Here is a 57,671-nt window from a genome sequence, read left to right as displayed (position 1 = left end):
CACCAGACATCTCGCGGGACCCACCCGGCGTCTCACCGGACCCGCCGGACATCTCGCGGAACCCACCCGGCGTCGAAGGACCGTCGGCCTCGGCGGGCAGGCCCCGGGCGGACGCAGGCAGGCCATGGGCGGACGCAGGCAGGCCATGGGCGGACGCAGGCAGGCCGGCCGGGGCCCGGGCCCCGGCCGGGACGGCATCCGGGTCGTACGTCGCCATGACCGCCCCACCGGGGTCCAGCCGACGCGCGGCCGCCACCACCTGCGCGGGGGTGACGGCGGCGAGGCGGTCCCGGTAGCCGTCGAGCCAGTCCGGCTCCAGCCCCGCCGCGGCGAAGCCCGCCAGCGCGCTCGCCTCCTCGGCGCGGGTCGCCAGGGCGAAGCGGGTGAAGCCGGTCGCGTAGGCGCGGGCGCGGTCCACCTCCGCCGGGGACGGGCCCCGGGCGGCGAGCTCCCGGAGGCACCCGGTGATCTCGCCGGCGATCCGGTCCGCGCTTCCCGGTGCTCCCGCGCACTCGATCTCCAGCCAGCCGCCGGCCCCGTTCTCGCGGACGCGGGCGGAGACCGCGTACGCGAGCCCGTGCCGGTCCCGGATACGACGGCCGAGCCGGGCGGAGGCGTAGCCGCCCAACAGCAGCTGGGCCAGGTGGAACGGGGCATGATCCGGGTCGGCGGTGGGGACGGCGGGCCCGACGGCCAGGACGAGAGCCTGGTCACCGGGTCCGGCCGTAAAGGCGCCGCCGCCGTCGCCGCCGCTCCCGCCGCCACCCTCGACGACGTCGAGCCTGACCCGCCCCGGCCGGGGGTCCTGACGCGTGAAGCGCGGGAGGGTGAGACCCGACGGGCGCCCCGTCCAGGGCCCGAGCCGCTCGCCGGCCAGGCGCAGCACGGTGTCCGGCTCGGCGTCCGCCAGCACGACGAGCGACGACCCGCCGGGCACGACGGCACGCGTGTGCAGGGCTCCGAGGGCATCGGGCGGCAGGGAGACGACGTCCAGGAGCGGTGCGGTACCGCCGGAGCGGGACGACAGCGGGTGCGGCCCGAAGCCGTGCGCGAGCGCGGCACGGCGCAGCCGTACGCGGCTCGCGGGGGCACGGGGAGCGGCGGCCGCCCGGCGCTGGGCGAGGACCACCTCCCCCGCCTCGTACCGCGGGCGCGTCAGCAGCTCGGCCAGCAGGTCGAGCGCACCGGGGAGGCCCGGCGCGAGCACGCTGACCGAGAGGATCAGGGACTCGGCGGTGACGACGGTGCTGAACTCGGCGCCGAGGTCGGCGGCCCGGTCGGCGACCTCCTGACGGGTACGGTCCCGGCTGCCCGTCCCGAGGCAGGCGGCGAGGAGCTCCTGGGCGGCGGCGAGGCCCGGTTCGGTGCGCGCGTAGGGGATGACGAGGCGCAGCTCCGCGAGCGGGGCGCCGGGGGCGTGCGTCGCGAGGACGCGCAGCCCGGTCGGCAGGACGGTTGCGGTGGTGCGGTTCATCCGGCGGTGCCTTCCCGGGCGACGAGTTCGGTCACGGTGGTGGGCCCCTCCAGCAGGACGCGGGCCGCGTCCGACACCTCGGCGGGGGTCGTCGCCCGCAGCTCCTCGGGGAGCCCGTCGGGGCCGGCGGATCCCGGCAGGAGCAGGGCGGCACGGCCGAGGGCGACGGCGCGGGTGGGGAGAGAGTCGGTCTGCCGGTGGACGGCGACCAGCAGGGAGTTCACCGCCCGCCGGTGCTCGGTCTCGGAAGGCGGCCGGTCCGCGAGCGTCCGCAGGACGGACCGCCAGACGCCGCCCGCCGCGTCCACGTCGGTGCCGGGCGCCCGGCCGAGCACCGCGAGGGTCAGGTCGGGGGCGGCCGAGGCGAGCCACTGGCCGTGGTAACCGCAGGTGACGGTCGCGGAGGTGAGGCGGTGCCCGTCCCGCGCCGACCGCGCCACCGCCGGCAGCCGGGACCGGCCGAGCACCTGCGCCAGAACGACGTGGGCAAGGTACGCGGGGCGTTCGGCGACCGGGTCGGGGAGCCGGTGCCCGACCGCCACACCGGGCGCGGAGGCGGGCAGGGGAGCGGTACGGATCTCCGGGAGCGGGCCGGGGGCCGGAGCGGGCGGCCGGGGCCGCGCGGCGGGTGCTCCGGCGCTGTGCGGGGCGGACGCCCCGAGCGGGGCGAAGAGTGCGTGCGCCGCCGCTGTGACGCGTACGGGATCGATGTCCCCGACGACCGACAGAACCATCCGCCGGGGTGTGTAGTAGTCGCGCTGGAAGCGTTCGGCCTCGTCGGCGCCGATGCCGTCGAGCTCGGCGGCCGTACCGAAGCTGTCCCTGCTCCCGGGGTAGAGCCCGTCCAGCGCCGCCTCCCAGTACCGGCCGCCGGTCCCCGCCCCGCGGATCTCCTCGGCGATGACGGCGGTCTCGGTGCGGATCACGTCCCGGGTGGGCGCGAAGCCGAGCAGGCGGCGTGCCTCCGCCGCCAGGACGGCCGGCAGCAGGTCGGCCGGGACGGTGGTGTGGAAGACGGTGTGGTCGCGGTGGGTCTCGGCGTTGCAGACCCCGCCCGCCCCCTCGACCAGGGCCGCGTGGCCCTCCCCGTCTCCGCCGGCCGGGCCGGAGCGGGGGAACATCAGGTGCTCGACGAGATGCGCCGTGCCGTGCCGCCCGACGGGGTCGTCGTCACCGCCGGCCGCCACGGTCAGGGCGACGGCGGCGAGGCCGCGCCCGTACTGCGGGACGGCCTCCGCGCACACCCGCAGTCCGTTGGCGAGCACGCTCACCCGCCCCGCGGCGGCGGTGTCCGGGCCGGTGGCGGTCGCGGCGTGCGGACTCATGCCAGCGGCCGGAACACGGACACGCACATCTTCCGGCTGTCGCCCCCGTCGAAGGGCTGCTCGCGCCAGCCCGCGTACCGGCCGACCAGCTCCAGACCGGCGATGGCGCCCAGCAGGTCGAGCTCCCCCGGCCACAGGTAGCGCATCACGGTGGTGGCGGACCGGGGGGCGTCGCCGTCCAGGAGGAGCGTGCTCTGGAGCATCATGTTCTGCGAGGCGGGCAGCACGCCCACGGATTCGATGAGCGCCCCGCGCGCGCCGATCGGGTAGGTGTTGACCTCGTTCTTCTTCTGTACGTGGTAGTCGCTCGGGTCGAACGTCTCGATCACCACGTGCCCGTCCGCCGCCACGTGCCGCGCCATCGCGTGCGTCAGCGCGATCTGCTCGTCGACCGCCATCGCGCAGCACAGCACGTTGAAGGGGGCGAGGACGACGTCGAAGGTGCGACCGAGATCGAGACCGGAGAAGTCGCCGTGGACCGGGGTGACCCGGCCCTCGGGGTCCTTCTCCGCGAGACGGGCCAGCATCCCCTCCGAGGACTCGACGCCGTGGACGTCGAAGCCGCGCTCCGCGAGCGGGAGCGCCACCCGGCCGGTGCCGACGCCGAGTTCGAGGACGCTCGCGCCGGGTGTGGTGAGGGTGAGCAGGTACGTACCGATGTCGTCGAGGTCGGGCGTGCTCGGGTAGATCTCGTCGTACACCCCGGCGAGGGCGTCGCTGTAGGCGGTGGTGATCGCCGCCCCGAAGCCGCCCGCCCCGGCGAGGGTTCCGGCGCCGTCGGCCGCTTCCGCTGCGTCGGCGGTGGTCGTCGTGTCCGTGGTGGTCGTCGTGTCCGTGGTTTCGGCGGTGGTCATCGGGCTCACACTCCAGCGGTCGTGGTCGTGGTCGTGGTCGTGGTCGTGGTCGTGGTGTCCGCGGCGAGGTCGCCCTCGGGACACTCGGGGTCCACGGCAAAGCTGTTCCTGGCGTGCGCGGGGCCCGCGGCCAGGTTGTTCTCGGGGTGCGCGGGGTCGATGCCCGCCGCGCGGAAGGCCCGTACGACGTGGCCGGCGAGGCCGTCGGTCCCTTCGGTCGCTTCCAGGGCGTGGTCGACGAGCGCGGTGGCCAACGCGAAGCTGCGGTGCTGCCCGAAGCTCATGCCGTCATGTCCGGGGCGCGGGTCCCGCGGGTCCCACGCGGCGGCGACGCCGGGGGCGAGCCGGGCGGTGAAGAGCGAGGTGTCGGCGCCCAGCCCCGGCAGGCCCCGGACGGCGGTCACCACGGCCCGTTCCGCCGGTGCGTGGTCGCCGTGCAGATAGACGACGACGCTGTCGCGGCGCGGGTAGTCGTCCTCGTCGGACAGGACCTTGGCGTGGTAGCGCGCCCCCGCCCCCTCCAGCGCGGCCAGCGCGGCGGCCCACAGCGCGTCCGCCCCGTCCGCGTCGCGGGCGTGCAGGAAGAGGCGGCGGACCGGACCCGCGGGCGACGGCAGGGCCCGCGACCCCATGACGTAGAAGAAGCCGGGCGAGAGAGCGGGCCGCGCCGCCTCCAGCGCGACCTCGACCAGCTCGCCGGGGGCGGGCGTGCCGGGGGTGATGAGCCGGTCGGCGCCGAGCCGGGCGGTGATCTCCGGCAGCCGTACGACCAGTTCGCCGCCGTCCGTGACCTCGACCAGCCGCCCCGTGACCGGAGTCCTGGCGTGCGGCACGGCCTCGGTGAGGCGGCGCTCCAGCGCGGAGTCGCGCAGCGACCGGCGGGGCGGGGCGTCCGCGTCCCGGCGGTGCGCTCCGTTTCCGGCGTGGAACTCCTCGTACAGCGCGTTGGTGAGCCGGCCGCGCAGGTCGCGCGGGCTGTCGGCGGTCAGCTTCCGCCCGGCGACCTCCGCCGCGAGACCGTCGGCCCGTACGGAGACGAGGCCGAGCGCGGCGGTGAGACGCGGGGCCGGGGACGGCTCGGCGGAGAGGGGCAGCGGACGGTCGGGGATCATCGGGGGCTCCGGGACGTGGCGGTGCGGCGTGGTGGGGCGGGGGCGGGGGCGGTCAGACGGAGGGTGGGGACGGCGCCGGCCGGATTCAGCAGCAGGGTCCGTCCGATCCCGGCGGCGGCGCGCGCGACCGGGTTGAGGACGGCGTGCGCCTGTGCGGTGGCTATGAGCCGGTCGAACAGGTGCCATCCCGCGAACCCGACGGCCCTCTCCGCCAGCTCCGGGTCAGGGGTCCGGCAGCCGGTGTAGCCCTCCCAGAAGGCCGCGACACGGGGAAGGTGGCGGCGCAGCCCGGCGGTGCCGCGTTCGACGATCTCCTGGTGGGTGAGGTCGAAGCCGAGCGCGACGGTGTCCCCGGCGGCGGCCTCGCCGGTCGGCGCGAAGACGGAGTAGGTGGCCTGGAAGAGCCACTCGCCGACGAACGCTCCGACGTCCCGGGCCGGATCGGCCCACCTGAACTCCTCCCAGTCGCAGAGGTAGAGCGAGTCCCCGTGGACGATGAACTGGTCGAAACGCAGATCGCAGTGGGCCGGGGTGTGCGGCGCCGTACGTTCCCGCTCCCGCAGCCGGTCGAGCGCGGCGACGACCTCGGTGTCGTCCTGGACCAGCTTCCAGGCGGCGATCTGCGCCATGCTGCGGTCCTGGACCTCGCTCCACGGGAACGCCCGCAGCCAGCGCGTCGGTGGCAGGGGCGCCTCCCCCGTGTCGATCCCCACCTCCGCCGCACCGCCGGACGGGTCGGCCGGCCCGGGCACGCCGACGGCCTCGGCCTGCCCCGTGCTCGCCGGGCCGCCCACCGGCTCCATGGCGTGCAGGGTGGCGACGGCTCGCCCCGCCTCCCGGCACAGCTCCTCGTCGAAGTCGCCGTCCAGCGCGACCTCCGAGCCCGAGCGGGCCCCGGGCAGCAGCCGGAACGCGCTCACGGCGGCGGCCCGGTCGGTCCCGAGGTGTTCGGGCGTACGCAGCGGCGAGCCGGCCGGGAGCCGTGCGGCCGACGCCTCGAAGGCGAGCGCGCGGTCGATCTCGGGACGGCTGCCGTCGGGGGACCGGGCGACCGTCTTGACGAAGACCTGCTGACCGCCGGTCGTCGTCCCGGCCCAGTTGTCGTTGCGGCCGCCGAAGGCGGTCAGCCCGTCCGGCGTGAAGGGGCCGAGGCCCAGCCGTTCCAGCAGCGCGTTCACCTCCGGGGCGGCGTCGAGGCCGGTCGGCCGGTAGCGGATCAGCGCGGGCGCTTCGTTCGTCGTGGTCGTCATGACACTCCTCGGGGGACCGCCCGGCGGCCCTCCTCATCGATCAACTCGGCGGTGAAGGCGAGGTAGTCCAGCAATTCGTCGCTCCACTCGCAGTACGTGGCGAAGTCCCGCATGTGCGTGACGACGCGGAGCACGGCGCAGCGCCCCACGGCTGCGGGGTCGTACACCGGACCTCCGCCGCCGGTGCGGTCGCCGCTGGCACCGTCGCCACTGCCCTCGCCGCCCGCGCCCTCGCCACCCGGGCCCTTGCCACCCGGGCCCTCGCCGTACACGCCCAGGAACACCTGCTGGAGGACGGCCGCGGACGGCAGCACCGTGCCCTCCTCCTCCGGAGCCCCGGCACCGGCGTGCGCGACGCGGTAGAGCGGCGACGACCACGCCAGCTCGACGAGGTCGCCGAGCATCCAGCCCAGGTCCAGCTCCCGCCGCCCGGTGCCGAGGTCCTGGCCGGTCAGCAGCGCCACCCGGCCGCGGCTCCTCGGCGGTACGAGCGCACCGGTCGAGGCCCAGCCGTGGAGGAGCACGGCCGACGCGCCGACGCCCGTGGGCCGTTCGGCGTCGTCCGCCCAGTCGAGCAGCCGCGCCGTGCGGGCGCCGCCCCACACCTCCAGCGCATGGCGCCGGAGCCGCTCCGCGGCGGGGACGAGCGGAACCGTCCCGCCCGCCCACTCCCGCAGCCGCCGCAGGCCCGGCGGCGGGGCCGGCTCCAGGCCCTGCGGCAGGGAGACGCCGTGCAGGGCCCGCAGGGCGCGGGCGGCGGCGGTGAGGGAGTGGGCGACGAGCCGCCCGGCCTGCGGGCGGGGGTCCCGCAGCCAGGCGGCGGCCGAGACGGAGCCGGCGGCCCGGTGGAGCAGCCCGGTTCCGTGCGGCTGCCCGGTGGACAGCAGTGCGGCCCCCGCGCCGGCTTCCCGGCCGGGCACGAGCGGGCCCAGTTCGCGGGGTGCGCGCAGCGGACCGGCGTGACGGTGCCCCGGGCCGTGCCACCACAGGAAGCCACCCTCGTCCTGCCCCTCGTACACACGGGTGACCTGGAGGCCCGTACCGTGCTCCGCCACGAGGACAGCCGCTCCGGTCAGGGGGGCCGTTTCGGCCAAGGGGTCCGTCCCGGCCAGAAGGCCCCTCTCGGCCAGGGGGCCTGTCCGAGCCCGGGGTCCCGTTCCAGCCCGAAGGCCCGCCCCCTCAGAGGGGTCCGGCCCTGCCAGGAGGTCCCTCCCAGCCCGGGGTCCCGTCCCGGCCCGAGGGCCCATCCCAGCCCGGGAGCCCGCCCCGGTCACGCCGCCCGCTCCCGGTCCAGGTCCCCGGCGCCCCCGACCGCGTCGGGGCAGCCCGGACCCGGACCCGGACCCGGCCCGGTCCCGCCCCCGTCGCCGCGCGCGTCACCCGGAGCACCGCCGCCCCCGCTCTCCTCCCGCCTCTCCTCCCGCCTCTCCTCCCGCCTCTCCTCCCGGCTCTCCTCCCGGCTCTCCTTCCGGCTCTCCTTCCGGCGCGCGACGCAGAGGTCGTACAACTCGTTCAGCGGGGCGGAGCCACCGTCCGCCACCTCACCCGTGCGCGCGCTCCGCGCGGGGATCGTCGGCGCGAGCACCACCCCGGGCCGCTCCCGCAGCACCGCCAGGTGCTCCCGGACGACCGGGCTGCCGAGGGCACCGGGCGGGAGCGACGGCGCGACGCCCACCAGCGCCCGGGTGGTGTGCAGCGCGACCATCAGCGGTGTGTCGGCGACACCGAGGGCGTACCGGCCGACGAAATTCAGTGTGGCGGGATGGACCAGAATCAGGTCCGCCCATTCCGCGAGATCGACATGCGGCACGTCGGCACCGGAGAACGCGTTCCAGTCGTCGATGAATACGTCTTTTCCGGAGAGCACGGCCACCGCGTCCCGCGAGACGAACCGGCACGCGGAACGGGTCAGTGCCACTCTCTTCTCCACGTCGGGAAGGGAATTCCCGAGCCAGTTGATCCAGAACGGCAGGAAGGCGACGCCGAGGGCTCCCGTCCCCACGACGAGAACGCGCTCGAAGTCCCGTTGCTGTTCCTCCACGACGCCTCCTGTGTGCGCGTTGGGCCGGGGTCCGGCCGGAGCGTGCGCTCCGGCCGGACCCCGCGGCTCACTCCGAAGAGAGCCTGGTCAGCACTTGTTCTCGACGGTCTTCGCGGCGAGCGAGCCGAGAGCGGCGGCGCACTGCTGCGAGGAACGCGCGCTGATGATCGTGGCGCGGATCGCCCACGGGATGGTGGGGCTGAAGGCCGGCGCGGCGTCCTTGCCGTCGTGCAGGCCCAGCTCCTCGGCGGAGGTGTAGGCGGTGTAACCGTCGAACAGGTCCTGCTCAGTGACGTTCTGCATCAGATCTATCTCCATGAAAGGGAATTGACGGCCGGTCATATCTGCGATGCCCGGCGTCCGTTGCGGACAGAAAGAAGAATGGACCGCGACACCGGGCCCGCACCATTGACTCTTGCGGCATTGCCGCAAGCGACAGTTCCCCCGCACACGAACGAGGGGATAGAACTACGAGGGTGAACACACCTGACGCAGAACAGCCTCCGGCAGAGCGGCCCGCGCTGCGGGCGCTGCTCTCGTACGCGCGTCCGCACCGCGGCGTCCTCCTCACCGTTCTGGCACTGACCCTCCTGGGCAGCGCCGCCGGTCTCGCCCAGCCGCTGGTCATCCAGTCGGTCCTGGCGAAGCTCATGACGGGCGAGGGACTGCGCGACGACCTCCTCCTGCTGTTCGGCCTGCTGGTCGCCTCCATCGGGCTGACCTGGGTGCAGGCCTGGCTCAGCGAACGGACCGCCGAGCGGGTCGTGCTCCAGGTCCGCCGAGGCCTCATAGCGCGTCTCATACGTCTGCGCACCGCGGAGTTGGACCGCGTCGAACCGGGTGGCCTGACGACACGTGTCACGTCCGACAGCACGCTCGTCCAGCACGCGGCCACGGGCGGTCTCATCCAGCTCGTGGACGGATCGATCCACCTCCTGGCCACGATCGTGCTGATGGGCATCGTCAGCCTGCCGCTGCTCGGCATCACCTCCGCCGTGCTGGTGGTCGTGGGCATCGCGATGGGCGTCGTCATGCCCCGCATCAAGCGGGTGACCACCGAGGCGCAGACCTCCGTCGGCGAGATCGGCGCCGCACTCGACCGGTCGCTCGGAGCGGCCCGGACCGTGAAGGCCAACGGCGCCGAGGCGAAGGAGACCGAGCGGGCGACCGACGCCGCCGAACGCGCCTACCGGGCCGGCCTCAAGGGTGCCCGCTACCACGCGCTGATCGCCGTGCTCGCCGGGCTGATCGTCCAGGCGTCCTTCCTCGCCGTCATCGGCTTCGGCGGCGCGCTGGTCGCCATGGGCACCCTCGAACTGGCCGCGCTGATCGGCTTCCTGCTCTACCTGTTCAACCTGGGCGGCCCGGTCCTCTCGCTCGTCGGCGGGACCACGGCCCTCCAGCAGGGACTCGGCGCCCTGGCCAGGATCGAGGAGGTGCGGTCCATGGCGGCGGAGGACGACGTGGACGGTACGCCGCCGGTGCCGTCCGGCCCGCCGCCCCGGGTCACGGTCGACGGCCTGACCTTCGCCTACGAGGGGCGCACCCCCGTCCTGGACGACACGAGTTTCGTCGCACCGGCGGGGAAGGTCACCGCGATCGTCGGCCCGTCCGGCAGCGGCAAGACGACGGTGTTCTCCCTGATCCAGCGGTTCTACGACAGCGAGACCGGCCGCATCCTGCTGGACGGCACCGACATCCGCACGCTCGGCCGGGCCGAACTCCGCCGCCGCATCGCGTACGTCGAGCAGGACTCACCGATGCTGGCCGGCACGCTCCGGGAGAACCTCCTCTACTCCGCGCCCGACGCGAGCGACGAGGCCGTCGCCGACGTGCTCCGCAGGACCCTGCTCGACGACTTCGTCTCCTCACTCCCGGCCGGACTCGACACGGCTGTCGGCTCCCGCGGCCTGGCGCTCTCCGGCGGCGAGCGCCAACGGATGGCGATCGCACGGGCGTTGCTGCGCCGCCCGCAGGTCCTTCTCCTGGACGAGGTCACCGCTCATCTCGACGGACTCAGCGAGACGGCGCTGCGCAGGACGGTGGAGGAGGCGGCGCGTGACTGCACGGTGCTGCTCATCGCCCACCGGCTCTCGACGGTCACCTCGGCGGACCGACTGGTCCTGTTCGAGAACGGCCGGGTCAGCGATCACGGACGTCACGAGGAGCTGCTGGAGCGCAGCGCCCTCTACCAGGACCTCACCGCGACGCAGTTGACCCCCGCCGGATCGGCCGCACCTCACTGAGCACGAGCATCTCCGGCCACTGCCGCGCCCTGCGAGAATTCCGTGCGCCGCCCCCGGCGGAACCGAACATCCGCACGCCGAACATTTCCTCACCGAACACCCCCCTCAGCACGACCGAAGGGTTCAAGGATCCAGATGACCGACACCACTCCCCTGCCTCTGCCCGCCGCGACGGAGGACGACCACTACGGCGAGATCGCCGTCGAACTCCTCGGCGAACAGCGGGAGAAGCTCGTCGTGAGCGGCGAGCGGATTCCCACGATCACCATCGTCCGCGCGCCCGAGGCCGAGGTCGACGACCACATCGTCATCGGAACCCGGGACCCCCGGCACCTCACGATCACCGTGGACGGCGAGCCGGCGACGATCACGCCCGCCAAGGGCAGGCTGCGGAGGCGGTCCTACCGGGTCGACGTCACCTGCGCGGGCACCCGCTTCCGGCTCGTCCCGGACTCGATCCCCGGCAGCCGGCTGACCCGGGACGGGAAGCACCTCGGGGACTTCTCGTCGGACGGTGACCGCCGGGTGATCGCCGAGTGGCGGGAGGACGCCGGGAGCATCGAACCGCTCGACGCGGCCATCGGCTACGCGCTCTCCGCGGCGTTCGGCACCGGCGGCCAGCCGATGTGGATGATGCTGGTCGACGCGGTCAGCACGGCCCTGCCCGGCTGAGGACACGGCCGACGGACCGGTCGCTTCCGTGTCCGGGCCCGGACACGGCCGGCGGACCGGCCGCTTACGGGGCCGGGCCCGTTCACGGTTTCCCGGGTCCGGGCCCGTTCACCGTTTCCCGGGCCCGGACCGTTCACGGTTTCCCGGGCCGCCCCGGGCCGGACCCCGGGCCCGCCCGGCCCGTTCACGGCTCCCCGGCCGGCGCCGGGCACACGAGAAGTCCCCTGCGGGAAGCGATTCCTCCCGCAGGGGACTTCGGCCTTCGTGCTCCACCCGGAGCCCGCGCACCGGCGAAGGTCAGGTCACGGACGCAGACCCCTGATGTCCTCCGCGTACAGGTTCGACACGATCGCGGCCTCGAACCTGGACTTGAGATTCAGCTTCCGCACGATGCTCGACGTGTGCGCCCGGACCGTCCGTTCCGTGATGCCGAGCCTCCGGGCGAGCCAGCGGTTCTGCTCTCCGCCGCCCAGCAGCGCGAGAACCTCGCGCTCGCGTTCCGTGAGCGTGGCGAAATCCAGTACCTGTCGGTCGATCATCGTCGTCACAGCAGCCCCCTAGTTGCGATCATCCACTGTTGCCCGTCGGTTGCCCGTCGGTTTGCCCGTCGGTTTGCCCGTCGGTTTGCCCGTCGGTTGTCCGTCTGTTGTCCGTCTGTTGTTCGCCCCGCGTCCGCCCGCGTCCGTTCCTCGACCGACCGGGCCTGCCTGCACCTTTACCCTTCGATTACCCTTTCCCTCATCAGTTCGACGGCTGCGTGGCATCTGACCCATGCCCCAGCCATCAGTTCGACGGGCGCCCGGCATCTGACCCATGTCGGCGCGCCGGCAGTTGTTGTGCGGCACGCGGGGGGCGGCGGCAGTGAACGACGGAAGTCTGTCGATACTCGGTATCGACGCGACGGAGGAACGCGTCTATCGGTACTTCCTGCGCAATCCGGGGACCGGCACCGAGGACATCGACATCCTCCTCCACCGCCCGCGTGAGGAGGTGGAGAAGGCCCTCGCCCGGCTCGACGAGCTGTGCCTCCTGCGGACCGACGAACACGGCGGGGCGACGGCGACCGATCCGGAGACCGCGATCGAGCGGCTCACGGAGATACGGCTGCGCGAGCTGCACGAACAGCTCCATCAGGTCACCAGGTCCCGGCATCTGGTGGCCGATCTGACGGCCGAACAACAGGCCCGCCCCCTCGCCGGACAGGGCGTGGAGCGGCTCGAAGTCCTGCGGCACATCCGCGACCGGATCGACGACCTGGCCTTCTTCGCCCGACAGGAGATCCTCTCCGTCGAGCCGTACACCGCCCTCACCCCCGAGAACATCGCGCACGCGCGCCCGCTCGACACCCGGTGCCTGCGCCGCGGCGTGCGGATCCGCAGCGTGGTGCTGCGGGAGGCGCTCGACCACCCGCCCACGGTCGCCTACCTCCGTGAGCTCAGGGCCCAGGGCGCGTCGATCCGGGCCGCGGAAGACCTGTCCGAGCGCATCCTCGTCTACGACCGCCGGACGGCCCTGGTGCCCGTGGACCCGGCCGACACGTCGAGCGGCGCACTGGTCACCCAGCAAGCCGGCCTCGTCTCCAACATCCTGGCCCTGTTCGAGAAGATCTGGACCGAGGCAACGGACCTCGCCGCCCTCATCGACACCGGTCCCGCGCCGACGGGCGTGCTCTCGGAGATGGAGCAGCGTGTCATGGAGGAGATGTGCCGGGTCGCGAAGGACGAGACGGGCGCCCGGAACCTGGACATCTCGGTACGGACGTACCGCCGTCACGTCGCCGACGTCCTCCGCATCCTGGACGCGACCAGCCGCCCGCACGCGGCCCTGCTGGCCCGCGAGAGAGGCTGGATCTGAGGCCCGGCACACGGAGAGGAAGCGCGGGGCCGTCGGTCCGGAGCCCTACGGGGCCTGCCGTCCCTCCAGCGTCCACCCCTCCAGCGTGCGGCCCCTCAGCGCCTCGGCGCAGCGTTTCCGCACCTCCTGCTGCCCGCCGCCCCGGACGAGGACCGTGATCCGGTCCTCCTCGATGCGCTGGGCGCACTCCCAGTGCGCGGGCAGCATCCCGAGGAGCCGGAGCACCGCGGTCCCGGCGGGCGCGGCGTGCGCGGCGACCCGGACCACCACGACCTCGACGGGGTCGTCTACTGCCAGCCGTTGACGCACGCGGCCTTGCCCCTGTCCGGTCCGTGAATCTTCGGCAGCGGTACGCCGCAGAGAAACCCGGAGACCGCGGCGTTCCCCTCCGCGAGCGCTTGCGAGATCGCGCCGGGCAGCGTGGCCGGCCCGCCCTGCTGGGACACGCCCCCCGACCCCGCACCGGCGTGGGCCGGGATCGCGGCCGCCCCGACGACCAGCCCCAGGATCATTCCCCCGGTACCGACCATCCTCCCGGTGAACGCGCAGACGCCCATGTGTTCCTCCCCGTACGTCATGTGTCCCGCCGGCTTCCCTCGCCGACGCCCATAAGCTTGCCAGTGACACGTGCCCATGACAGGGGTGATCACTGTCAACTTGCTGCATATGCCGGGCTACTTGGTGCCAACCGTATTCCGCCGGAACGCTCCGGAGGTTTTCGGCCACCTGAGGATGCCCGGCGAGCGGGCGACGCGGGGACACACGACGACGGGGCCGGGAGAGCGTCATCCGCTCTCCCGGCCCCATGGCTCACAGGGTCCGGCCGACTCACGTCAGCCGTGTCCGTCAGTCCGTCAGTCCGTCGGCCGCTTCGGCTTCGGCCGCCAGACCACCAGCGCGCTGGTCTGCTGCACGTCCTGGTACGGCACGAGGTCCCGACGGTACGAGGCGTGCACCTGGGCCTCGCGCTGCTGGAGGGCGACCGCCGCACCGTCCACCGCCGCCGAGAGCTCGGCGACGCGCTGCTGGAGGGCCGCGACCTGGTTCTCCAGCTCGATGATCCGCTTGATGCCCGCGAGGTTGATGCCCTCGTCCTGCGACAGCTGCTGCACGGTGCGCAGCAGCTCGATGTCGCGGGCCGAGTAGCGCCGGCCGCGCCCGGCCGTACGGTCCGGGGAGACCAGGCCGAGACGGTCGTACTGGCGCAGGGTCTGCGGGTGCAGGCCCGAGAGCTGGGCCGCGATCGAGATCACGTACACCGGTGTCTCATCGGTCAGCTGGTACGGATTGCGTCGACGGCCGTCCATCTCAAGCTCCCTTCGCAGCCTGGAACAACTCCGCCCGCGGGTCCTCGTCCGCGGTCGCCTTCCGGTAGGCCTCCAGGGCGTCCCTGGCCTCCTGGTTCAGCTCCCTGGGGACCGCGACCTCCACGGTGACCAACAGGTCGCCGCGGGTGCCGTCCTTGCGCACCGCGCCCTTGCCCCGGGCGCGCATCGTACGCCCGTTGGGGGTGCCGGCGGGAAGCTTCAGGGTGACCGGGGGGCCGCCGAGGGTGGGGACCTTGACCTCGCCGCCGAGCGTCGCCTCCGGATAGGTGACGGGCACGGTGACCGTGAGGTTGTCGCCCTTGCGGCCGAAGACCGGGTGGGCGTCGACGTGGACGACGACGTACAGATCGCCGGCCGGACCGCCGCGTTCGCCCGCGCCGCCCTTGCCGCGCAGCCGGATCCGCTGGCCGTCGGAGACGCCCGCCGGAATCCTCACCTGCATGGTGTGCGCCGACTTCGCCCGGCCGCTTCCCTTGCAGACGTCGCACGGGTCCTGGGCGATGAGGCCCCGGCCCTTGCAGTCCACACAGGGGTCGGTGAGCGAGAAGCCGCCGCCGCTGCCGCGCGAGACCTGGCCGGTGCCGACGCAGGTCGGGCAGACCCGGGGGGTGCCGTTCTTGTCGCCGGTGCCGGAGCACGCCTTGCAGGGCGCCTGGCTGGACATCCGCAGCGGGACCGTGGCCCCGTCGACCGCCTCGGTGAAGCTGAGCGTCACCTCGGACTCGATGTCCTGGCCGCGCTTGGGCTGGACACGGGTGCCCGCGCCGCCGCGGTTGAACAGCCCGCCGAAGACGTCGCCGAGACCGCCCCCGCCGCCGAAGCCGCCGCCCGCGCCGCCCTGTCCGCCGCCGCCCGGGGCGCCGCCTCCGAAGAGGTCGCCCAGGTCGAAGTTGAAGTTGCCGCCGGCACCACCGGGGCCGGGGCGGAAGCCGCCGTTGCCGAAGAGGGCGCGCGCCTCGTCGTACTCCTTGCGCTTCTTGGGGTCACCGAGGACGTCGTTCGCCTCGGAGATCTCCTTGAACCGCTCCTCCGCCTTGGCGTCGCTCTTGTTGGCGTCCGGGTGGAACTCGCGGGCGAGCTTCCGGTACGCCTTCTTGACCTCGGCGTCGGTGGCGTCCTTGGGGACGCCGAGAACCTTGTAGTAGTCCTTCTCGACGAAGTCCTTCGTGCTCATCGACGTCCCTCCTTCCGGACGATCGGCCGAGCGGCCGGCCCGTGGGCCGGCCGCCGGGCCGGTCGGTGGGCACCGTGGTGGTCAGACGCGTTGCCGTCAGACCTCCTCGGTGCCACCGCTCTCCTCGTCGTCTGTCTTCTCTTCCTTGGCCGCGGCGGGCGTGGCGCCCGGCTGCGGCTCGGCGACGGCCACCCGCGCGGGGCGGATGGTGCGCTCGCCGATGCGATACCCCGGCTGCAGGATCGCCACGCAGGTCGTCTCGGTGACGTCCGGCGCGTAACTGTGCATCAGGGCCTCGTGGATCGTCGGGTCGAAGGGCTCGCCCTCCTTGCCGAACTGCTGGAGGCCCAGCTTCGCGACGGTGGTCTCCAGCGATTCGGCCACCGACTTGAAGCCGCCGACGAGCTCGCCGTGTTCCCGCGCGCGGCCGACGTCGTCGAGGACGGGCAGGAGCTCGGACAGGAGGTTCGCGACAGCGATCTCCTTGACCGTGACCCGGTCCCGCTCGACGCGGCGGCGGTAGTTCTGGTACTCGGCCTGGAGCCGCTGGAGGTCCGCGGTGCGCTCACCGAGCGCGGTGCGTGCCTGGTCCAGCTGGGCGGTCAGACCGACGGTCGGGTCGAGGTCCCCGGCCGGGGCCGCCGCCTCCTCCTCGGAGGAGTCGGCAGCCTTCGGCTCGGCGTCATCAGGGGTGGCGCCGGAGGGGACGTCAGGCTTCTCCTCGAAGCCCGGAGTCTCCTCGGTCACGCCGCACCGCCCTTGGTGTCCTTCTCGTCGTCCACGATCTCGGCGTCGACGACATCGTCGTCGGCCTTGGCCTGACCGTCGCCCGGGGCGTCGGCGCCCGGGGTCGCACCCTCGGCCTGGGCGTTGGCGTACATCGCCTGGCCCAGCTTCTGGGAGACGGCCGCGACCTTCTCGGTGGCCGTGCGGATCTCGGCGGAGTCCTCGCCCTTGAGCTTCTCCTTCAGCTCGCCGACGGCGGTCTCCACCTCCGTCTTCACGTCAGCGGGGACCTTGTCCTCGTTGTCCTTGAGGAACTTCTCCGTCTGGTAGACGAGTTGCTCGCCCTGGTTGCGCGACTCGGCGGCCTCGCGGCGGGCGTGGTCCTCCTCCGCGTACTTCTCGGCCTCTTCGCGCATCCGGTTGACCTCGTCCTTCGGCAGCGAGGAGCCGCCGGTGACGGTCATCTTCTGCTCCTTGCCGGTGCCGAGGTCCTTGGCGGCGACGTGCATGATGCCGTTGGCGTCGATGTCGAAGGCGACCTCGATCTGCGGCACACCGCGCGGGGCCGGCGGCAGACCGGTCAGCTCGAACATCCCGAGCTTCTTGTTGTACGCCGCGATCTCGCGCTCGCCCTGGTAGACCTGGATCTGCACGGACGGCTGGTTGTCCTCGGCCGTCGTGAAGATCTCGGAACGCTTGGTCGGGATCGTGGTGTTGCGCTCGATGAGCTTGGTCATGATCCCTCCCTTGGTCTCGATGCCGAGGGAGAGCGGGGTGACGTCGAGGAGCAGGACGTCCTTGACCTCGCCCTTGAGGACACCGGCCTGGAGCGAGGCGCCGATGGCGACGACCTCGTCCGGGTTCACACCCTTGTTGGCGTCCTGGCCGCCGGTCAGCTCCTTGACGAGCTCGGCGACGGCGGGCATACGGGTGGAGCCACCGACGAGAACGACGTGGTCGATCTCGGAGAGCTGGATGCCCGCGTCCTTGATGACGTTGTGGAACGGGGTCTTGCAGCGGTCCAGGAGGTCCGAGGTCAGCTGCTGGAACTGCGAGCGCGTGAGCTTCTCGTCCAGGTGCAGCGGGCCCTCGGCGGAGGCCGTGATGTAGGGCAGGTTGATCGTGGTCTCGGTCGAGGACGAGAGCTCGATCTTCGCCTTCTCCGCGGCCTCGCGGAGACGCTGGAGAGCCATCTTGTCCTTGGACAGGTCCACGCCGTGCCCGTTGGCGAACTGCTTCACCAGGTAGTCGACGACGCGCTGGTCCCAGTCGTCACCACCGAGGTGGTTGTCACCGTTGGTGGCCTTCACCTCGACGACGCCGTCGCCGATCTCCAGGAGGGACACGTCGAAGGTGCCGCCACCGAGGTCGAAGACGAGGATCGTCTGGTCGTCCTTGTCGAGGCCGTACGCCAGCGCGGCGGCGGTCGGCTCGTTGACGATGCGCAGGACGTTCAGGCCCGCGATCTCACCGGCCTCCTTCGTCGCCTGACGCTCGGAGTCGTTGAAGTACGCCGGGACGGTGATGACCGCGTCGGTCACCTTCTCGCCCAGGTAGGACTCGGCGTCGCGCTTCAGCTTCTGCAGGATGAAGGCGCTCATCTGCTGCGGGTTGAAGCTCTTGCCGTCCAGGTCGATCTTCCAGTCAGTGCCCATGTGGCGCTTGACGGAGCGGATGGTCCTGTCGACGTTGGTGACCGCCTGGCGCTTCGCGACCTCGCCGACGAGCACCTCGCCGTTCTTGGCGAAGGCGACGACGGACGGCGTGGTCCTGGCGCCTTCGGCGTTGGTGATGACGGTGGGCTCGCCGCCTTCGAGAACGCTGACGACGGAGTTAGTCGTGCCCAGGTCGATGCCGACCGCACGTGCCATTTCAATTCCTCCAACTGGCTACTTGAGTGGATCTGACTCAAGAATGCATGACGCCCACGCCGGAGTCAACAGACCTGAGTCTCTTACGCTCAACTTAAGTGCTCACATAGAGCACACCCAGGGCATGTCCGCCCTCCGCCCGCCCCCTCAGCCACCCCACGACCGCACCCGCGCACGCCACACCCCGCGCGCACCACCCGCCCCACCGTCTCACCGTGGGATCGTTCTGTCACAAATTGCCGTGAGACGGCCACAACCGTCACCGACCGGCAGATTTCACCGTGGATCGTCACACCATCGAACCTCGAACCCCGGGCGGGCGCGATGCAGAACGCGAGGAAGCCGCGCGTACGGCGGAAGAACCAGAGAAGCCAGAGAAGCCAGAGGAGCGAGAAGGGCCAGCAGGGCCGGAAGAGCCAGCAAGGCAACCAGGCCCAGCAGGCCCAGCAGGCCGAGCAGGACCAGCAGGACCAGCAGGACCAGCAGGACCAGCAACAGCGACAGCCGCTTCCCCTCCCGGACCACCCCCACCCGGACCACCCCCACCCCCACCCGCCCCAGCCCCAGCCCCGCCCGATGCCGCCCGGCGCGGAGCCGCAGGGCCCGGAACCGTACGAGGCGCACCCGGGCCCACATCCGTACGCGGCCCCGCGCCGGCCCCCGCACCTGTCCCCGTCCCCGTCCCCGCACCGGCCAGCGACAGGGACGACCAGGGGCCGGTTCCCCTCGCCCTCCGGGGCACACCTGGCCGGCCTCGCCGACCGGGCCGGGCGGCTCGCGGACCGCTTCCTCCCGCGCACACCAGCCGAACGCGTCCTGGACCTGACCCTCGGCACCGCCCTGCTGATCCTGACCGCCCCCGCCGTCGCCGTGGCGGCCCTCGCCCTGAGTGCGCGGCGAGCCCCGGGCGGCGTCTGGGACCGCCGGCCCCGGACCGGCCTGGGCGGCCGGGTCTTCGAGCTGCGGACCCTGCGCACCCGGAGGCTCCGGCTGGACCTGCTCTCCCGCCTGCCCCACGTCGTACGCGGCGACCTCTCCCTGGTCGGCCCCGCCCCACTCGCCCCGGCCGACCCACGGGCCACCAGGTCCGGCGCCCGGCAGTGGCGACAGGAGTTGCGGCCGGGACTGACCGGTCTCGCGCAGGTGCGCGCCCGCTCCGGCATGCCGTGGGACGACCCCGCTCTGCTGGACCAGCACTACGCAGAGCACCATGGAGTGGTGCTCGACCTGGCGATCCTCGCCGAAGCCGCACGCGGACCCCTGCGGACGCGGCTCCGGAAGGCCCGTCGGACCAAGGCACACCTGAGCGACGCAGATCACCGACGACCCGGCTACAGCACGGTGGAATAAGTGGATAGTGTCAGCACAGACTAATTAAGTTACTGCTTAGTAGTAGCGGGCAGTAGTAACTGGACCCCGCTCTCGCAGGCCCGAGGAGCCCCGAAATGCAACTCGCCGCGATCATTGTGTCGCTGGTGCTGACGGTCGTCGGCGTTGCGCTCATCACCCGAGCCGTCGCGCAGATCTACCGCTTCGTCCGTCTCGGACAGCCGGTACCAGCAGGCAGCCGCACCGACGACCCCAAGCAGCGGACGATCACCCTGGTCAAGGAGTTCCTCGGCCACACCCGGATGAACCGGTGGGGAATCGTCGGCTTCGCCCACTGGTTCGTCGCCATCGGTTTCCTGACGCTGCCGCCGACGCTGCTCCAGGCGTACGGACAGCTCTTCCAGGCGGACTGGGTGCTGCCGATCATCGGCGGCTGGCTGCCGTTCGAGATGTACATCGAGTTCATCGGCCTGATGACGGTCGTCGGCATCGTGGCCCTGATGGCGATCCGGCTGCTGAACCTGCCCTCCCGGGCCGGCCGCAAGTCGCGCTTCGCGGGCTCGAAGGCCTGGCAGGCGTACTTCGTCGAGTACATCATCCTGATCATCGGCCTCGCGATCCTGGTGCTGCGCGGCCTAGAGGGCGCGATCCACCACGTCGAGAGCTACGACGCCGCGTATTTCGTGTCGTACCCGCTGGTCCTCGCCTTCGAGGGGCTGAGCCTCGGCACGCTCCAGACGCTCATCTACTTCACCGCGATGATCAAGATCGGCACCTCGCTGATCTGGATGATCACGGTCTCGCTCAACACCAACATGGGTGTCGCCTGGCACCGCTTCCTCGGCTTCCCGAACATCTGGTTCAAGCGGAACGCCGACGGCGACGTCGCGCTCGGCGCCCTCCAGCCGATGACGTCGGGCGGCAAGGAGATCGACTGGGAGGACCCGGCCGAGGACGCGGTCTTCGGCGTCTCCCAGGTCGAGCAGTTCTCCTGGAAGGGCATCCTCGACTTCTCCACCTGCACCGAGTGCGGCCGCTGCCAGTCCCAGTGCCCCGCCTGGAACACCGGCAAGCCCCTCTCCCCCAAGCTCCTGATCATGTCGCTGCGCGACCACGCGCACGCCAAGGCCCCCTACCTCCTGGCCGGCGGCGGCAAGGACATGGAGGGCAACGAGAAGGCCACCGAGGAACAGCTCAAGGACGTTCCCGCGGCCGCCCTCGCCGAGGCCGAGCGCCCTCTCATCGGCACCGCCGAGGAGAACGGCGTCATCGACCCCGACGTCCTGTGGTCCTGCACCACCTGCGGCGCCTGTGTCGAGCAGTGCCCGGTCGACATCGAGCACATCGACCACATCGTCGACATGCGCCGCTACCAGGTGATGATCGAGTCCGCGTTCCCGTCCGAGGCGGGCACGATGCTCAAGAACCTGGAGAAGAAGGGCAACCCCTGGGGGCTGGCCAAGAAGGCGCGCGTCGAGTGGACCAAGGAGGTCGGCTTCGAGGTCCCGATCGTCGGGAAGGACGTCGAGGACCTCACCGAGGTCGACTACCTGTACTGGGTCGGCTGCGCGGGCGCCCTGGAGGACCGGGCCAAGAAGACGACGAAGGCCTTCGCGGAGCTGCTGCACATCGCGGGAGTCAAGTTCGCGATCATGGGCGGCGACGAGAAGTGCACCGGTGACTCCGCCCGCCGCCTGGGCAACGAGCCGCTGTTCCAGCAGCTCGGCCAGGAGAACGTGGCCATGCTGAACATGGCGTACGGCGAGGACGATGAGGACACGACGACGAAGAAGCCCAAGTCGTCGAAGAAGATCGTCGCGACCTGCCCGCACTGCTTCAACACGATCGCGAACGAGTACCCGCAGCTCGGCGGCGAGTACGAGGTCATCCACCACACGCAGCTGCTCCAGCACCTCATCGACGAGGGCAAGCTGATCCCGGTGACCCCGGTCGAGGGCCTGATCACGTACCACGACCCGTGCTACCTGGGCCGTCACAACAAGATCTACACCCCGCCGCGCGAGATCATCGCGAAGGTCCCGGGGCTGCGGAACGAGGAGATGCACCGCCACAAGGAGCGCGGTTTCTGCTGTGGCGCCGGTGGCGCCCGGATGTGGATGGAGGAGCGGATCGGCAAGCGCGTCAACAACGAGCGCGTCGAGGAAGCCCTCGCCCTCAACCCGGACATCGTCTCCACCGCCTGCCCGTTCTGCCTCGTCATGCTGACCGACTCGGTCAACGGCAAGAAGAACGACGGCCAGGCCAAGGAGTCCATCCAGGTCGTGGACGTCTCGCAGCTCCTCCTGGAGTCCGTGAAGACCCCGGCCGATCCGGCCGGCGAGTCGGACCAGGTGGACGCGCCGGAGCCCGAACCGGCACAGTGACGTAACGCGTCGACGCGATGAGCGGCCGGACCTGCCTCGGGGGCAGGACCGGCCGCTTCTTCGTGGGGCGCGGCGGCCCCGCCCGCCGGACGTGACGACCGCCGCAGGCGAACTGTGAACTCGGACATGTACGCGACGACGTATCCGGAGCATCATGGCCCCGCGCCGACCGAAGACGGACAGCGAACACCGAAGACGGACAGCGAACGCCGAAGGCGGACAGCGAACAGCGGCGGCGGGCAACAACACACGACGAACAACGAACGAGCGACGAACGAGCGACGAACGAGGCCCCGTGCGCCCACGCATCACGCACCCGAAGGCAGCAGTCACCACCAGGGCGACGGCCGCCCTCGCCGCGGGCTGCGCCGCTCTGCTGCTCGCCCTCACCGGCTGCGGGAGCCCCTCGCCCGTCGACGCACCCTCTTCCCCCGCCTCCGGGGACAAGAACGGCGACACCGCGCCGAAGGGACAGTCCCGGACCCGGGCGGACACGGCGCGCATCCCCGTACCGCGCGGATCCGGCAGCCGCGTCCCGTACGACTTCAACGGCGACGGCCACCGCGACCTGGTCATCGACGACCTGGTGAAGGCCCCCGAGGACAGCCACGGCGACGACGCGGGCATCGGCGTCGTCTACGGCTCCGCCGACCGCCCCCTGGACCCGGCCGCCCGGCAACTGCTGAGCGCCCGGGCGAACGCGGCGAAGTCCGGCGACACCCTGCCCGCCGCGTTCGACGCCGAGTCGGCCTGCGACCTGGACCGGGACGGCTTCACCGACCTGATCGTCTCCACCGACCCCCCGTACAACGGCATCGGCGCACCGCCCGTCCCCCTCCAGATCCTCTTCGGCTCCCCGCAGGGCCTGACGGGCCAGGCGGTCACGGTACGCATCCCGCAGAAGGCCCGCTACGGCGACGAGTGGCCCGAGCAGCCGGTCTGCGGCGACTTCGACGGCGACGGCAAGGCCGACCTCGCGGTCACCGCCAGCGCCGGCCAGGTCACCTTCCTGCACGGCCCCTTCACCCGCACCGGGGCCCCGCGCAGCGCGGAACTGCTCCCCGACGGCGGCCCGTACCTCTACGCCCCCGAGCCCAGGCCCGACACCGACGGGGACGGCTACGACGACCTCGTCGCCGCCGCCCGCCCGCACGCCCCCGGCCAGGCGGCCAGGGGCACCCTGCTGCTCGGCTCCGCGAAGGGCCCGGCCCGGCCGGGCGGCGCCTACGCGTTCCGGGCGGAGGAACTCCCCAACGCGCCGCTGAACGCGACGGGCGCCACCCACACCACCCTCCTGGACCACGGCCACTACGACGCCGACAAGAAGCAGGACACGGTGGTGCGGACGTGCCGGGGCGAGCACCAGGACCTGATCGCCCTCTACCCGGCGGGTAACACGGACAGGTCGGCCCTCACCTTCTCCACGGCGCTGTTCCTCCCCTGAACTCCCCCTGAACTCCCCCTCCCCGGGCCCGGGGTACGGCCCCTAGGGGCCCCCTAGGGGATGTCACAGCTCGGCCGCAAAGGCGGACGTGTTCCCCCGGCCCCCACCCCCCAACCCCGGGGACCAGGTACGTTCGACGGGTGGCTGGATTCAGGATCGGACGCGGCCGGGACAACCGCACCCCGCAACAACCGCAGCAGCAGCGGCAGCAGCCGTACGGAGGGCAGGCACCACAGCCGCCGTACGGTGCTCAGCCGTGGCCGACGGCAGGAGGCCCCGGCAACGGCGGAGCGCCACCGCCGTACGGCCCGCCGCAAGGCGCCCCGTACAACGCGGCCGGCGGCTACGCGGGCCCCGGACCGGGCGGACACGGCGGACAGGCCGGACACGGCCAGGGCCCCCACGGCCACGGTGGCCACGGCGGCCACGGCGAGCCGGAGTACTTCGGCGACCCGTACGCGGACCCCGCGCCCCATGACCCGTACGCCAACAACCCGGGTCACACGCAGGCGTTCCGCGTCGACGAGGACCCGTACAACGGCGGCAACACCTACCAGGCCGGCTCCGCCCCCGTCCCGCCGCCGGGCCCGCGCCTGCGCTGGAAGGAACTGCTGACCGGCATCGTGGCGCGCCCGGGGCCGACGTTCTGGCAGATGCGGGACTACCCGGTCTGGGGCCCGGCGCTGGTCATCACGTTCGTCTACGGCCTGCTGGCGCTGTTCGGCTTCGACCAGGCGCGCGAAGAAGCGATCAACGCGACAATCTCGACGGCCATCCCGTACGTCCTGTTCACCGGCGTCGGCTTCGTCATCGGCGGCCTGGTCCTCGGCGCGGTGACCCACACCCTGGCCCGCCAGCTCGGCGGCACGGGCTCGTGGCAGCCGACGGTGGGCCTGTCGATGCTGATCATGTCGATGACCGACGCCCCGCGCCTCCTCTTCGCCCTCTTCCTGGGCGGCGAGAACCTCCTGGTCCAGATCGTGGGCTGGCTGACCTGGCTGGCGGCCGGGGCGCTGTTCACGTCGATGGTCAGCAAGTCGCACGACCTGCCGTGGCCGAAGGCGCTGGGAGCATCGGCGATCCAGCTGATCGCGCTGCTGTCGATCATCAAGCTGGGCACGATCTAGTAAGCCTCGTTACGCACGAGAAGGCCCCCGGAGCGGCGCAGGACGCACACGCTCTCGGGGGCCTTCTCCGTACACGGATAACAAAGCTGTGTGACCAGGGGACCACCGGACCACCGGACCACCGGACCACCGGACCACCGGACCACCGGGGGACCCTAGGGGGCCTACGCGTCGAAAACCTGCCCATCCCGCCGCACGACGGGCTTCTCCACGCTCCACGGGAAGTTGATCCACTGATCGGTCTTCTTCCACACGTACTCGCACTTCACGAGTGAGTGGGACTTCTCGTAGATGACGGCGCTGCGCACCTCGGCGACATGGTCGACGCAGAAGTCATGGACGAGCTTGAGCGTCTTGCCCGTATCGGCGACATCATCCGCGATCAGGACCTTCTTCTTGGAGAAGTCGATCGCGTTGGGCACGGGCGCCAGCATGACGGGCATGTCCAGAGTGGTGCCCACCCCCGTGTAGAACTCCACGTTGACCAGATGGATGTTCTTGCAGTCGAGCGCGTAGGCGAGCCCACCGGCGACGAAGACGCCACCCCGAGCGATGCTGAGGACGACGTCGGGCTCGTACCCGTCGTCGGCAACGGCCTGCGCCAACTCGCGCACGGCCCGCCCGAAGCCCTCGTAGGTCAGGTTTTCCCGCACGTCACTAGCCATGGTTGATCACACCTGGGTCCGATGGAAGTTCTGGAACGACCGCGAGGCCGTCGGCCCCCGCTGCCCCTGATACCGCGACTCGTACCGCTCGGAGCCGTACGGGAACTCGGAGGAAGAGGTCAGCTTGAACAGGCAGAGCTGCCCGATCTTCATGCCCGGCCAGAGCTTTATCGGCAGGGTCGCGAGATTCGACAGCTCCAGGGTCACGTGCCCGGAGAACCCGGGATCGATGAACCCGGCCGTCGAGTGCGTCACCAGCCCGAGCCGCCCGAGCGAACTCTTGCCCTCCAGCCGCGAGGCCAGATCGTCGGGGAGCGAGATCACCTCGTACGTGGACGCCAGCACGAACTCCCCGGGGTGCAGGATGAACGCCTCGTCGCCCTCCGGCTCGACCGTACGGGTCAGATCGGGCTGCTCGACGGCCGGATCGATGTGCGGGTACCGGTGGTTCTCGAACACCCGGAAGTAGCGGTCCAGCCGCACGTCGATGCTCGACGGCTGCACCATCGAAGGGTCGTACGGATCAATACGGACTCGGCCGGTGTCGATCTCGGCCCGGATGTCCTTGTCTGAGAGAAGCACGTCCCGAGGATACGCAGAACGCGCGAGCCCACCCCAACCGGACCACCCGCGCGCCTGCAGAACACCTCCGCCCCGCTACCTACGCGCCCCGCGCGCCCGCCGCCACAGCTGCCGAGCACGACGCACGTGCCCACAACGGCTACCGCCACCACTTCCCCAGCCGACTGTCCCGCGACTACTGCGACCGCCACGTGCTACCCGCCACGGCCTACCGCCGCTTACTCCCCCCCCGCTGTCACTACCGTTACTGAACCCCTGCGCCCTACCGCTTCTCCAACGCCACCGGCACGGCCTGCCGCAACCGGGCACACCGAGGACAGCGGATCAACCGCCCGGGCCCGATCCGATCGGCCCCGAGCTGCTGCAGCGGGAACGACGAGGTAGCGAAAACATGCCCTTCGGCACAGCGGACGACGGTGCGCTCCATCGGATCCATCAAGTCCCTTCCCCAACCACATATGGACGAGAAAGCCACATTAGGGGATGAACGGGACGCCACTCCACGCGGCACTCCGACCACCCACGCTACGCCCCCAACTCCCGCCCATCACACCCCCGTCCACGCCCCCTCCCCCACCGGACACACAACACGGAGGCCCCACGGCTCATCCGCCGGGGGCCTGGCATGGGGTAGAGTGTGGAACGATGCAGCGCCGGTGATCGGCACGCTTCGCGGGTGTAGTTTAATGGTAGAACATGAGCTTCCCAAGCTCAGAGCGCGAGTTCGATTCTCGTCACCCGCTCCACATGAAGCCCCAGGCCAGCGGCCGGGGGCTTCTTTGTTGTCACAAGCCCGATCAGGCACCCGGCGCCCGCTCTGCACCCGATGTGCCCGTTGGCTTCCTCCAGCCGTCGCACCCTACGGGCACATATGTCAACTATGATAGTTGCTATACGCTTGAGCGTATGGAGACGAAGACGTACACAACCATCGACCTGCGCAAGGGGATGGGCGAGATCCTGGACCGGACCCGGATCGCCGGCGAGGCCGCCGCCATCACCCGCAAGGGAAAGACGGTCGCCTACCTGGTGCCGGCCGAGTGGTTCGAGCAGATGGCCCGCGGGCGCCAGTCGTACGAGGACCGACACGAGGCGGCCTGACCCACCCTCCACACCAAGGAGCACGAACCATGCCCGCCCACGCACTCCACTTCGATGGGTACGAGGGGGAACCCCTGCGGTTGCCGCCCATGCCCGAACACACGCCTCAAGCACTCCGGTTGGCGATTCAGGAACACACTCCGCACCTTCTCCCGGACTTTGAGGCGCACTGGAAGCGCGTCATCGGCGACGCCTTCAACATCACGCCCGTGCCCGCCTTCATGCGTCTGTGGTGGACGCAGTACGCCATCGCCCGGAATCCCGTCCTCGACTCGCACCTTCGCGACCTCGAAGCCCGCGCCGCCAAGTCCGAGGACCCCGAGGAGTCCCTTCGGCTTCTGGAGGAGTACAGCCGCCTCCGGCACGAAGCCGCTGAGAGGAAGCCCGGAGAGTGATCGACGAACCACTCCGGCCGCCTTGGCAAATGGACTGGACGAAACAGGCGCAGCACGACTTCCAGAACATGCCCGCCGAAGGCAGTGACCTGATCATGAGTGCCCGTGCGGAACTGATCACAGCCGAAGACCCCTACTTCCGGGGGATCGACGCCGACGCCTCGCTCCCGCACTGGATGACCGTCCGACCTCTGGCCTCCACAAGCCCCGGCGGCCCCCACATCGTGGACCTGGCCGGCGGACGCGGCTGGCTCATCTACACCTTCATGCGGCGCCACGCCGATCCCCAGATCGTCGTCACCGAAGCCTTCTGGGCCTGACGTCTACGCCACCGGAGCATCTGCAGCACAGATGGCTCCCGTTCCGTTTTCCGTCACCCGCTCCAGCACAGAACCTCAGACTGATGCCCCACAGTCGACGTGCCCCATCCGTGCCCAGCAGAACGGACAACAGCGGTCAGATACGGCTCTGAGAGACAAGGGACCATCCACCTGCCCGCTGCAAAACCCCAGTTCAGGCCCCCTCTGGCAGCCCAAGCACCGTTGATTCCCAAGCTCAGAGCGCGAGTTCGATTCTCGTCACCCGCTCAACGACTAAGGCCCAGGTCATCGACCCGGGCCTTGTTTGTTGTCTGGACCACTTCAGGTGTCGTGCACCAGATCCGGGGCAGGCCGTGCGCCCTCGTGCGACTCGGACAACCACCGGGCGACCCTCCGCAGCTCACCTCGAACCGTGGGCGTCCCCGCAGCCGCCCACGGAGGCCCCCTCCCACCGCCTCGCCGCCCGGCGCCGCCTATCTCGCTGCGATAGCCCAGGCTCCGGGTGTCCACGGTCTCACCTCGCAGCTGTCCGCTCGCACGTACCCGCCGACTGTGAACGATCTTGGTGACGCGGCCCGGAAATGAGATCCTGTTCGCACGTGCGTTCAGTGAACGCAGCTTTGTACGGGGGGACTTCGCACTGTGGCTGTAACCGTGCCCGATTGGGCCGACACCATGCTTGACCTCATCGGGATCAACTGGCCGAACGTCGACGAAGACGCGTACCGGGACATGGCCGACGCTCTCCGGGAGTTCGCCGACGATGTCGAGGACGACGGTCACCTTGCCAACCAGCACGTGCAACGTTTGCTGTCCTCCGGAAGCGGCGAAGCTCTCGACGCGCTCAAGGGCCACTGGGGCAAGGTTCAGAAAAAGCACGTGAAGGACCTGGCCGGCGGTGCGCGGACGATCGCCGGAGCCTTGGACAACGCGGCCACGGCGATCGAAGCCATGAAGTACGCGGCAATCGTCCACCTGGGCGTGCTGGCAGGCAAGGCCGGCATCTCCATGGCGCTGATACCGGTGACCGGCGGGCTCTCCATGCTCATCGGTGGGGCGGCCATCGCGGTCGCCCAACAGGCCATCCGCCGGATCATCAAGGAGTGCATGGAGGAGGTCGTCGGTTACATCGTCTCCGCCCTGACCGAGCCGGCCGTCGCCGCGCTGGAGAACATGGCCGCGGACCTCGCCGTACAGGTCGGTGCCAACGCTCTCGGCCTCCAGGACGGCGTCGACATGAACCAGGTCGGTCAGTCGGGCAAGGAAGGCTTCAACGAAGGGGTGGCGGGTGCCAAGGATTCCCTCCAACTCGCTTCGGCCGGTGGCTCCGGTCCAGGCCCCGCGCCCGGGAAGGGCGTGCACATCGAGCACTCGGAGCACACGCGCGCCGGTACCCAGCTGAACCTCGTCAGCGTCAACGTGCACGGCAGGACCGCGGGCAAGCTCTCCAAGGCCAAGACGTCCCACGGACGCACCCGCGGCAAGGACGACATCGCCGGCGCCCTGGACCCCGTGATCGACAAGGCCATGAAAGCGCTCGGCAAGGCCAACAAGGCCATGGGCGACCACGTAGGCAAGGCACTGCCGAAGGCAGTCAAGGAGATCTCCGACAACCAGAAGAAGATCGAACTGGACATCAAGGAGATGATGTCCAAGGGCGTCAAGGTGCAGAAGGGCGACGAGAGAGACCGTTCGCGCCCCGATGCACCCCGGAACTCCACCCGCACCAAGGCCGACGCGCTGAAGAACGCCAAGGACGAGCCGCGCCGCAACGCCATCTCGCTGGAAAAGAAGACCTGCGAGAACGACCCGGTGGATGTCGCCACCGGCGAGATGACCCTCCCGCAGACCGATCTGGCCATGCCCGGAGTCCTTCCCCTGGTTCTACGCCGGACCCATCTCTCCGGCTACCGCTACGGCCAGTGGTTCGGGCGCAGCTGGGCCTCCACGCTGGACGAGCGGATCGAGCTGGACCCCCTCGGCGGGGGCGCGGTGTGGTCCCGGGAGGACGGTTCACTCCTCGTCTATCCGCGGCTGCCCCTGCCCGAGGACGACGACGGGGTACTCCCCGTGGAAGGCCCACGGCTGCCGATCCGGCACGGAGGCCAGGGCAACAGTGAAACCACCTATCTCGTCACGGATCCCCGTTCAGGGCTGACGCGTTCCTTCCGCGGCGGCCCCTATAACGCGTCCCCCGCCTACTGGCTCAGGGAGATCGAGGACCGCAACCTCAACCGGATCGACTTTGCCCGCCTCGGGGACGGCAGTCCGACCGCCGTCGTCCACTCCGGAGGCTACCGGGTCGCCCTCGTCGTCGAGGACTCCCGAATACGTGAGCTGTCCCTGCGTACGCCGGACGGTCCCGTCACCGTCATGCGCTACGGCTACGACCCTCTCGGCAACCTCGACGCCGTCATCAACTCGTCCGGGCTGCCGCTGCGTTTCACGTACGACCCGGACAACCGGATAACCTCGTGGACCGACCGTAACGGCTCCACGTTCCGCTATGTGTACGACGATGCCGGCCGCGTGGTCCGCACGGTCGGCCCGGACGGCTATCTGTCGTCCACGTTCGCCTACGACGTCCATCCGGAGACGGGCGACCGCGTCACCCGGTACACGGACTCCCTCGGCGCGACCAAGGTGCACCAGTTCAACGACCGGCTCCAGGCCGTCGCGGAGATCGATGCGCTGGGCGGCGTCACCCACCGCGGCTTCGACCGGTACGACCGTGTGCTGTCCCGGACCGACCCCCTCGGGCGTACCACCACGTACACCTACGACGATCACGGAAACCCGGTCCGGGTCGAGCACCCCGACGGTACCGTCGCCCGGGTCGAGTACAACGAGCTGAACCAGCTGGCCGCCGTCACCGGCCCCGACGGCGGGACTTCGCGGCAGGAGTACGACGACCGGGGCAACCCGACGCTCTTCACCCGGCCGAACGGGACAACGACCCGCCTCACTCACGGCCCGCAGGGCCAGCTCCTCGGAGTCGACGACTCCTTGGGCGCGCTGGACCGGCTGCGCTGTGACGCGGCCGGTCTGCCGCTGGCGGTCCGCGGGCCGCTCGGTACGGTCACCCGCTACGTCCGGGACGCATTCGGACGCCCGGTCCGTATCACTGATCCCCAAGGCCGCACCACCGAGCTGGAGTGGACGGTCGAGGGGAAGCTCGCCCGCCGGACGGAACCCGACGGCTCACAGCAGTCGTGGACGTACGACGGAGAGGGCAACTGCCTTGCGCACGCCGACGCGACCGGCGGCGAGACCCGCTTCGAATACACCCACTTCGATCTGGTCTCCGCCCGCACCACACCGGGCGGCGCACGCCAGGAGTTCACCCACGACACCGAGCTGCGCCTGACCCGGGTCACCAACCCCCAGGGCCTGACCTGGGAGTACACCTACGACGCGGCAGGCCGCACCAGCGCGGAGACCGACTACGACGGCCGCACCCTCCGCTACTTCCACGACTCCTGCGGCCAACTCCTCTCTCGTACGAACGGACTCGGCCAGACGGTCCGCTACGAACGCGACCTCGCGGGCCGGGTCACCGCCAAGGACGCCGACGGGAGCGTCACCCGCTTCACCTACGACATCCACGGCCGCCTCGCCTCGGCGACGGGGCCGGACACCGACCTCTCCTTCGTCCGCGACAGCTCGGGCAGGGTCCTCCGGGAGGTGTGCGGCGGCCGCGGACTGGTCAACACCTACGACGAGACCGGGCGGCGCACCCGTCGCGTCACCCCGTCCGGTGCCGTCAGCTCCTGGTCCTTCCCGGTCGGTCGCACCGCCGAGCTGACCGCCTCCGGCCACCGGCTGGGCTTCCACTTCGACGAGACGGGTCGAGAGACCGGCCGCCGGATCGGTGACGCGCTGACCGTCGACCTCGCGTACGACCAGGCGGGGCGCCTGATCGATCAGCTCGTCCGGACGACCGGTGACCGGGTCCTCCAGCGCCGCACGTACACGTACCGCCCCGACGGCCATCTCGCCTCCGCCGAAGAGCTGACCGGGAGCCGCAAGCGACTGGAGGTCTCCCGTGACGGCCGGGTCGCCGGCGTCACGGCGGAGAACTGGTCGGAGCAGTACGCGTACGACGAGGCCGGGAACCAGACCAATGGATCCTGGCCCGGTGCGGGCGACGCCTCCGGGCCGCGCGAGTACGCCGGAACGCGCATCACCCGTGCCGGCCGTGTCCGGTACGAGCACGACGCCCAGGGCCGAGTGATCCTGCGCCGGAAGACCCGTCTCTCCCGCAAGCCCGAGACCTGGCGCTACGGCTGGGACGCGGAGGACCGCCTCGTCTCGGTCACCACGCCGGACGGTACGCGCTGGCGCTACCTCTACGACGCCCTCGGGCGGCGCTCGGCCAAGCAGCGCCTGGCCGAGGACGGGGCGACGGTGGCCGAGGAGGTGGCGTTCACCTGGGACGGCGACACTCTTTGCGAACAGACCACGTTCACGACGGGCTCCGCGGATTCCGTCGCCCTCACCTGGGACCACGACGGCGTGAAGCCGGTGACCCAGGTGGAACGCCGGCTCGTCGACCAGACGGAAGTCGACAGCCGCTTCTTCGCGATCATCACCGACCTCATCGGCGCGCCTCGTGAACTGGTCGACGAACAGGGTGAGGTGGCGTGGCGCACCCGCTCCGCCCTGTGGGGAGCCACGTCGTGGAACCGCGACGCCGACGCTTACACCCCCCTGCGCTTCCCCGGCCAGTACTTCGACCCCGAATCGGCCCTCCACTACAACCGCCACCGCCACTACGACCCCGAGTCGGGCCGCTACCTCTCCCCCGACCCGCTCGGTCTGACCCCGGCCCCGAACGCGGTCACCTATGTCGACGACCCGACGCGGTGGATCGACCCGCTGGGTCTTGCGGGGTGCCCGCACCGGAGCGGGGAGCACAAGCACAGTGTGGTACTGGGGGTGAATCAGGAACCCACCAACGCCTCGAACTCACTGGCCGAGCATCTCCGCGCCAACGGTGATCCAGGAGCTCACACCTATAACGGGGACGACTACGCCGAGGTCGAGCAGAGCGGACCCGTCTGGATGACGAACGTCATGGCCGCAGTGGGCGACCGCAACACCACGTTGTCCATCACGCTCGACGGGATGCCGAACAGTAGAGGCGAGTACGGCAACTGGAATACCCCGGAGACGATCGTGGATGCATTCCAGACCGCCGCCCGGAACGGGCAGCCGTTCGGCCCGATGCCCGGTAACCTGCCGGGCCCAGGTTTGGGGACGGCATGGGAAATGAGCGTCGTCGCACGGAGTGTGCGCATGTACGAGTCAGATGTGATGTTCAACGAGCCCGATCCGCTCGGGCGCCCCTGGGAGGAGATCCACTGGTACTCAGGGAATGAGAAAATCGATGTCCCGAAGCCTGATATTCCCGAGATACAACCTCCCAAGCCCAGGAAGGAATGATGCACAGAATGACGAACAACGAGGACCTTGAGCGAGCTGCGGAGCTTGTCGCGGAGAAGTGGAGAACCATCCTCGACTCCGAATCCAACTTGATCAATCCCGCCATGCCCCGGGCAGCATATGCGGATCAGCGCCTGCGTGAACTATTCCCCATCGTCAGCCACGGTGCCCTGTATCTCAGCCGATGCATCCGTTCTCCGTGGACCCGAGACGTGGGCGCCCTGTTCCGACGCGGCGGTGGCGGGTTCATGGTGATCCGCCAGTCCGACGGCACGGTTCTGGGGGAGCCCGACACGGTGGAGCAGGCGGTGGCCCTAATCGCCGCCAACCTTCCCGAAGGCTGCGGGCCGGCCATCGACGGGTCTGTTCACGACCTATGAACACACCTGCTAGTAGCGCAGAGCCCCGAAACGCGGCCGCGATAGTGGCGGCGGAGTGGTCTGATGTCCTGTCCTAGGAGACAGACCTCATCATCCGGCCGTTCCCCGAACTGCGACCGCCGTTCGTCGCTGCGCGTGCTCTGGCCCATGGTCAGCCACGGTGTCCTGTATCCGAGCCGGTGCACCCAGTGGCTCTGGCCACGTGATGTAGGTACGGCCTACCCGCTGGCCAAGGGTGGATACCGAGTGCGTCGCGAGTCGGACAAGTCTGTCCTCGGGGAGGTCGACACCGTCGAAGAGGCATACGAGTTGATCGCCGACGACGATCAACGGGAGGGGGGGGTGACCGACTACGACCTCCCGGCCGCACCGGACGAACGTATGCCCCTTCTTGTCCGGAGGTGCCTGGCGTACGTGTGCGCCTGCCTTCGGAAAGCACAGGAGGAGTTCGGTGAGACTCAGGTGAAGGCGTACGTCTCCCTGTCCTTCGCCGATACCGAGGAGGCTCTCCTCACCTCCAACGTCACCTTCTGCACCCCGCTTCCCGACATTCGCCCCTATAACCCGGACCTGGAGGCTGTCACGGACGCGGCCGTTGGGGAGATCTCGCTGGAGGACTGCTCGGCTTGGTCATGAGGGCCCCTTGGCCCCTCTGCTCGTGCCCCATCCGTGCCCATCGGAGCGGACAACAGTGGTCAGGTGCGGCTTCCACAGACCAGGGCCATCTCAGCCGCCTCATGGGAAAGCGCAAGTCAGGGCATCCTTGATGGCCCAAGCACCGCTGATCCAAAGCTCAGAGCGCGAGTTCGATTCTCGTCACCCGCTCCACGACTGAGGCCCAGGCCATCGACCCGGGCCTTGTTTGTTGTCTGGACTCGTCTACATGCTCTTCCCTGACCGGAACTGAGCGAGGACATCTTTGACCGGAAAGTCGCACTGGCCCTTATCTTGCTCCCAGAAGGCGAGCACGTGCGCCGTAGCCTCCGCCTTCTCCGGAGGCTACGGCGCAGGTGCTCGGAGCGTATCGGCGACTTCTGCCGTATCGGGCGCCCAGCGCCGGGCCCGGCTAGGCACGCTCGGTACGCACTCGGGGTCGGAGAGGATCGCGCACATCATGACCTCGAATTCGGCTGTGCGTTGATCCCCGACTCAATGGGCGTCGGCAAGCGCGTGACCGGCTGTCCAGCGGTTGTCGATCATGAATGTCCGCCCGTACGGAGCCGGGGTGTGTCCGGGTACCGGGCCAGGGTGCCTCGCCCGGTCCGGTGCTGTCGGCCACACGGTGGAGCTGCACGAGGATGTTGTCGCCATCACGGTTGATGGTGCCCGTCCCCAGGGCTCTCCGAACAAGAAGCTCTCGACGCTGCCGCTGGCCGGGTTTCGGCTTCCCTGAGGGCGCCGACGCTGTCACGCCCGCGGTGCCGAATGCCATGGCCGGAGCCGTGGCTCAGAGAGTCGCGGCAACCGACGTTTTCCAGCTGCGGATGGCTGTGGCACGGGTAACGGCGCGTGAGGTCCGCGCTTATCAGGAGCCGGCGTTCCGTCATAGCTCCGTCCGGGTGACCCGGACGGCGAGTACCGCCACGTCGTCCCGTTGCGGGCCGTCCGCCAGGCCCTCGGAAAGGGCTTCCAGGAGGAGAGGCAGGGGTTTGTCGCGGTCGCGGGCGAGCACGGCAGTCGTGCGGGCGATGCCGACGTCGATGTCCGCGTCGCGGCGTTCGACCAGGCCGTCGGTGTAGAGGAGGAGCACGCTGCCCGGCGGGAGGTCGCGCGTGTGGTCGTGGCGGGGCGGGTCGCCCTCCGACGTGCCGAGGAGGAGCAGATCGTGGTCGCCCAGGGACAAGACGCCCCCTTCCAGGGTGTGCAGCAGCGGCGGCGGGTGTCCGGCGTTGGACCACGTCAGCCGCCACCGACCGTCGTCGAGGTCGAGGCGGGCGTGGACCGCTGTGGCACCCAGACCCAGGGGCAGGGTGCCGATGGCTCGGTCGACCGCGTCGAGGGCGGCGGAGGGAGAGTGGGCCGGGTCGTCGAGGCTCGCCTGTCGGAGCATGCTGCGGATCTGGCCCATCACTGTGGCGGCCTGGACGTCGTGCCCGATGACATCTCCGATCGAGACCATCAGGGCGGGCCGGTTCGCGGGCAGCACCGTCGGCAGCGGATACGCGTCGTACCAGTCGCCGCCGACCATGTCCTGGTCGGCGGCCGGCAGGTACAGGGCCGCCATGTCCAGGCCCGGCACGTCCGGCAGCTCGGTGAGCATCGCGGCCTGCAGCTGCTCCGCGGTGCTCAGCCGGTTGGCCACGAAACGAGTGCGCTCCACCGCCTGGCTCACGTACCCCGCCACCGTGGTGAGGACGGCCTCCTCTGTCGGCGCCAGCACATGGGGGCGGGACCAGCACCACGTCAGGACACCGCGCCGGTCCGGCAGCGGAACGCACATCACGGACTCGAGACCCAGCGAGTCGTACCCGGCGACGGCCTCGGGCCCGAAGCCGCGCAGGAGCGTGGGGCGGTCCGGTACGAAGACGGCGCGTTGCTCGCGCATGGCCAAGGCGCTGGGGAAGGAGGCGTCCCACTCCAGATGGTCGATGGCGCTCTCCACCGGCCGTATGTCCTCCGGGTCGATCACGCGCCACAGTTTTCCGCCGTCCGCCAGGAGCAGGCCCACGAACGTGGGCTCGGCCGGCCCCTGGAACAGGTGGCGCAGGCGCCGGGTCAGATCTGTGAGATCGCGGGCGTGGGCGAGCTCGATGGCCGCGCGCAGAAGGAGGCCGGCGTGGTCGCGGTCCCGCTGGATCAGCTCCGAGGCGATCCTCAGCCTCAGCTCCATCGAGCAGGCCGCGGTCAGATCCTCAAGATCGCGCATCTCGTCCGCCGTCCACTCGCGAGGCTCGTGATCGATGGCGCAGAGCGATCCGAGGACATGCCCGTCCGCGTCGGTAAGGGGCATACCGGCGTACGCGACCACCTGGAGGTCGGGGATGGCGAGGCTGTCGCAGGTGCGGGGAGACGACCGGGTGTCGCTGAGGATCAGCGGCTTGCCGTCCGCGACGACGTGCTGGCAGAAGGAGTGACTCAAGGGGGTTTCGCGCCGGGCCGCCCAGACCCCGGACAACCCGACCATCCCGGGAAACACCTGCCGGTCGGCCTCCAGCAGCGAGACCAGGGACACCGGAACGCGCAGAACGCGCGTGACCAACCGGGCGAAGCGGTCCATGCCGGGGTCGGCCGCCGCGGTCAGCCCCGCCAGCCGCAGCGCCTCCAGCCTTCCGGAGTCCTTCATCCTGCGGCCTCCGTCGACCTGGCGGGGGAAGGCGTGACCTCTGTTGAGCGCATTATCCAAATATAAGATGAAAAACCATGATGTCCCAGCTAGGGCCTGTCGTTTGAATCAATCTCTAGACTGCCCGCATGACATCGGACGCGACGCCTGCCGAGGCCGGCGTGGCGGCCCCACCGGCCCCGCCGAAAAAGCCGTCGCGGGGCCGGAGCCGTACGGTGCTTCGGCTGTCTGTGGGGTTTTACCTGCTGGCGGCCGCGCTGATGCTGACGACCGGCCTGCTCGGCGCGCGCGAGTGGTACGTCGCGCTGGGATGCTGGCTGGTCGGCTCCATCGCGGTGCCGGTCGGCCACGGGGTGCGCGCGGGAGGGGGGATGGGCCGGGAGGCGTGGCAGCTGCGCACCCGCGGCGTCCTCGTCGAGGGGCGCCGGGTGTACGCCCGAACCTATGAGTTCACCGACGTCGAGGGGCGCACCCGCCGCCTCACCGACGACTACACGTCCGGCGAGCGAGTGGAGATCCTCCACGATCCCGCCCCAGATTGGGACACGGCCCAGATCGGCCGCCGCACCACGGGAACTCTGGTCTTCGCCGGCTGTGTCTGCCTGCTGTCCCTCGTGATGGCCGCGGCCCTGGTCGCCATCGGTCTGGCGGGGCCGCTTGCCGCTCTGGACGTCATCCCCCTTGGCCTGTAGGGGGCCCGCGTGGGGAGCGGCGATCTCAACAGGGCCGCCGGACGTCGATCGGACTGCCTGGGGCCTCTCGATTGGCTCAGGCCGACTCGCGGGGTCCGACATGATCCAACTCCGCGGCACACAGTCCGCATCCATCCTGCTCTGACTCTGACTCGCCGGACCACCACCGAGCAACCCCCTGCCAGGATCCGCCGCACCGCTGCCCTGGTGCCCCATCCGTGCCCAGCAGAGCGGACAACAGCGGTCACGTACGGTTTCCAGAACGCGTAGCCATACACCTCGCCCGACGGGAAAGCACAGGTCAGATCTCCTCAGGTAGCCCAAGCACCGCTGCTTCCCAAGCTCAGAGCGCGAGTTCGATTCTCGTCACCCGCTCCACGGCTGAGGCCCAGGTCATCGACCCGGGCCTTGTTTGTTGTCTGGACCAGTTCAGGCGTCGCGCACCAGATCCGGACCAGGTGGCGCGCCCTCAGTACGGACCGGCCAACCAGCGGCCGCGCCCCTCCGACCCCCGACCTCCGCCGGGACGCCCCCTCAAGGTACGGGCCTCCCCTCCGTCGCCTCGCCGCCGCGCCCCGCCGCGAGAAACCGGGCGCCAGACGTCAACAGTTTCACCTCACAGCTGCCTGCCCGCCCATGCACGCCAAACTTGAACGATCTTGGTATCACGGCCCGGAAATGAGATCCTGTTCGCATCTGCATTCAGCGAACGCAGCGTTGTACGGGGGGACTTCGCACTGTGGCTGTAACCGTGCCCGATTGGGCCGACACCATGCTTGACCTCATCGGGATCAACTGGCCGAACGTCGACGAAGACGCGTACCGGGACACGGCCGACGCCCTCCGGGAGTTCGCCGACGATGTCGAGGACGACGGTCACCTTGCCAACCAGCACGTGCAACGCCTGCTGTCCTCCGGCAGCGGTGAAGCCCTCGACGCGCTCAACGGGCACTGGGGCAAGGCGCGCTGGACAACGCGGCCACAGCGATCGAAGCCATGAAGTACGCGGCAATCGTCCACCTGGGCATGCTCGCGGCACACCCGAAACAAGGAAGGGGGACACAAGGAAGTCACCGTACCCAAGCCGAATATTCCCGAGATACAACCAGACCTGTCGAACCCGCCGGCACACTTGAGGTAACGAAAATCATGGCGAGCAACGAAAAGTCCCGAAGTGCGGCTGAGATCGTGGCAGCAGATTGGTCCGATATCCTGTCCTCCGGCACGGACCTCATCAATCCGGCCGTTCCCCGAGCTGCTTACCAGCACCCGTCGCTGCGCGAGCTCTGGCCCATGGTCAGCCACGGCGTCCTGTACCTGAGCCGGTGCACCCAGTACCCGTGGTCACGTGACGTGGGAACGGCTTTCCCTCAAAGCGCGGGCGGCTATCGAGTGCGCCGCGGGTCCGACAAGACCCTCATCGGTGTGGCCGACACTGTCGAAGAGGCCTACGAGTTGATCGCAGCCAATCTCCCTGACAACTGCGGACCCGCCGTAGTCGGCACTGCGGACGACCTGTGATCGCAGCGCCTTCCCACAGGGGGCCGCGCCGGTATAGCGGCTCACGGGGTGAATGGTGCACGAAGACCCGTCGGCGGTGCTGCTGAGGCGCACACGGACCTGCTCCGTACGGGGCTGAAACATGGGAAACGATGCTCGAATCGGGGCACTCCCGCAGGAGACGGGCACCACAAGGCTGAGACCCCAGTGCATCCCGCCCATGTTCCGTGCACTCGTGGAGCGTGGACGCCCCACGAGTGCACGACCGCTAGGATCCGCCGGGTGGACGATGACATGCTCATTACGGCACGCGTTCGGATCCATCTCGTACCGGCGGTGCTGGCGCTGGCCAATCCGCCCTGGCAGCGCGATGTATGGCTCGATCCGTCCACGTTCGAGAACCTGGACCACATCTTCCACACTCTGTTCGACGACTTCTGCGATGCCGACCACCCAGAGCGGTACCTCGGCATCGGCCTGCGTACCGAAGAAGAGGTCGCACTCATGCGGCAGCTCGGCGCCGCGCTCGACACCGTCCAGTCGGAGGCCCCGAACGAAAGGGACGCGGAATACCTGCGCGCCGACAGTTGGCCGCAGGTCGTGGCCGTTGCCGGCCGCCTCGCCCAGGTCATGATCGCCAATGACCTCGGCGAGCTTCTCGCACTGCATGAGGCCCGGGTATCAAGCGAAGCACCACAGTGAGTCGCGTTGCGGCACCGCCTTCTCGCCTTCTCCACACCGCGACCAGCGGCAGCCGCCGGCAACAAGGCCGTCTCGTCCGTTCGTGCCGGCATTCCGGATCAGCGGCTGACCACGGTCCTCGCGAGTTCGATTCTCGTCATCCGCTCTTCGACAGAGGCCCTGGTCGATGGCCAGGGCCTTTCGCTTGCCCTTGAGCGGCACCGGCCCTGACCCTCACCCCGCTGTGGAAAGCTGGAAGCGACCGCCCCATAGCTCCACCCGGAGCGTGCGGTCGCGGTCGTCAAGGCGGGGTCACTGAACCGCACCGTTGTATGCCTACTTCGGTATGCATGACTCATGTCCTCAAGGACGCGCATCACCGTCATGCTGCCCAGCGACCAGGTGGCGGAGCTCTGCAAGCTCACGGACAACGTCTCCGGCTATGTGGCGGAAGCCGTGGCCCGCCAGATCCGGCGCCAGCTCCTGGGCGACGACCTCCGCCGTCACAAGGACGAGAACGGGCCCTTCGGCGACGAGGAGCTCGCTGAGGCGAACGCGAAGATCTTCAGCGACGCCGGCACCTCCGAGGGCGCGGGTGCCGTGTGAGCGAGCGCATCGACACCGTCGTCCTGGACTCGGAAGGGCTCTCCGCCTGGATCGCCCAGGATCGCAAGGTCCTCGCCATGCTTCAGGTCTTCCACGACATGGGGGCCGACCTCGTGACCCCCGCCCGTAGCCGAGTCGTCGCGTAGCCCGGGCAGGGTGTACTTCCTCCTATGACGCGCACCCACACCACCGACAGCCTGGCCGCCGAACTCCAGCGCCTGCGGGACCGCCCGAGTGCCTCTGCCGCGCCGCCCGTTCTCGCCCTCTTCGCCGTTGACGTCTCCGGGGGCGCGGCGGCGTACGGGCGGCGCCTGCGGTCGGTGCTCTCCGCTGCGGTGCGGCTGGGCCGCACCGCGGATTTCGAGCAGGAGGACCTCCCGGTCGACGGTGTACCGGACTGGTTCACCGCTGTGAGTCCCGGGAGCGGGAAGCGGTCCGCCCCGCAGTTCGCACGGGCCGGCCGCGACGGGTACGTGACGCACACCGGGGGCGGCCGGCCGTGGGAGCTCCACGACTGGCTGCACCGTTTCGCTCCCGACGAGAGCTCCCGGGGCTGGGAGTGGTGGGACGCCACACAGGTCGGGCCGGACCGCGTCCACCTCTGGGTGGACAGCTGGGGGGAACCCTTCTTCGGGTGCCAGGAACTGCTCTGGGCCGCCTGGGCGGCGGGGGCGGTCCGCGTCGGCGGTCCCGTGGTTCACCGGTCCGCCATGTGGTCGGCGGAGCGGGACGCCACGCGCTGACACGCGCCGCTCACTGACGTCGTCGGCCGGCGGCGGGTGCCCTCGTCATGGCTGACGCACAGCCCGGTCCTCCATGGCCCGGTCCTCGGGCAGCGGTATGACGTCCCACCGCAGCCGCTGTTGCTCGTCCACCTCGGGCCTGAAGTGTTCGACGGGCCGGCCGGTCTCCAGCGACGCGGCCACGGTCTCCATGAGCACGGGCAGGGACGCCCACATCTCATGGGATCCACGCTGGACGCCCTCCACGGCCTCGGCTTGATGGACACACCCGCGGTCGGTCTCCGGGCGCTGGTCCAGCACGAGGTAGCCCCCGCCCACGTCCCGTGCGATGGGGATCAACCGAGGATGTCCGTAGAGAACGCGGCTGAACCCCCTGCCCATGAAGTCGAGGTCCACCTCGTCGTCCCCGGTCTCCTCCGCCGTGCGCCTGTCGTAGTACACGGTGAGGCGCCGCCACTCGTCCGCGATCCGGCGTGCGCCGATCGGCCGGTAGAACCCGGGCAGCAGTTCCCCTCCCTGGTCGCGGAGGCCGTCGTGCCGCAGCAACGACGTCACCAGGGGCCTCGGGAGCGGGTGGCCGATGTCCCGTTCGGTCGCGGCGATATCCGCCGGATCGGCGGGCGGCGCCAGCGCCTCGTAGGTCGTCGGCGCGTGCTCGGCCAGCCAGTTCTCGATGCGCGTCCACGACTCGCTGATCGGTGCGGTCATGGCACGGGATCCTGCCAGTGGGTACTGACATTCACCGATGCGGCCCCGGTACCGGTAGCTCCTTGCCGACGCCCCCCGTCACGTCACCCGTGCATCGCGGAGGTGTAGGAGAACAGGGCGATCACGCCGGCGACGCACACGAGGATCACCCATGAGCTGAAACCGGTGTGCCTTCTCCTGCCGTTGCGCCGCGCGGACCTGCGGGACCGCCGGGACCGCCCCGTGTCCGACCGGTCCGGAGCGGGCCGCGCCGCGTCGGCCGCCGCGTCGGCCAGCAGGCGCCGGCAGGTCGCGGCGAGCACGCCCGTACCGGCGGAGAGGGGCACCACGGCCTCCGAACGCGCCGGAGCGGTGGTGCCGCCGTCCAGGATGCGGCCCGCGCGTACGAGAATCTCGTCCCGGCCGCCCGCCGGGGCAAGGCTGATCCACCGCCGTACGTGTTCACCCCGGATGACCATCCCCCCGGACCGCTCCCGGTACAGGGTGTGCTCCCGCCACAGCACCGCCGCCAACTCCTGCGCGACGTCTCTCAGTTGTGTGCCCACCATCCGTCCCCCCACCTAGCATCGAATCGAACAAGCATCGAACTCTACTGGCGGGTGCGAACCCCTGAGCATCAGCCCCACCCCGGAACGGCCCGCCCCGCACCACCTGGCAGCTCCGTCGGGCCGGACGCGGACAGTGGCCGTTACAGTGGCGGTCGAAGGTGGGGGGCAGGAGCTGTGGACTTCGGGGTACTGGGTCCGCTGACCGTGTGGCGGGCGGGCGTACCGCTGGAACTGGGCACGCCGAAAGGGCGGATCCTCCTGGCGGTCCTGATGAGCCGACCGGGCCGACCGGTCTCCGATGACGCGCTGGTGGAAGCGGTCTGGGGCGAGAAACAGCCGAAGAGCGCCGCCAAGAACATGCAGACCTACGTCCACCGGCTCCGGAACCGCCTCGGCGACCCGGGACGCATCGCCCGCGAGGGCGGGGGCTACGTACTACGGGCCGACCGTGCCGAGGTGGACGCGGCACGCTTCGAGGACCTGGCGGACGCGGCCCGGACCGCGCTGGCGGCGGGTGATCGCGAGCGGTCGCGGCGGCTCTTCGCGAAGGCCCTGGGGCTCAGGCGGGGCCCCGCGTTCGCCGGGGTCGGCGATCTGCCGGCGCTGGCCCCGGAGGCCACGCGCCTCGATGAACTCCGGCTCGGTGTGGTCGAGGAGCGGATCGACGTCGATCTGCGGCTCGGCCGCCACAGCGAGCTTCTCGGCGAGCTGACGGGGCTGACGATGGAGCACCCGTTCCGCGAGCGGATGTGGGCCCAGCTCATGCTCGCGTTGTACCGCTGCGGCCGACGGGCGGACGCGCTGCAGGCCTACCTCCAGGTCCGTGAGGTCCTGGCCGAGGAGACCGGCCTGGAGCCCGGACACAGGTTGAGGGACCTGCACCGGGCCGTCCTCGGCGAGGACCCCGCACTGGACCGGCCGGTTCCGGACGCGAAACCGGATGCGAAACCGGACGGGAAGCCGGACTCGAAGCCGGACGGGAAACCGGACGGGAAACCGGACGCGAAGCCGGACGGGGAACAGGGCCAGGCGCCGGGCCAGGAACCGGACCGGGAACAGGACCAGGAGCCGGGCCGGGAACAGGGCCGGCGCATCGTCACCGGCGCCCGGATGCTGCCCCCGGCGCTCGGCGACTTCAGCGGGCAGCGGGCGGAGTTGGCGGAGATCGATGCCCGGCTCCGCGCGCACCGCGCCGCGGACGAACCGGCCGCCACGGTGACGATCTCGGGCCCCGGCGGGGTCGGCAAGACCGCCCTCGCGGTGCAGGCCTCGCATCGGCTGCGGTCCGCGTACCCCGATGGTCAGCTGTTCGCGGCGCTGGACGGCGCACGTACGCAGCGGGTGTCCCCCGCCACGGTGCTCGGCCGCTTCCTGCGGGCGCTGGGAGTGCCCGCCACGGCGGTGCCGGACGATCCGGAGGAGCGCACGGACCTCTATCGGGGCATGCTGGCCGAGCGGCGGATCCTGGTGGTGCTCGACGACGCGTTCGACGAGGAGCAGTTGGCGCCCCTGCTGCCGACGAGCGGCACCTGCGGCGTCATCGCCACCGGTCGGGTGCGGCTGGCCGGCCTGGGGGGTGCGCACCGGGTCGAGCTCCGCGAGATGTCCGAGGCCGACAGTCTGGCCATGCTGCGCGGCACGGGCGGACGGCTGGCCTCGGCCGCCCCGGCGGAGCTGTCCGACCTGGTACGGCTGTGCGCGCGGCTGCCGCTGGCACTGCGCATCGCCGGGGCGCTCCTGGTGTCCCGGCCGCACTGGCGCCCGGCGGATCTCGTGGCACGGCTGGCGGACGAACAGCACCGGCTGGACGCCCTGCGCTATCGCGATCTTGAGGTACGGGCCAGTTTCGGGCTGAGCTACAAGGGGCTCCGGCCCGGCGCACGGCGGCTGTTCCGGCTCCTCGGGTTGCTGGAGGCGCCCGATTTCCCGCTCTGGGCGGCGGCCGCCGCGCTCGACACCGGGCTGCCGGCGGCCCAGGAACTCCTCGACGAGCTGGTCGACGTCCACCTCCTCGACGTCACCGGAACGCCCAACGGCCAGGCGCGTTACGGGTTCCACGACCTGATCCGCGCGTACGCCCGGGAACGCGCGGAGGCGGAGGAGCCGGTGGCGGCCCGGAGCGGGGCCGTCGTCCGCGTCCTCAGCGCCCTCCTGGCCTTCACGGACATCGCCGACCGCGACCACATGGGACAGAACATGTTCCAGCGGGACGCCGACCGGTGGCAGCCGGCGCTGGTGGAGGCGAGCCTGCCGCCCTCCGTGCCGCCGATGCCGTTGCTGGACGCGGAACGGGTCCCCCTGGTGGCGGGGGTGCGGCAGGCCGCCGAGCTGGGCAGGGACGAGCTCTGCTGGGAACTGGCCGTGGGCGGGCACGCGCTGTTCGAGACGGAGCGGTACTTCGACGACTGGCAGGAGTGCTACGAGACGGCGATGGGCCTGGCCAGGGCCGCGGGCAATCTGCGGGGCCGGGCCAGACTGCTCATCTCGATGGCCGGACTGCTCTACACCCGGCGCCGCTACGGTCCGGCCGAGGAGTCCAACACCGAGGCCATGGAGCTGTTCGAGCGGATCGGGGACCAGCGGGGCTATCTGGAGGCGCTGAGCAACGCGCCGTTCTTCCTCGTGCCCAACAGCCGGCTGACCGAGGCGATCACCGCCGGCCGCGAGGCCTTCGAGCGGCTCGACGCGGGCGGGCAGCCGGCCGCGGCCCTGCACGCGTACTCCCAGGTCGGCCTCGCTCATCTGCAGGCGGGCCGGCCGGAGCGCGCGGCGGCGGTCCTCACGGAGATCATCGACGGGGCGCGGAAGCAGGGCATCCGGACCCTGATCGCGCGGGACACCTACTGGCTCGGCCAGGCACAGCTCGCACTCGGCCGGACCGCGGAGGCCGAGGAGGCGTTCACCGAACTGGGCGAGTGCGCCCGGGACATCGGGTCGTCCGGCACGTTCTACACCGCCCATGCCTGGGGCTGTCTCCACCTGGCCCGGGGCGAGTACGCCGAGGCGCGCCGCCGGCTCCTCGAAGGCGTCGCGATCGCGCACGCACTCCACGACCCCATGTTCGAGACCCGGGTCCTCATCGACCTGCTCGATGCCCGCCTGTACGGTCCGCGTGAGCTGCCGGCCGCGATCGGCCGGGGGGGAGCGCGCGGTCGAGGTGGCCCGCGGTATCGACTACCCGTACCTGCTCGCGGGCGTACTGGAGAAGCTCGCCGGGCTGCGCGACGCGGCGGGCGACGCCGGCACCGGGCGACGACTGGCCGACGAGGCGGCCGTCGTGCGGGACAGGATCCGCTGAGCCTCGCCGAACGGCACCGCACCGCACCGCACTGCACCGCAACTGCACCGCACCGAACCGCACGTGCTCTTTCCGGCGTCACCCCGGGCGTGTACCAGCCGTATTCCGTGCTGTGACACCGTGCGCGTCAACGACGGAACAGCTCTCGTGATCAGTGAGGTAGTAGTAGTGCACAAGCGACGTATCGTGTCCGCGGCCGCCGTGGTCGCCCTGGGGCTCGGGCTCTCGGCCTGCAGTGACGAGGACGGGGAGCCCGCGGCGAAGGACTCACCGGCGGCGTCGGCCCCGGCCCCGGCCCCGTCCGAGCCGGACAGCGAGGCGGGCAGCGAGAGCCCCGCCGCCGACAGCGGTGACGGCGACGCTCCGGCAGGAGGCGAGGGGGACGTCGCCGCCCCGGGCACCGAGCTCAAGGTCGGCGACAGGGCCGTCCTGCCGTTCGCTTACACGAGTGACAAGAAGGGCACCATCGCCGTGACCGTCACGGCGATCGAGAAGGGCGCCGAGGCCGATATGGCCGCCTTCGGTGACAAGGCGAAGGGGATGACGCCCTACTTCATCAAGATGAAGGTGGAGAACGTCGGCGGCACCGACCTGTCGTACGCGTCGCTGAAGCTGGACGGTGTGCTCGAAGGGGGTGCGGGCACGGGCGTCGTGCTGATCGGCGACATCCCCGGCAAGTGCGACAGGGAGAGCGCGCCCCGCGAGTTCACCACCAAGGGCGCCTCGTACGAGACCTGCTCGCTCACCGCCACGAAGGGCGCACCGGTCACGGCCGCTCAGTTCGACGAGGGCGACACGTACAGCGACAGTCCGGTCGTCTGGGCCAACTGAGGCCCTGTACCGGCTGTCAACGGCCTTGACGGGGGCGGGGCGGGCGGGACTCGATCAACGCACGGGGAATCCGAAGGCGTAGCCCTGCTCCTTCAGCCAGGGCAGGACCTCGCGCAGAGCGGCCAAGGTCTGGGAGCGCTCCCCGCCCGCGTCGTGGAAGAGGACGGTCGGTCCGTTGGAGATCTCGCGCCTGACGGTGGCGACCATGGTGTCCGCGCCGGGCTGCTCGAAGTCCTTGGTGTCGACGTTCCAGCCCAGCGGTCGCATCCCGTGGGACGCGGCGAGCTGCCGGCTGAACGGGGTGAAGGCGCCGCCCGGGGCACGGTAGTACTGCGACCGGACGCCTCCGGACGCCTTGATGATCATGCGTTCGGCGTCCAGGATCTGCTGCGACTGGTAGGCCTCGGACTTGGTGTCCATGGTGGTGTCGTGCGAGACGGTGTGGTTGCACAGCCGGTGGCCGTCCGCCACGACCTGCTTGACCAGGTCCGGGTACGCCCGGGCCTGGGTGCCCACCATGCAGAACGTGGCCTTCACGCCTTCGTCCTTCAACAGGCGTAGCACCTGCGGCGTCCAGACCGGGTCCGGTCCGTCGTCGATGGTGATGTTGACGCCCCGCTCCCCGCTGTCCGAGGCATGCGCGATGTCCGCCGCCACCTTGGCCACGGGCCGGTCCCGCTCGTCCGACGAGGCGGCACTTCCCGACGGCCGCCCCCCGGTGGTGTCGGCCTGTGCGGTCCACAGAGAGGCGGCGGCGGCCAGCGCCGTCACGCCGAGCGCCGCCGCGAGGAGCCGGCTGTGCCAGGCCCTTCCCTTGTGCTTGCCCATGTCCGCCCGCCCCTTTTTCGCTGTCTCCGCCGATGCCGTGCACCCACCGATGCCGTTCGCACCCACCGATGCCGTCCGCCCATCCAGACGGGCGAACGCCCCGGTGGGATGCCTCGGTTACCGATCGCGGACATGGCTGCAGGGAACCGGCGACAGAGGAGGGCCGTCGGGAGACCGGGTCAGCGAGACCCGCCCTCGGCAAGGGTGTGCGCGACCAGGGCGTTCGCGTGGCCGTGGCCCAGTCCGTGGTCGGACTTGAGCCAGGCGACCAGCTCCATGTGCCTGGTCAGCGGAGAGGCGCGGACGAGGTCCTTCCACTCGGAGACCGGGCGGCCGTACTTCTTCTCGATCGAGGGGAAGTAGCTGGCAGGGCCCTTCACGGCGTCGGTCATGGGGTGTCCCGTCTGTCGCGCCCTTCCCGTCCGGAAGGTGTCGGGGGTATGACCGGCGGCGGACGGTGAAGTCAGCGGCGATCGGGAGTGGTTCAGGTCACATTCCCACTGCGCCGCACCGACGGCCACCCCGGCCACCTGGTCACCAACCACCGGAGGCTGGCTCCGTTCTTTGCCCAGACTTTACCCGGATCGGGGCCGGCGCCGGGATGCCCACGCGGTCGGAGCGTGTTGGCGCCGGGTGGACACCCGACACCCCCGGCTATCGACAGGAAACCGACGTGACAGACGTGACGGCACACGCTCCGACCAACGTGGCGACCCACGCTCCGACCAACGTGGCGCCCGACGGGACCACCGGCGTGACGTCCGGTGCGACGACCGGCGTGACGACCGGCGTGACGACCGGCGTGACAGGCACGGCAGCCCGCGCTGCGGACACCCTCTCCCGCCCGTTCACCGTCCGCGGGCTCACCAGCCGGAACCGGATCGCGATGGCGCCCATGACCCGGCAGTTCTCCCCGGACGGCGTGCCGGGGCAGGACGTCGTGGACTACTACACCCGGCGGGCCGCCGGCGACGTCGGGCTGATCATCACCGAGGGCACCTACGTCGACCACGCATCCGCGGGCACCAGCGACCGGGTCCCGCGCTTCCACGGCGAGGCGGCGCTCGCGGGCTGGGGAGAGGTGGCGGACTCCGTGCACCGCGCGGGCGGCGCGATCATCCCGCAGCTGTGGCACGTGGGCGTCACCCGCACCGAAGGCGCCGGGCCCGTACCGGACGCCGAGCCGGTCGGCCCCTCGGGCCTGTCCCTGAGCGGCGAGCCCAAGGGGCGCGCCATGACGCAGCAGGACCTCGACGACGTCGTCGCGGCCTTCGCCGACGCGGCGGCCGCCGCCGAGCGCCTCGGCTTCGACGGCGTCGAACTGCACGGCGCCCACGGCTACTTGATCGACCAGTTCCTGTGGTCCGGAAGCAACCGGCGTACCGACGCCTACGGTGGCGACCTGGTCTCCCGGACCCGTTTCGCGGCCGAGATCGTGGCGGCCTGCCGCGCCGCCGTCTCCGACGCCTTTCCTCTCTTCTTCCGGATGTCCCAGTGGAAGATGGACTCCTACGAGGCGAAGCTCGCCGGGACACCGGAGGAGCTGGACGCCCTGCTCACGCCGCTGGCCGAGGCCGGTGTCGACGTCTTCCACGCGTCCACCCGCCGCTACTGGCTGCCGGAGTTCGAGGGCAGTGACCTGAACCTGGCCGGATGGGTGAAGAAGATCAGCGGCAGGCCGACCCTCACCGTCGGCTCGGTCGGCCTGGACGACGACTTCTTCAGCGCGTTTCAGGGCAACGACTCCAAGGTCACCGGCATCGAGCAGCTGCTGGACCGGATGGAGCGCGACGAGTTCGACATGGTCGCCGTCGGCAGGGCGCTGATCGCCGATCCCGAGTGGGCGGCGAAGACCCTGCACGGACGCGCCTCGGGCATCACCCCGTTCACCGCGGAGATGCTGAAGACCCTGCGCTGACCCACGAGGTCTCGCCCCTGCGTTTATGCCCTGTTCGCCGTCGCCGGAAGGTCCGCGCGGACGGCGGTGATCAGGGCGCGGCTGGCCTCGTGGGCGGCGGCGCTGCCCTCGGTGGGGGTGGTGCCGGCGCGCTGGTGCAGGACGACCCCGAGGACCAGGCGGGAGACTCCGGCGACCTCCTGCGTGGTGGCCCAGACGAGGTTGCCGCCCGCCGGGGTGGAGGAGCCGGTCTTCAGGCCGATGACCCCGTCACGTCCGAGCAGTCTGTTGGTGTTGCGGAAGGTCACCCCGGCGCCCGGGGCCGTGACGGAGGCGGTCGCCACGATCCGCCGGAAGGCCGGGTCCTTCATAGCCGCGCGGGCCAACCGCAGTTGGTCGTCCGACGTACTCCTCGTACTCGCCTCCATGCCGCTCACCCCGGTGTACGTGGTGGCGCGCATGCCGAGTCCGGCGGCCGCCCGGTTCATCTTCGCGACGAACGCCTTCTCGCCACCCGCGTCCCAACGGGCCAGCAGCCGCGCCACGTTGTTGCCCGACGGCACCATCATCAGCTCCAGCAGCCGCCGTTGGGTGTACTCCCGGCCGGCGAGCACGGGGGCGGTCGTCTCGACGGAGGAGTACGACTCGTCGGCCGCCTGCCGGTCGGCGACCACGGTCGCGCCGGGGGCGTCCGCCCGCATCGGGTGGCTCTTCAGGATCACGTAGGCCGTCATGACCTTGGTGACGCTGGCGATCGGGACCGGCTTCTGCTCGCCCCGGGTGCCGAGGCTGCCGATCCCCTCGACCGCCACGCTCGCCTGGCCCTCGCGCGGCCAGGGCAGGTGCAGCGACCTGGCGAGCGGCGCCACCTTCTCCGCCGGACCCCCGGCGGGGGCCGGCCCGACCGTGGACCTGCCGCCGCCGGCCGCGTACCAACCGCCCGTACCGGCCACGAGCACCACGGCGGCGGTCAGCGGTACGAGCACCGAGCGGCGGAGTCGGAAGCGGGAACGGACACAGGAACGGACACGGAAGCAGGCCCGGAAGCGGGCACGAAAGCCGCTCCCGGCGGCCGGGGCGGGCTCGGGAGCGGGGGCGTGGGCGTGGGCGTGGGCGTGGGCGGGAACCGCAGGGGTGTCAGGAACGGCGGGGGCGTCGGGAACGGCGGGGGTGTCAGGAACGGCGGGGGCGTCGGGAACGGCAGGGGTGTCGGGCATGGGCTCCTCCAGGTGACAGGTGCGGTTTCCCGTACTTCCGTCACCTTCGAGGAGTCGTTCTTCCGCACCCGTACGGCGCCGTTTCCGCCCCCGCGAGAGTGCGTATCGGTTCCGTATCAGGCCGGACGCGGGGCCAGGTCGAGCGTCGCGAGCGCTCCGCCACCCGGGGCGTTCGCGAAGGTCAGCCGGGCTCCGAGCACCTCGGACTGGCCCTGGGCGACCGTCAGGCCGAGACCGTGCCCCCGGCCGCGTTCGCTCGCGCCGGTGCGGAAGCGCTGCGGACCCCGCTCCAGCAGGTCGGGCGGGAACCCGGGCCCGTGGTCGCGTACGGCGATCCGCGCCCCGGTCACGGTCACCGCGACGGGGGCCGCGCCGTGCCGGTGGGCGTTGGTGACGAGGTTGACCACGATCCGCTCGACCCGGCGCGGATCCGTCTCCACCATCCCGGCGGCCCCGACGTCGACCCGGGTGTCCGTGCCCGTACGCCGCACCACGTCGGCGACCAGCTCGCCCAGCGGCACCGGGTCGAGGCGAGCCCGCTCGGCGCCCGCGTCGAGGCGGGAGATCTCCAACAGGTCCTCGACCAGGGCGTTCAGGGCCCGCAGCCGGTCCCGTACGAGAACGGTCGCCTCCTCGTCGTCGGGCAGCAGCCCGGCGGCGGTGACCAGGCCCATGAGCGGCGTGCGCAGTTCGTGCGCGACGTCGGCGGTGAAGCGGCGCTCGGTCTCCAGTTTGCGCTGGAGGGCGCCGGCCATGTCGTCGACGGCGGCCGACATCTCGGTGATCTCGTCGCGGGCCCGCCCGCCGGGGCCGATGCGGGCGTCCAGGTCGCCGTCGGCGATACGGCGGGCGGTACGGGCTCCGTGGCGCAGCCGCCGGTTGATCGGCTCGGTGGCGAGGGCGGCGAGCGGGACGACGAAGACGAGGGCGGCGAGAACGGATTTCACGATGCTGCGGTCCAGCAGCTGGAGACTGCGGACCTCGGTGCTCATGTCGTCCCGGACGACGAGGATCCGGTCGTCACCGACGGCCACGGCGCCCCACATCCAGTACCAGTTGGGCGGCTCGACGTCATACCAGGTGGCGTACCCGCCGTCGGTGTCCGGACGGCGCTCGGCGAGATCGCGCGCCAGCGGCTCGGGCAGCTCCGCCCTGGTCCGTACGTCGATGTCGGCCGGGGCCTTCCCCGTACGGTCGTACTCACGCTCGGCCGCGATCAGCCGGGTGAGGGCCCGGTCGTGACCGACGCGCAGCCCGCGCTCCCGGGTCGCGTCGTGCACCAGGAAGCCGACCACGGCCGCGACCGCGCAGCACGCGGCGGCGGCCAGGGCGGCGATCTTCCAGCGCAGGGCGCGGGGGTTGAGGAAGTCCACGGCGTCCGCCGGCCGCTCAGCCGCGGACGAGCTTGTAGCCGAAGCCGCGGACGGTTTCGATCCGCCCGCTGCCGATCTTCTTGCGCAGCCGCAGTACGCACAGGTCGACGACCCGGGTGTCGCCCTCCCAGCCGTAGTCCCACACCTCGCGCAGCAACCGGCGGCGATCGAGCACCGAGCCGGGCGCGGCGGCGAACTCCAGCAGCAGACGGAGCTCGGTCGGCGTCAGCGACACGGTCGCGCCGCCCCGGCGCACCTCCATGCCGAGGGTGTCCACGCTGAGGTCCCCGAAGACCAGGATGTGGTCGGTCCGGCCGGACTTCCCGGCCGCGCCACCCTCCGTCTCCGGGCGGAAGGTGGCGCGGCGCAGCAGGGCGCGGATCCGGGCGACCATGACGGCGGTGTCGACAGGCTTGATCACGTAGTCGTCGGCCCCCGCCTCCAGGCCGGCGACCACGTCGAGGGCGTCACCGCGCGCGGACATCATCAGGACCGGAACGGGGCTCTCCTCGCGGATGCGGTGGCACAGGCCGATGCCGTCCAGCTCGGGCAGCATCACATCGAGGATCAGCAGGTCGTGCGCGCCCGCCCGGAAGGCCTCCAGGCCGCTGAGGCCGTCGGCGGCCACGTCGACCCGGTAGCCGTAGCGTTCCAGGGCCAGTTGGACGGCGCGGCGGATGGTGGCGTCGTCCTCGACGACGAGCACGCTGACGGGGGCCGGGGCCGGACGCCGGGCTTCGGACACGCTGCCTACCTGGGCGTTCGAGGTCATCGGTCGCTCGCATCGTAGTCGGGGGAGGGCGGCGGTCCGGGTCACCCGGGCCGACGCGGGGAGATCCCCGGAGCCACCGCGGGGAGGTCACCCGGGCCGCCGCGGGGAGGTCACCGGCCCAGCGTGGCCGCCACCGGAAGGTGGTCACTGCCGGTGGCGGGCAGGGTCCAGGCGGCGCGCGGGGTCATTCCCCGCACGAGCACGTCGTCGATGCGGACCACCGGGAACGCGGCGGGCCAGGTGAACCCGAGGCCGTCGCCCGCCTCCCGCTGCGCGGAACGCAGCTGCGAGGTCACCGGGGCCAGCGCGCCGTCCAGGTACGTCCCGTTGAAGTCGCCCAGCACCACGACCCGGGGCGCGGGCTCCGCCCGGAGCGCGGCGGCCAGCTCACGGGCCGCCTCGTTGCGCCGGCCCGTCGTGAAACCGGCCGCCGAGACCCGTACCGACGCCAGGTGGACCGCGTACAGGGCGACAGGCCCGTCCGGGGTCCGGGCCGTGGCGCGCAGCGCGCGGGTCCACGGCATGATCGGTACCGCCCGTACGTCCGCCAGCGGGTACCTGCTCCAGATGCCGACCCCGCCGATCACCGCGTGGTGCGGATAGGCGGTCGTCAGTTCGCGGGTGTAGACGAACGCCGACGCGTCGGACAGCTCTTCGAGCGCCAGGACGTCCGCGCCCGCCCCGACGAGAGCGCGCGCGGTGCCGGCCGGGTCGGTGTTCCCCTCGTTCACGTTGTGGCTGACCACCGTCAGGCCGCCGCCGCCCGAGCGCTTGTCGGTGAGCACGCCGCCGAAGAGCGTGCCCCAGACGACGGCGGGCGCGAGCACCGCCACGGCTGCGGCCCGGGACCGGCGTACGGCGGCGAGGACGAGGAGGAGTGGCACGCCGAGGCCGGTCCAGGGCAGCAGCGTCTGGAAGAGACTGCCCGCGTTGACCCCCGTGTTCGGGACCCACGCGTGCAGCGCCATCGGCACGGCGCACAGCACGGCGACGGCGGCGAGCAGCCGGCCCGGGCGGCGGGAGCGGCTTGCCTCGGTCACCGGGGGGCCCGGGGGTGCGTGGGCGGACGGGGGTGCGTGGGCGGCCGAGGATACGTGGGCGGCCGAGGATACGTGGGCGGCCGAGGATACGTGGGCGGCCGAGGGTACGTGGGCGGCCGGCGCCGGGGCGGGTGCGGAGCCCTCGTGAGTGCCGAGGCACTTGGAGGTGTCGGTGTCGAGGCCCCCGCCGGTGCCGACGGCCTCGTGGGAACCGGGACCCCCACCGCTGCCCACGGCCTCGTGAGAGCCGGGGCCCCCGCCGCTGCCGACAGCCTCGTGGGAGCCGGGACCCCGGCCCGTGCCGACGGCCTCGCCACCGCGCACGGCCTCGTGAGGGCTCACCGGCCCACCGGCGCCCATCGCCTCGTGGGGGTCCAGACCGCCCCTCCGGGTGCTCAGCACGGCACGGGTCTCCCAACGTCACGTACACCGGGGGTCGGGTACGCCCCCAGCGTCCGCGAGCCGTACTTCCGGCCGGTCAGAGCGCTGCTTCGGGGACCGCGCGGGTCTGTTTCGGTTACGTGTCGGTCAGCGTCCCGGGAGGACTCCGCCGGCCTGGTGCACCGCCTCCTCCGGGTCCAGCCGCGCCCCTCTCCCGTACGCCTCCGTGAACGCGTCCGCTCCCAGCGATGCCCGGGCCCCGGCGGTGACGCGGTCGACGTCGGCGCGCTCGGCGGGTGGGAGCGGCGCCCCGGCCCGCCGCCGGGCGGCCGCCGCGCCGCCCAGGAGGACGGCCGCCCGGGTGGCGGCGGGGCCGTCACCGAGCAGCGCGGCCACGCCGGCGAGGCCCTCCAGGGAGAGGGCCGGGGCGCGGGGCTCCGCGAGTGCGCGGGCGATCTCCAGGCCTTCCAGGTGGTGGGCGTTCGCCCCCGCGCGTCGCCGCGCAGCTCGGCGACGAAGCCGAACTCGGCCAGGAGCAGATGGTCGCCCGCCCGGGAGGAGACGTCGGCGTGGCCGTCGCGGATGCGCAGCAGATGCCGCTCGGCCCCGTCGAGGTCGCCCGAGGGGCGGGCCTCGAGAGCGAGGCCCATCTCGGAGTGGATCTCGCCGTACTCAGCGCGAACGCGGCATGCGGGAGCGCCGGTTCGGGCGGGCCTGGAGGACGGCGAGTACGTCGAGCCGACCCGTCCACCGCGCCCGCCGCCGCCCCGCCCCGCCCCCCGAGTCCGCGACTGTCGCAAGTGCATGAACACCTCGTGAAACAGGGCTGGTTGACCTGTGCAGCGACCACCGGGCGCAGGCACGCTCTGACACACGACCACCGCCCGCCGGACTTCGCCGACTTCGCAGGACTTCGCAGGACTTCGCAGGACTTCGCAGGACTTCGCAGGACTTTCGCAGAAGGAGACCGCACCGTGCCCGCCACCGCCAAGAAACAGGTGCATCTCGCAGCGCAGCTGCCCGGCATCCACAATGTGACCGTCTGGTCGGACCCGCGCTCCGGGAGCCAGATATCCATCGACTCCTTCATCCGGCTCGCGCAGACCGTCGAGCGCGGCAAGTTCGACTTCTTCTTCCTCGCCGAAGGGCTGCGGCTGCGCGAGCACAAGGGACAGGTCTACGACCTGGACATCGCGGGACGCCCGGAGAACCTCACCGTGCTGAGCGCCCTGGCCGCCGTCACCACACACCTGGGCCTCGCCGCGACGGTCAACGCCACCTTCAACGAGCCGTACGAGACGGCGCGCCGGTTCGCCACCCTGGACCGGCTCAGCGGAGGGCGGGCCGCCTGGAACATCGTCACCAGCTACGACGCCTTCACCGGCGAGAACTTCCGCCGGGGCGGCTTCCTCCCCGAGGCCGACCGCTACACCCGCGCCGCCGAATTCCTCACCGCGACGCGGAAGTTGTGGGACAGCTGGCCGGACGGCGATCCGAGGGCCGACGCGGCGGCGGGCGCGTTCATCGCCCCCGGGGCCGGCCGCTTCGCCCACCGGGGGCGGCACTTCGACATCTCCGGCCGGTTCACCACCCCGTCCGGACCGCAGGGCCACCCGGTGATCATCCAGTCGGGCGAGTCCGACGCGGGCCGGGAGTTCGCCGCGTCCGACGCGGAGGTCATCTTCAGCAAGCACAACCACGTCGACGTGGCCCGGGACTTCTACCGGGACGTGAAAGGGCGCCTCGCCGCGTACGGCCGGAGCCCCGGGGACCTGCTGATCCTCCCCACCGCCAACGCGGTCGTCGCCGACACCGACGAGGAGGCCGCCGCCTACGCGGAGGAGATCAGCCGCGAACTGGTCAGCCCCCGGACGGCGATCGCCCACCTGGAAGCGGTCTGGGGCCGCGACCTGTCGGCGTACGACCCCGACGGGCCGCTCCCCGACATCGAGCCCGAGGACGACGCCCACTTCCTCAAGGGGCACTCCGTCTTCCGCAAGGGCCGGGCGGAGACGGCCCGGCAGTGGCGCAAGCTCGCGGCGGAGCGGAACCTCTCCATCCGGGAGCTGGTCATCGAGGTCGGCGGACGCCAGACGTTCGTCGGCAGCCCGCGGACGGTCGCCGACGCCATCGACGACTACGTCCAGACCGGGGGCGCCGACGGATTCGTCCTCGTGCCCCACCTCACCCCGGGCGGCCTGGACGACTTCGTGGACCGGGTGGTGCCGATCCTCCAGGAGAAGGGCGTCCACCGCGACGCCTACACCGGCACCACGCTCCGGGACCACCTGGGCCTGTCCGAGGCACCCCGCCCGGCCGGATGGGGCGGCCCCGGGCAGCCCCTGCGCACCGGGCACGACGACAAGGAGACCTCCGCATGACCGGCACGAAGGACGCCCCCCACGCCCCCCTCCATCTGGCCGTCGCGCTCGACGGGGCGGGCTGGCACCCGGCGGCCTGGCGCGAGGAGGGCGCGCGCCCCGGCGAACTGCTCGACGCCGCCTACTGGGCCGACCTGGTCACCGAGGCCGAACGCGGTCTGCTGGACTTCGTCACCTTCGAGGACGCCCTCGGCCTCCAGTCCGCCGCCTTCCATCTCCCCGACGACCGCACCGACCAGGTCAGGGGCAGCATCGACGCGGTGCTGCTCGCCGCTCATCTCGCCCCGCTCACCACGCACATCGGCCTGGTGCCGACCACCAGCGTCACCCACACCGAACCGTTCCACCTCGCCATCGGCATCGCCACCCTCGACCACGCGAGCCGGGGCCGGGCCGGCTGGCGGCCGCAAGTCGCGTCCCGCGCGGCCGACGCCGCCCACTTCGGGCGCCGCACCACACCGCAGCTCACCGAGGAGGACGCGACCGACCCGGAGCGGATCTCCCGGCCGCTGCGCGCCCTCTTCGCGGAGGCGGCCGAGGTGGTCGAGGCGGCACGACAGCTCTGGGACAGCTGGGAGGACGACGCGGAGATACGGGACGCGGCGACGGGCCGCTTCATCGACCGCGACAAGGTCCACCACATCGACTTCCAGGGCACGCACTTCAGCGTGAAGGGCCCGTCGATCACCCCGCGCACCCCCCAGGGCCAGCCGCCCGTGGTCAGCCTCGCGCACGCGACCAGGCCGTACGAGTTCGCGGCCCTCAGCTCCGACGTCGTCGCCGTCACCCCGCACGACCGGCCGGGGACGGCGGCGATCCTCGCCCAGGTCGCGGAGGCGGTGGAGCGCACCGGCCGGGACCTGAACGACCGCCCGCTGCGGACCTTCGCCGACCTGATCGTCCTCCTGGACGACGAACCGGGCGCGGCGGCGCGGCGCAAGGCCCGGCTGGACGAGGTCGCCGGGGCCGAACTCGCCTCCGACGCCGAGATCTTCACCGGCACGCCCGCCGGACTGGCCGACCTGCTGATCGACCGGCACTCCACCGGCCTGGACGGCTTCCGGCTCCGCCCGGCCGTCCTGCCGCACGACCTCACGGCGATCACCCGGGGGCTGGTCCCGGAGCTCCAGCGGCGCGGGGTGTTCCGTACGGAGTACACCTCCACCACCCTGCGCGGCCACCTGGGCCTGGAGCGCCCCACCAGCCGCTACGCGAAGGCGGGGTGACGCGCGACCCGTGCGGCCGGGGCCCGGCCCACGGTCGGCCCCCGTCGTCGAACCGGCCGGACGATCACCGGCACGACGACCGCCGCCGACCCGGCCCGTGCCCGCCGGACGCCCGGCCCGTGCCCGCCGCCGGTGCGCACGGCTGCCGTCGGGGCGCCGGTCACCCCGTGAAGCGGCCGGTCTCCGTGAGCGGACCGTACGCGTCCGGGCGGCGGGTGGTCAGGAACGGGAACAGCTCCAGCCAGTCGCGGCGGGCGTCGAGATCGAGATCGGCGACCAGCACGGCGGGCTCGTCGCGCGGGGCCTGGGCCAGGACCCGGCCGTACGGGTCCACGACGAAGGAGCTGCCGTAGAAGGTGAGGCCGTTCTCCGCGCCGATACGGTTCGGCACGATCATGAAGGTGGCGTTGGCGATGGCGTTCCCGGTGATCACCTTCTGCCAGAGCGGCTGGGAGTCGAAGCCGGGGAAGCCGGGCTCGGAGCCGATGGCGGTCGGGTAGACGAGGACGTCGGCCCCGGCGAGGGAGTAGGCGCGCGCCAGCTCCGGGAACCACTGGTCCCAGCAGG

At 71.3% G+C, this 57,671-nt stretch carries 51 protein-coding genes, 1 tRNA gene and 2 pseudogenes (2 of these 54 cut by a window edge); 26 read left to right on the top strand and 28 right to left on the bottom strand.

Annotation, left to right across the window (positions count from 1 at the left end; genetic code table 11):
* The 8 genes from AB0F29_RS18295 to lxmA form a co-directional block, all read right to left on the bottom strand.
* Positions 1-1,474, bottom strand: partial view of an insulinase family protein gene (locus AB0F29_RS18295; protein WP_361873222.1) — the 5' portion only. 116 nt of this gene lie to the left of the window's left edge; 1,474 of the gene's 1,590 nt are visible here — the first part of the coding sequence; its start codon is at positions 1,472-1,474; its stop codon lies off the left edge, out of view.
* Positions 1,471-2,799 (bottom strand): insulinase family protein, encoded by a 1,329-nt coding sequence (locus AB0F29_RS18290; RefSeq protein ID WP_361873220.1) that lies wholly within the window; start codon positions 2,797-2,799, stop codon positions 1,471-1,473. Before AB0F29_RS18290 ends, AB0F29_RS18295 begins: the two co-directional genes overlap by 4 nt.
* Positions 2,796-3,653, bottom strand: a complete 858-nt coding sequence (locus AB0F29_RS18285; protein ID WP_361873218.1) for a class I SAM-dependent methyltransferase — start codon at positions 3,651-3,653, stop codon at positions 2,796-2,798. Before AB0F29_RS18285 ends, AB0F29_RS18290 begins: the two co-directional genes overlap by 4 nt.
* A 5-nt stretch (positions 3,654-3,658) precedes the next feature.
* Positions 3,659-4,765: a T3SS effector HopA1 family protein gene (locus AB0F29_RS18280; RefSeq protein WP_361873216.1), complete on the bottom strand. Its 1,107-nt coding sequence runs from the start codon at positions 4,763-4,765 to the stop codon at positions 3,659-3,661.
* Positions 4,762-6,015 carry a phosphotransferase gene (locus tag AB0F29_RS18275; RefSeq protein WP_361873214.1) on the bottom strand — a complete coding sequence of 418 codons (1,254 nt, stop codon included), beginning with the start codon at positions 6,013-6,015 and terminating at the stop codon, positions 4,762-4,764. Before AB0F29_RS18275 ends, AB0F29_RS18280 begins: the two co-directional genes overlap by 4 nt.
* Complete coding sequence (locus AB0F29_RS18270; RefSeq protein ID WP_361873212.1) at positions 6,012-7,109, bottom strand: hypothetical protein; 1,098 nt, start codon at positions 7,107-7,109, stop codon at positions 6,012-6,014. Before AB0F29_RS18270 ends, AB0F29_RS18275 begins: the two co-directional genes overlap by 4 nt.
* 176 nt (positions 7,110-7,285) lie before the next feature.
* The gene (locus AB0F29_RS18265) at positions 7,286-8,056 is read right to left on the bottom strand and encodes a flavoprotein (RefSeq protein WP_361873210.1); all 771 of its coding nucleotides are present in this window, start codon (positions 8,054-8,056) and stop codon (positions 7,286-7,288) included.
* Between the two features lie 87 nt (positions 8,057-8,143).
* The gene (lxmA, locus tag AB0F29_RS18260) at positions 8,144-8,359 is read right to left on the bottom strand and encodes a lexapeptide family class V lantibiotic (RefSeq protein WP_018960897.1); all 216 of its coding nucleotides are present in this window, start codon (positions 8,357-8,359) and stop codon (positions 8,144-8,146) included.
* Positions 8,360-8,532: 173 nt separating this feature from the next.
* On the opposite strand from lxmA, the gene AB0F29_RS18255 reads away from it, so the two are divergent.
* Both AB0F29_RS18255 and AB0F29_RS18250 read left to right on the top strand, forming a co-directional pair.
* Positions 8,533-10,302 (top strand): ABC transporter ATP-binding protein, encoded by a 1,770-nt coding sequence (locus AB0F29_RS18255; protein WP_361873208.1) that lies wholly within the window; start codon positions 8,533-8,535, stop codon positions 10,300-10,302.
* A 135-nt stretch (positions 10,303-10,437) separates the two neighbouring features.
* Positions 10,438-10,974 (top strand): hypothetical protein, encoded by a 537-nt coding sequence (locus AB0F29_RS18250; protein WP_361873206.1) that lies wholly within the window; start codon positions 10,438-10,440, stop codon positions 10,972-10,974.
* A 302-nt stretch (positions 10,975-11,276) separates the two neighbouring features.
* On the opposite strand, the gene AB0F29_RS18245 is transcribed toward AB0F29_RS18250, so the two are convergent.
* Positions 11,277-11,513 (bottom strand): LuxR C-terminal-related transcriptional regulator, encoded by a 237-nt coding sequence (locus tag AB0F29_RS18245; RefSeq protein ID WP_361873281.1) that lies wholly within the window; start codon positions 11,511-11,513, stop codon positions 11,277-11,279.
* A 322-nt stretch (positions 11,514-11,835) separates the two neighbouring features.
* On the opposite strand from AB0F29_RS18245, the gene AB0F29_RS18240 reads away from it, so the two are divergent.
* Entirely contained in the window at positions 11,836-12,828 is a 993-nt protein-coding gene (locus AB0F29_RS18240) for a helix-turn-helix transcriptional regulator (protein WP_361873204.1), read from the top strand.
* Between the two features lie 45 nt (positions 12,829-12,873).
* Here the strand turns inward: AB0F29_RS18240 and AB0F29_RS18235 are convergent, their stop codons facing one another.
* The 6 genes from AB0F29_RS18235 to dnaK form a co-directional block, all read right to left on the bottom strand.
* Positions 12,874-13,137: a hypothetical protein gene (locus tag AB0F29_RS18235; protein WP_361873202.1), complete on the bottom strand. Its 264-nt coding sequence runs from the start codon at positions 13,135-13,137 to the stop codon at positions 12,874-12,876.
* Entirely contained in the window at positions 13,116-13,406 is a 291-nt protein-coding gene (locus AB0F29_RS18230) for a hypothetical protein (RefSeq protein WP_361873200.1), read from the bottom strand. The genes AB0F29_RS18235 and AB0F29_RS18230 overlap by 22 nt, the downstream gene beginning before the upstream one ends.
* Positions 13,407-13,682: 276 nt before the next feature.
* Positions 13,683-14,135, bottom strand: a complete 453-nt coding sequence (locus tag AB0F29_RS18225; protein ID WP_018960890.1) for a helix-turn-helix domain-containing protein — start codon at positions 14,133-14,135, stop codon at positions 13,683-13,685.
* A gap of 1 nt (position 14,136) precedes the next feature.
* Complete coding sequence (gene dnaJ / locus AB0F29_RS18220) at positions 14,137-15,330, bottom strand: molecular chaperone DnaJ (protein WP_361873198.1); 1,194 nt, start codon at positions 15,328-15,330, stop codon at positions 14,137-14,139.
* A gap of 96 nt (positions 15,331-15,426) precedes the next feature.
* Complete coding sequence (gene grpE, locus AB0F29_RS18215; protein ID WP_361873196.1) at positions 15,427-16,077, bottom strand: nucleotide exchange factor GrpE; 651 nt, start codon at positions 16,075-16,077, stop codon at positions 15,427-15,429.
* Complete coding sequence (dnaK, locus tag AB0F29_RS18210; protein ID WP_018960887.1) at positions 16,074-17,927, bottom strand: molecular chaperone DnaK; 1,854 nt, start codon at positions 17,925-17,927, stop codon at positions 16,074-16,076. Before dnaK ends, grpE begins: the two co-directional genes overlap by 4 nt.
* Positions 17,928-18,671: 744 nt before the next feature.
* Between dnaK and AB0F29_RS18205 the strand changes: the two genes are divergently transcribed.
* From AB0F29_RS18205 to AB0F29_RS18190, 4 genes are all read left to right on the top strand, one after another.
* The gene (locus AB0F29_RS18205; protein ID WP_361873279.1) at positions 18,672-19,277 is read left to right on the top strand and encodes a sugar transferase; all 606 of its coding nucleotides are present in this window, start codon (positions 18,672-18,674) and stop codon (positions 19,275-19,277) included.
* A gap of 95 nt (positions 19,278-19,372) precedes the next feature.
* Entirely contained in the window at positions 19,373-21,640 is a 2,268-nt protein-coding gene (locus AB0F29_RS18200) for a (Fe-S)-binding protein (protein ID WP_361873194.1), read from the top strand.
* Between the two features lie 295 nt (positions 21,641-21,935).
* Entirely contained in the window at positions 21,936-23,084 is a 1,149-nt protein-coding gene (locus AB0F29_RS18195) for a VCBS repeat-containing protein (protein ID WP_361873192.1), read from the top strand.
* 140 nt (positions 23,085-23,224) lie between these two features.
* Entirely contained in the window at positions 23,225-24,211 is a 987-nt protein-coding gene (locus AB0F29_RS18190; protein WP_361873190.1) for a Yip1 family protein, read from the top strand.
* Positions 24,212-24,375: 164 nt separating this feature from the next.
* Here the strand turns inward: AB0F29_RS18190 and AB0F29_RS18185 are convergent, their stop codons facing one another.
* A complete protein-coding gene (locus AB0F29_RS18185; RefSeq protein WP_361873188.1) occupies positions 24,376-24,876 on the bottom strand; it encodes a phosphoribosyltransferase in 501 nt (166 codons plus the stop codon).
* Positions 24,877-24,882: 6 nt separating this feature from the next.
* Positions 24,883-25,458 (bottom strand): dCTP deaminase, encoded by a 576-nt coding sequence (dcd, locus tag AB0F29_RS18180; RefSeq protein ID WP_007452873.1) that lies wholly within the window; start codon positions 25,456-25,458, stop codon positions 24,883-24,885.
* Positions 25,459-26,130: 672 nt separating this feature from the next.
* On the opposite strand from dcd, the gene AB0F29_RS18175 reads away from it, so the two are divergent.
* The 7 genes from AB0F29_RS18175 to AB0F29_RS18145 all read left to right on the top strand — a co-directional run bounded on the left by AB0F29_RS18175 (position 26,131) and on the right by AB0F29_RS18145 (position 33,735).
* Positions 26,131-26,204, top strand: a tRNA-Gly gene (locus tag AB0F29_RS18175).
* Positions 26,205-26,364: 160 nt separating this feature from the next.
* On the top strand, positions 26,365-26,559 hold the full coding sequence (locus AB0F29_RS18170) for a type II toxin-antitoxin system Phd/YefM family antitoxin (protein WP_361873186.1): 195 nt from the start codon (positions 26,365-26,367) through the stop codon (positions 26,557-26,559).
* A 29-nt stretch (positions 26,560-26,588) separates the two neighbouring features.
* Entirely contained in the window at positions 26,589-26,954 is a 366-nt protein-coding gene (locus AB0F29_RS18165; RefSeq protein WP_018960871.1) for a hypothetical protein, read from the top strand.
* Between the two features lie 29 nt (positions 26,955-26,983).
* Complete coding sequence (locus AB0F29_RS18160) at positions 26,984-27,274, top strand: hypothetical protein (RefSeq protein WP_018960870.1); 291 nt, start codon at positions 26,984-26,986, stop codon at positions 27,272-27,274.
* 654 nt (positions 27,275-27,928) lie between these two features.
* Positions 27,929-32,719 carry a DUF6531 domain-containing protein gene (locus AB0F29_RS18155; RefSeq protein ID WP_361873184.1) on the top strand — a complete coding sequence of 1,597 codons (4,791 nt, stop codon included), beginning with the start codon at positions 27,929-27,931 and terminating at the stop codon, positions 32,717-32,719.
* 8 nt (positions 32,720-32,727) lie between these two features.
* Positions 32,728-33,099 carry a DUF6193 family natural product biosynthesis protein gene (locus tag AB0F29_RS18150; RefSeq protein WP_361873182.1) on the top strand — a complete coding sequence of 124 codons (372 nt, stop codon included), beginning with the start codon at positions 32,728-32,730 and terminating at the stop codon, positions 33,097-33,099.
* A gap of 63 nt (positions 33,100-33,162) precedes the next feature.
* On the top strand, positions 33,163-33,735 hold the full coding sequence (locus AB0F29_RS18145) for a DUF6193 family natural product biosynthesis protein (protein ID WP_361873180.1): 573 nt from the start codon (positions 33,163-33,165) through the stop codon (positions 33,733-33,735).
* A gap of 907 nt (positions 33,736-34,642) precedes the next feature.
* On the opposite strand, the gene AB0F29_RS18140 is transcribed toward AB0F29_RS18145, so the two are convergent.
* The gene (locus tag AB0F29_RS18140; RefSeq protein ID WP_361873179.1) at positions 34,643-36,382 is read right to left on the bottom strand and encodes a SpoIIE family protein phosphatase; all 1,740 of its coding nucleotides are present in this window, start codon (positions 36,380-36,382) and stop codon (positions 34,643-34,645) included.
* Positions 36,383-36,612: 230 nt separating this feature from the next.
* On the opposite strand from AB0F29_RS18140, the gene AB0F29_RS18135 reads away from it, so the two are divergent.
* From AB0F29_RS18135 to AB0F29_RS18105, 7 genes and pseudogenes are all read left to right on the top strand, one after another.
* Positions 36,613-37,074 carry a hypothetical protein gene (locus AB0F29_RS18135; RefSeq protein WP_361873177.1) on the top strand — a complete coding sequence of 154 codons (462 nt, stop codon included), beginning with the start codon at positions 36,613-36,615 and terminating at the stop codon, positions 37,072-37,074.
* 739 nt (positions 37,075-37,813) lie between these two features.
* The gene (locus AB0F29_RS18130; protein ID WP_158688646.1) at positions 37,814-38,074 is read left to right on the top strand and encodes a hypothetical protein; all 261 of its coding nucleotides are present in this window, start codon (positions 37,814-37,816) and stop codon (positions 38,072-38,074) included.
* A gap of 149 nt (positions 38,075-38,223) precedes the next feature.
* Positions 38,224-38,595, top strand: a complete 372-nt coding sequence (locus tag AB0F29_RS18125; protein WP_018960863.1) for a DUF6193 family natural product biosynthesis protein — start codon at positions 38,224-38,226, stop codon at positions 38,593-38,595.
* A gap of 261 nt (positions 38,596-38,856) precedes the next feature.
* Entirely contained in the window at positions 38,857-39,276 is a 420-nt protein-coding gene (locus AB0F29_RS18120; protein ID WP_361873174.1) for a hypothetical protein, read from the top strand.
* A 336-nt stretch (positions 39,277-39,612) separates the two neighbouring features.
* Positions 39,613-39,861: a hypothetical protein gene (locus AB0F29_RS18115; RefSeq protein ID WP_361873173.1), complete on the top strand. Its 249-nt coding sequence runs from the start codon at positions 39,613-39,615 to the stop codon at positions 39,859-39,861.
* Positions 39,858-39,977: pseudogene (locus AB0F29_RS18110) on the top strand (DNA-binding protein); the annotation flags it as partial. The gene AB0F29_RS18115 and the pseudogene AB0F29_RS18110, both read left to right, overlap by 4 nt.
* A 54-nt stretch (positions 39,978-40,031) precedes the next feature.
* Positions 40,032-40,604: a hypothetical protein gene (locus AB0F29_RS18105; protein ID WP_361873171.1), complete on the top strand. Its 573-nt coding sequence runs from the start codon at positions 40,032-40,034 to the stop codon at positions 40,602-40,604.
* A 45-nt stretch (positions 40,605-40,649) separates the two neighbouring features.
* Here the strand turns inward: AB0F29_RS18105 and AB0F29_RS18100 are convergent, their stop codons facing one another.
* Positions 40,650-41,312 (bottom strand): SMI1/KNR4 family protein, encoded by a 663-nt coding sequence (locus AB0F29_RS18100; RefSeq protein ID WP_361873169.1) that lies wholly within the window; start codon positions 41,310-41,312, stop codon positions 40,650-40,652.
* Between the two features lie 83 nt (positions 41,313-41,395).
* Positions 41,396-41,860 carry a hypothetical protein gene (locus tag AB0F29_RS18095; RefSeq protein WP_361873167.1) on the bottom strand — a complete coding sequence of 155 codons (465 nt, stop codon included), beginning with the start codon at positions 41,858-41,860 and terminating at the stop codon, positions 41,396-41,398.
* 174 nt (positions 41,861-42,034) lie between these two features.
* Here AB0F29_RS18095 and AB0F29_RS18090 point away from each other — a divergent pair, with 174 nt between their 5' ends.
* Both AB0F29_RS18090 and AB0F29_RS18085 read left to right on the top strand, forming a co-directional pair.
* Positions 42,035-45,274 carry a BTAD domain-containing putative transcriptional regulator gene (locus AB0F29_RS18090; RefSeq protein ID WP_361873165.1) on the top strand — a complete coding sequence of 1,080 codons (3,240 nt, stop codon included), beginning with the start codon at positions 42,035-42,037 and terminating at the stop codon, positions 45,272-45,274.
* A gap of 52 nt (positions 45,275-45,326) precedes the next feature.
* Positions 45,327-45,989 (top strand): hypothetical protein, encoded by a 663-nt coding sequence (locus tag AB0F29_RS18085; protein ID WP_361873163.1) that lies wholly within the window; start codon positions 45,327-45,329, stop codon positions 45,987-45,989.
* Between the two features lie 54 nt (positions 45,990-46,043).
* On the opposite strand, the gene AB0F29_RS18080 is transcribed toward AB0F29_RS18085, so the two are convergent.
* Positions 46,044-46,817: a polysaccharide deacetylase family protein gene (locus AB0F29_RS18080; protein WP_361873161.1), complete on the bottom strand. Its 774-nt coding sequence runs from the start codon at positions 46,815-46,817 to the stop codon at positions 46,044-46,046.
* A 179-nt stretch (positions 46,818-46,996) separates the two neighbouring features.
* Entirely contained in the window at positions 46,997-47,209 is a 213-nt protein-coding gene (locus AB0F29_RS18075; protein WP_361873159.1) for a DUF4287 domain-containing protein, read from the bottom strand.
* 398 nt (positions 47,210-47,607) lie between these two features.
* Here AB0F29_RS18075 and AB0F29_RS18070 point away from each other — a divergent pair, with 398 nt between their 5' ends.
* Positions 47,608-48,735: an NADH:flavin oxidoreductase gene (locus AB0F29_RS18070; protein WP_361873277.1), complete on the top strand. Its 1,128-nt coding sequence runs from the start codon at positions 47,608-47,610 to the stop codon at positions 48,733-48,735.
* A gap of 23 nt (positions 48,736-48,758) precedes the next feature.
* Here the strand turns inward: AB0F29_RS18070 and AB0F29_RS18065 are convergent, their stop codons facing one another.
* The 5 genes and pseudogenes from AB0F29_RS18065 to AB0F29_RS18045 form a co-directional block, all read right to left on the bottom strand.
* On the bottom strand, positions 48,759-49,931 hold the full coding sequence (locus AB0F29_RS18065; protein ID WP_361873158.1) for a D-alanyl-D-alanine carboxypeptidase: 1,173 nt from the start codon (positions 49,929-49,931) through the stop codon (positions 48,759-48,761).
* Between the two features lie 116 nt (positions 49,932-50,047).
* Entirely contained in the window at positions 50,048-51,304 is a 1,257-nt protein-coding gene (locus AB0F29_RS18060; RefSeq protein WP_361873156.1) for a HAMP domain-containing sensor histidine kinase, read from the bottom strand.
* A gap of 16 nt (positions 51,305-51,320) precedes the next feature.
* Positions 51,321-52,076: a two-component system response regulator CseB gene (gene cseB, locus AB0F29_RS18055; RefSeq protein ID WP_361873154.1), complete on the bottom strand. Its 756-nt coding sequence runs from the start codon at positions 52,074-52,076 to the stop codon at positions 51,321-51,323.
* Positions 52,077-52,186: 110 nt separating this feature from the next.
* Positions 52,187-53,116: an endonuclease/exonuclease/phosphatase family protein gene (locus AB0F29_RS18050; RefSeq protein WP_361873275.1), complete on the bottom strand. Its 930-nt coding sequence runs from the start codon at positions 53,114-53,116 to the stop codon at positions 52,187-52,189.
* A gap of 528 nt (positions 53,117-53,644) precedes the next feature.
* Positions 53,645-54,168, bottom strand: a pseudogene (locus tag AB0F29_RS18045) (AfsR/SARP family transcriptional regulator); the annotation flags it as partial.
* A gap of 303 nt (positions 54,169-54,471) precedes the next feature.
* Here AB0F29_RS18045 and AB0F29_RS18040 point away from each other — a divergent pair.
* Both AB0F29_RS18040 and AB0F29_RS18035 read left to right on the top strand, forming a co-directional pair.
* Complete coding sequence (locus AB0F29_RS18040) at positions 54,472-55,878, top strand: NtaA/DmoA family FMN-dependent monooxygenase (protein ID WP_361873152.1); 1,407 nt, start codon at positions 54,472-54,474, stop codon at positions 55,876-55,878.
* The gene (locus AB0F29_RS18035; RefSeq protein WP_361873150.1) at positions 55,875-57,104 is read left to right on the top strand and encodes an LLM class flavin-dependent oxidoreductase; all 1,230 of its coding nucleotides are present in this window, start codon (positions 55,875-55,877) and stop codon (positions 57,102-57,104) included. Before AB0F29_RS18040 ends, AB0F29_RS18035 begins: the two co-directional genes overlap by 4 nt.
* Positions 57,105-57,264: 160 nt before the next feature.
* Here the strand turns inward: AB0F29_RS18035 and AB0F29_RS18030 are convergent, their stop codons facing one another.
* Positions 57,265-57,671, bottom strand: the end of a protein-coding gene (locus AB0F29_RS18030) for a carbon-nitrogen hydrolase (RefSeq protein WP_361873148.1). 550 nt of this gene lie beyond the right edge of the window; the window shows 407 of its 957 coding nt (coding positions 551-957); its start codon lies beyond the right edge, outside the window; it ends in the stop codon at positions 57,265-57,267.

The sequence above is a fragment of the Streptomyces sp. NPDC026589 genome (assembly GCF_040638385.1).
GTDB lineage: Bacteria > Actinomycetota > Actinomycetes > Streptomycetales > Streptomycetaceae > Streptomyces.
This window is presented reverse-complemented; position numbering and strand designations above follow the sequence as displayed.

Bases quoted from the DNA above. Each gene is read 5' to 3' on its own strand.
- AB0F29_RS18230 (WP_361873200.1), bottom strand. From the start codon at position 13,406: ATGACGTACGGGGAGGAACACATGGGCGTCTGCGCGTTCACCGGGAGG.
- AB0F29_RS18225 (WP_018960890.1), bottom strand. From the start codon at position 14,135: ATGGACGGCCGTCGACGCAATCCGTACCAGCTGACCGATGAGACACCG.
- dnaJ (WP_361873198.1), bottom strand. From the start codon at position 15,330: ATGAGCACGAAGGACTTCGTCGAGAAGGACTACTACAAGGTTCTCGGC.
- AB0F29_RS18160 (WP_018960870.1), top strand. From the start codon at position 26,984: ATGGACTGGACGAAACAGGCGCAGCACGACTTCCAGAACATGCCCGCC.
- lxmA (WP_018960897.1), bottom strand. From the start codon at position 8,359: ATGCAGAACGTCACTGAGCAGGACCTGTTCGACGGTTACACCGCCTAC.
- AB0F29_RS18280 (WP_361873216.1), bottom strand. From the start codon at position 4,765: ATGATCCCCGACCGTCCGCTGCCCCTCTCCGCCGAGCCGTCCCCGGCC.
- AB0F29_RS18200 (WP_361873194.1), top strand. From the start codon at position 19,373: ATGCAACTCGCCGCGATCATTGTGTCGCTGGTGCTGACGGTCGTCGGC.
- AB0F29_RS18075 (WP_361873159.1), bottom strand. From the start codon at position 47,209: ATGACCGACGCCGTGAAGGGCCCTGCCAGCTACTTCCCCTCGATCGAG.
- AB0F29_RS18035 (WP_361873150.1), top strand. From the start codon at position 55,875: ATGACCGGCACGAAGGACGCCCCCCACGCCCCCCTCCATCTGGCCGTC.
- AB0F29_RS18245 (WP_361873281.1), bottom strand. From the start codon at position 11,513: ATGATCGACCGACAGGTACTGGATTTCGCCACGCTCACGGAACGCGAG.
- dnaK (WP_018960887.1), bottom strand. From the start codon at position 17,927: ATGGCACGTGCGGTCGGCATCGACCTGGGCACGACTAACTCCGTCGTC.
- AB0F29_RS18165 (WP_018960871.1), top strand. From the start codon at position 26,589: ATGCCCGCCCACGCACTCCACTTCGATGGGTACGAGGGGGAACCCCTG.
- cseB (WP_361873154.1), bottom strand. From the start codon at position 52,076: ATGACCTCGAACGCCCAGGTAGGCAGCGTGTCCGAAGCCCGGCGTCCG.
- AB0F29_RS18150 (WP_361873182.1), top strand. From the start codon at position 32,728: ATGACGAACAACGAGGACCTTGAGCGAGCTGCGGAGCTTGTCGCGGAG.
- AB0F29_RS18100 (WP_361873169.1), bottom strand. From the start codon at position 41,312: ATGACCGCACCGATCAGCGAGTCGTGGACGCGCATCGAGAACTGGCTG.
- AB0F29_RS18080 (WP_361873161.1), bottom strand. From the start codon at position 46,817: ATGGGCAAGCACAAGGGAAGGGCCTGGCACAGCCGGCTCCTCGCGGCG.
- AB0F29_RS18185 (WP_361873188.1), bottom strand. From the start codon at position 24,876: ATGGCTAGTGACGTGCGGGAAAACCTGACCTACGAGGGCTTCGGGCGG.
- AB0F29_RS18125 (WP_018960863.1), top strand. From the start codon at position 38,224: ATGGCGAGCAACGAAAAGTCCCGAAGTGCGGCTGAGATCGTGGCAGCA.
- AB0F29_RS18095 (WP_361873167.1), bottom strand. From the start codon at position 41,860: ATGGTGGGCACACAACTGAGAGACGTCGCGCAGGAGTTGGCGGCGGTG.
- AB0F29_RS18140 (WP_361873179.1), bottom strand. From the start codon at position 36,382: ATGAAGGACTCCGGAAGGCTGGAGGCGCTGCGGCTGGCGGGGCTGACC.
- AB0F29_RS18105 (WP_361873171.1), top strand. From the start codon at position 40,032: ATGACGCGCACCCACACCACCGACAGCCTGGCCGCCGAACTCCAGCGC.
- AB0F29_RS18145 (WP_361873180.1), top strand. From the start codon at position 33,163: ATGTCCTGTCCTAGGAGACAGACCTCATCATCCGGCCGTTCCCCGAAC.
- AB0F29_RS18290 (WP_361873220.1), bottom strand. From the start codon at position 2,799: ATGAGTCCGCACGCCGCGACCGCCACCGGCCCGGACACCGCCGCCGCG.
- AB0F29_RS18065 (WP_361873158.1), bottom strand. From the start codon at position 49,931: ATGCCCGACACCCCTGCCGTTCCCGACGCCCCCGCCGTTCCTGACACC.
- AB0F29_RS18170 (WP_361873186.1), top strand. From the start codon at position 26,365: ATGGAGACGAAGACGTACACAACCATCGACCTGCGCAAGGGGATGGGC.
- AB0F29_RS18250 (WP_361873206.1), top strand. From the start codon at position 10,438: ATGACCGACACCACTCCCCTGCCTCTGCCCGCCGCGACGGAGGACGAC.
- AB0F29_RS18275 (WP_361873214.1), bottom strand. From the start codon at position 6,015: ATGACGACCACGACGAACGAAGCGCCCGCGCTGATCCGCTACCGGCCG.
- AB0F29_RS18285 (WP_361873218.1), bottom strand. From the start codon at position 3,653: ATGACCACCGCCGAAACCACGGACACGACGACCACCACGGACACGACG.
- AB0F29_RS18115 (WP_361873173.1), top strand. From the start codon at position 39,613: ATGTCCTCAAGGACGCGCATCACCGTCATGCTGCCCAGCGACCAGGTG.